This is a genomic window from Thiomicrospira sp. (assembly GCF_036568485.1).
In the GTDB taxonomy this organism is placed as follows: domain Bacteria; phylum Pseudomonadota; class Gammaproteobacteria; order Thiomicrospirales; family Thiomicrospiraceae; genus Thiomicrospira.
This window is the reverse complement of record NZ_DATCSL010000077.1, coordinates 1-57,671: the sequence shown is the minus strand read 5'-3', so window position 1 is coordinate 57,671 and position 57,671 is coordinate 1. Positions and strand designations below refer to the sequence as shown.

Annotated in this window: 54 protein-coding genes; 26 read left to right on the top strand and 28 right to left on the bottom strand. The window is 44.5% G+C overall.

What is annotated here, in order from left to right:
- Positions 1-17: 17 nt before the first annotated feature.
- Complete coding sequence (gene fnr / locus VIM91_RS07910; protein ID WP_331864279.1) at positions 18-779, bottom strand: fumarate/nitrate reduction transcriptional regulator Fnr; 762 nt, start codon at positions 777-779, stop codon at positions 18-20.
- 526 nt (positions 780-1,305) lie between these two features.
- On the opposite strand from fnr, the gene VIM91_RS07905 reads away from it, so the two are divergent.
- Positions 1,306-2,514: a PfkB family carbohydrate kinase gene (locus tag VIM91_RS07905; protein ID WP_331864278.1), complete on the top strand. Its 1,209-nt coding sequence runs from the start codon at positions 1,306-1,308 to the stop codon at positions 2,512-2,514.
- 30 nt (positions 2,515-2,544) lie between these two features.
- On the opposite strand, the gene rlmB is transcribed toward VIM91_RS07905, so the two are convergent.
- Both rlmB and rnr read right to left on the bottom strand, forming a co-directional pair.
- Complete coding sequence (gene rlmB, locus VIM91_RS07900) at positions 2,545-3,279, bottom strand: 23S rRNA (guanosine(2251)-2'-O)-methyltransferase RlmB (RefSeq protein ID WP_331864277.1); 735 nt, start codon at positions 3,277-3,279, stop codon at positions 2,545-2,547.
- The gene (rnr, locus tag VIM91_RS07895; RefSeq protein WP_331864276.1) at positions 3,276-5,630 is read right to left on the bottom strand and encodes a ribonuclease R; all 2,355 of its coding nucleotides are present in this window, start codon (positions 5,628-5,630) and stop codon (positions 3,276-3,278) included. Before rnr ends, rlmB begins: the two co-directional genes overlap by 4 nt.
- 417 nt (positions 5,631-6,047) lie before the next feature.
- On the opposite strand from rnr, the gene VIM91_RS07890 reads away from it, so the two are divergent.
- On the top strand, positions 6,048-7,508 hold the full coding sequence (locus VIM91_RS07890; RefSeq protein ID WP_331864275.1) for a transglycosylase SLT domain-containing protein: 1,461 nt from the start codon (positions 6,048-6,050) through the stop codon (positions 7,506-7,508).
- Between the two features lie 17 nt (positions 7,509-7,525).
- Here the strand turns inward: VIM91_RS07890 and thiI are convergent, their stop codons facing one another.
- A complete protein-coding gene (gene thiI / locus VIM91_RS07885) occupies positions 7,526-8,971 on the bottom strand; it encodes a tRNA uracil 4-sulfurtransferase ThiI (RefSeq protein ID WP_331864274.1) in 1,446 nt (481 codons plus the stop codon).
- A 129-nt stretch (positions 8,972-9,100) separates the two neighbouring features.
- On the opposite strand from thiI, the gene VIM91_RS07880 reads away from it, so the two are divergent.
- The 4 genes from VIM91_RS07880 (at position 9,101) to panD (ending at position 14,196) form a co-directional block, all read left to right on the top strand.
- Positions 9,101-10,075 carry a class 1 fructose-bisphosphatase gene (locus VIM91_RS07880; RefSeq protein WP_331864273.1) on the top strand — a complete coding sequence of 325 codons (975 nt, stop codon included), beginning with the start codon at positions 9,101-9,103 and terminating at the stop codon, positions 10,073-10,075.
- Between the two features lie 75 nt (positions 10,076-10,150).
- On the top strand, positions 10,151-10,675 hold the full coding sequence (gene ppa / locus VIM91_RS07875) for an inorganic diphosphatase (RefSeq protein ID WP_331864272.1): 525 nt from the start codon (positions 10,151-10,153) through the stop codon (positions 10,673-10,675).
- A 166-nt stretch (positions 10,676-10,841) separates the two neighbouring features.
- A complete protein-coding gene (gene ppc / locus VIM91_RS07870; RefSeq protein ID WP_331864271.1) occupies positions 10,842-13,646 on the top strand; it encodes a phosphoenolpyruvate carboxylase in 2,805 nt (934 codons plus the stop codon).
- 160 nt (positions 13,647-13,806) lie between these two features.
- Positions 13,807-14,196: an aspartate 1-decarboxylase gene (panD, locus tag VIM91_RS07865; RefSeq protein ID WP_331864270.1), complete on the top strand. Its 390-nt coding sequence runs from the start codon at positions 13,807-13,809 to the stop codon at positions 14,194-14,196.
- A gap of 71 nt (positions 14,197-14,267) precedes the next feature.
- Here panD and VIM91_RS07860 read toward each other — a convergent pair whose 3' ends face one another.
- From VIM91_RS07860 to pcnB, 6 genes are all read right to left on the bottom strand, one after another.
- Positions 14,268-14,975: a flagellar motor protein MotB gene (locus VIM91_RS07860; protein ID WP_331864269.1), complete on the bottom strand. Its 708-nt coding sequence runs from the start codon at positions 14,973-14,975 to the stop codon at positions 14,268-14,270.
- Positions 14,968-15,735 carry a motility protein A gene (locus tag VIM91_RS07855; protein WP_331864268.1) on the bottom strand — a complete coding sequence of 256 codons (768 nt, stop codon included), beginning with the start codon at positions 15,733-15,735 and terminating at the stop codon, positions 14,968-14,970. Before VIM91_RS07855 ends, VIM91_RS07860 begins: the two co-directional genes overlap by 8 nt.
- A gap of 65 nt (positions 15,736-15,800) precedes the next feature.
- On the bottom strand, positions 15,801-16,658 hold the full coding sequence (gene panC, locus VIM91_RS07850; protein WP_331864267.1) for a pantoate--beta-alanine ligase: 858 nt from the start codon (positions 16,656-16,658) through the stop codon (positions 15,801-15,803).
- Entirely contained in the window at positions 16,655-17,452 is a 798-nt protein-coding gene (gene panB / locus VIM91_RS07845) for a 3-methyl-2-oxobutanoate hydroxymethyltransferase (RefSeq protein WP_331864266.1), read from the bottom strand. Before panB ends, panC begins: the two co-directional genes overlap by 4 nt.
- A gap of 10 nt (positions 17,453-17,462) precedes the next feature.
- Positions 17,463-17,978: a 2-amino-4-hydroxy-6-hydroxymethyldihydropteridine diphosphokinase gene (folK, locus tag VIM91_RS07840; protein ID WP_331864265.1), complete on the bottom strand. Its 516-nt coding sequence runs from the start codon at positions 17,976-17,978 to the stop codon at positions 17,463-17,465.
- Positions 17,971-19,362, bottom strand: coding sequence for a polynucleotide adenylyltransferase PcnB (pcnB, locus tag VIM91_RS07835; RefSeq protein WP_331864264.1), 1,392 nt, complete (start codon positions 19,360-19,362; stop codon positions 17,971-17,973). Before pcnB ends, folK begins: the two co-directional genes overlap by 8 nt.
- A gap of 137 nt (positions 19,363-19,499) precedes the next feature.
- On the opposite strand from pcnB, the gene VIM91_RS07830 reads away from it, so the two are divergent.
- The gene (locus VIM91_RS07830) at positions 19,500-19,916 is read left to right on the top strand and encodes a SufE family protein (protein ID WP_331864263.1); all 417 of its coding nucleotides are present in this window, start codon (positions 19,500-19,502) and stop codon (positions 19,914-19,916) included.
- Positions 19,917-20,015: 99 nt separating this feature from the next.
- Here the strand turns inward: VIM91_RS07830 and htpX are convergent, their stop codons facing one another.
- The 4 genes from htpX to gatC all read right to left on the bottom strand — a co-directional run bounded on the left by htpX (position 20,016) and on the right by gatC (position 24,222).
- Positions 20,016-20,915 carry a protease HtpX gene (htpX, locus tag VIM91_RS07825; protein WP_331864262.1) on the bottom strand — a complete coding sequence of 300 codons (900 nt, stop codon included), beginning with the start codon at positions 20,913-20,915 and terminating at the stop codon, positions 20,016-20,018.
- A gap of 120 nt (positions 20,916-21,035) precedes the next feature.
- Positions 21,036-22,460, bottom strand: coding sequence for an Asp-tRNA(Asn)/Glu-tRNA(Gln) amidotransferase subunit GatB (gene gatB / locus VIM91_RS07820; RefSeq protein ID WP_331864261.1), 1,425 nt, complete (start codon positions 22,458-22,460; stop codon positions 21,036-21,038).
- Positions 22,457-23,926 (bottom strand): Asp-tRNA(Asn)/Glu-tRNA(Gln) amidotransferase subunit GatA, encoded by a 1,470-nt coding sequence (gatA, locus tag VIM91_RS07815; RefSeq protein WP_331864260.1) that lies wholly within the window; start codon positions 23,924-23,926, stop codon positions 22,457-22,459. Before gatA ends, gatB begins: the two co-directional genes overlap by 4 nt.
- A gap of 8 nt (positions 23,927-23,934) precedes the next feature.
- A complete protein-coding gene (gatC, locus tag VIM91_RS07810) occupies positions 23,935-24,222 on the bottom strand; it encodes an Asp-tRNA(Asn)/Glu-tRNA(Gln) amidotransferase subunit GatC (RefSeq protein WP_331864259.1) in 288 nt (95 codons plus the stop codon).
- Between the two features lie 351 nt (positions 24,223-24,573).
- Between gatC and VIM91_RS07805 the strand changes: the two genes are divergently transcribed.
- The 11 genes from VIM91_RS07805 to VIM91_RS07755 all read left to right on the top strand — a co-directional run bounded on the left by VIM91_RS07805 (position 24,574) and on the right by VIM91_RS07755 (position 34,922).
- Positions 24,574-25,614, top strand: a complete 1,041-nt coding sequence (locus VIM91_RS07805; protein WP_029935495.1) for a rod shape-determining protein — start codon at positions 24,574-24,576, stop codon at positions 25,612-25,614.
- 107 nt (positions 25,615-25,721) lie between these two features.
- Positions 25,722-26,480: a rod shape-determining protein MreC gene (mreC, locus tag VIM91_RS07800; protein ID WP_331864258.1), complete on the top strand. Its 759-nt coding sequence runs from the start codon at positions 25,722-25,724 to the stop codon at positions 26,478-26,480.
- On the top strand, positions 26,473-26,976 hold the full coding sequence (mreD, locus tag VIM91_RS07795) for a rod shape-determining protein MreD (protein ID WP_331864257.1): 504 nt from the start codon (positions 26,473-26,475) through the stop codon (positions 26,974-26,976). Before mreC ends, mreD begins: the two co-directional genes overlap by 8 nt.
- An 11-nt stretch (positions 26,977-26,987) precedes the next feature.
- Positions 26,988-28,805 carry a penicillin-binding protein 2 gene (gene mrdA, locus VIM91_RS07790; protein ID WP_331864256.1) on the top strand — a complete coding sequence of 606 codons (1,818 nt, stop codon included), beginning with the start codon at positions 26,988-26,990 and terminating at the stop codon, positions 28,803-28,805.
- A gap of 1 nt (position 28,806) precedes the next feature.
- Positions 28,807-29,937 carry a rod shape-determining protein RodA gene (gene rodA, locus VIM91_RS07785; RefSeq protein ID WP_331864255.1) on the top strand — a complete coding sequence of 377 codons (1,131 nt, stop codon included), beginning with the start codon at positions 28,807-28,809 and terminating at the stop codon, positions 29,935-29,937.
- Positions 29,938-30,031: 94 nt separating this feature from the next.
- Positions 30,032-31,201: a D-alanyl-D-alanine carboxypeptidase family protein gene (locus VIM91_RS07780; RefSeq protein ID WP_331864254.1), complete on the top strand. Its 1,170-nt coding sequence runs from the start codon at positions 30,032-30,034 to the stop codon at positions 31,199-31,201.
- A gap of 6 nt (positions 31,202-31,207) precedes the next feature.
- Positions 31,208-32,086 (top strand): D-amino acid aminotransferase, encoded by an 879-nt coding sequence (locus tag VIM91_RS07775; protein WP_331864253.1) that lies wholly within the window; start codon positions 31,208-31,210, stop codon positions 32,084-32,086.
- Positions 32,079-32,360: a DUF493 domain-containing protein gene (locus VIM91_RS07770; protein WP_331864252.1), complete on the top strand. Its 282-nt coding sequence runs from the start codon at positions 32,079-32,081 to the stop codon at positions 32,358-32,360. Before VIM91_RS07775 ends, VIM91_RS07770 begins: the two co-directional genes overlap by 8 nt.
- 18 nt (positions 32,361-32,378) lie before the next feature.
- The gene (gene lipB, locus VIM91_RS07765) at positions 32,379-33,023 is read left to right on the top strand and encodes a lipoyl(octanoyl) transferase LipB (protein ID WP_331864251.1); all 645 of its coding nucleotides are present in this window, start codon (positions 32,379-32,381) and stop codon (positions 33,021-33,023) included.
- 41 nt (positions 33,024-33,064) lie between these two features.
- Complete coding sequence (gene lipA, locus VIM91_RS07760) at positions 33,065-34,063, top strand: lipoyl synthase (protein ID WP_331864250.1); 999 nt, start codon at positions 33,065-33,067, stop codon at positions 34,061-34,063.
- Positions 34,053-34,922: an Hsp33 family molecular chaperone HslO gene (locus VIM91_RS07755; RefSeq protein ID WP_331864249.1), complete on the top strand. Its 870-nt coding sequence runs from the start codon at positions 34,053-34,055 to the stop codon at positions 34,920-34,922. The genes lipA and VIM91_RS07755 overlap by 11 nt, the downstream gene beginning before the upstream one ends.
- 53 nt (positions 34,923-34,975) lie before the next feature.
- Here VIM91_RS07755 and yaaA read toward each other — a convergent pair whose 3' ends face one another.
- Entirely contained in the window at positions 34,976-35,752 is a 777-nt protein-coding gene (gene yaaA / locus VIM91_RS07750; protein WP_331864248.1) for a peroxide stress protein YaaA, read from the bottom strand.
- 220 nt (positions 35,753-35,972) lie between these two features.
- On the opposite strand from yaaA, the gene VIM91_RS07745 reads away from it, so the two are divergent.
- The gene (locus tag VIM91_RS07745; protein ID WP_331864247.1) at positions 35,973-36,725 is read left to right on the top strand and encodes a DUF481 domain-containing protein; all 753 of its coding nucleotides are present in this window, start codon (positions 35,973-35,975) and stop codon (positions 36,723-36,725) included.
- Positions 36,726-36,751: 26 nt separating this feature from the next.
- Here VIM91_RS07745 and murU read toward each other — a convergent pair whose 3' ends face one another.
- Both murU and VIM91_RS07735 read right to left on the bottom strand, forming a co-directional pair.
- Entirely contained in the window at positions 36,752-37,432 is a 681-nt protein-coding gene (gene murU / locus VIM91_RS07740) for an N-acetylmuramate alpha-1-phosphate uridylyltransferase MurU (protein WP_331864246.1), read from the bottom strand.
- Entirely contained in the window at positions 37,432-38,442 is a 1,011-nt protein-coding gene (locus VIM91_RS07735; protein ID WP_331864245.1) for an aminoglycoside phosphotransferase family protein, read from the bottom strand. The genes murU and VIM91_RS07735 overlap by 1 nt, the downstream gene beginning before the upstream one ends.
- Before the next feature lie 159 nt (positions 38,443-38,601).
- Between VIM91_RS07735 and VIM91_RS07730 the strand changes: the two genes are divergently transcribed.
- Genes VIM91_RS07730 through VIM91_RS07705 form a run of 6 tightly spaced genes read left to right on the top strand, consistent with a single transcriptional unit; the run spans position 38,602 to position 45,215 of the window.
- Complete coding sequence (locus tag VIM91_RS07730; protein ID WP_331864244.1) at positions 38,602-40,950, top strand: LPS-assembly protein LptD; 2,349 nt, start codon at positions 38,602-38,604, stop codon at positions 40,948-40,950.
- Positions 40,951-40,983: 33 nt separating this feature from the next.
- Positions 40,984-41,964 carry a peptidylprolyl isomerase gene (locus VIM91_RS07725; protein ID WP_331864243.1) on the top strand — a complete coding sequence of 327 codons (981 nt, stop codon included), beginning with the start codon at positions 40,984-40,986 and terminating at the stop codon, positions 41,962-41,964.
- Positions 41,964-42,956 (top strand): 4-hydroxythreonine-4-phosphate dehydrogenase PdxA, encoded by a 993-nt coding sequence (gene pdxA / locus VIM91_RS07720; RefSeq protein WP_349257058.1) that lies wholly within the window; start codon positions 41,964-41,966, stop codon positions 42,954-42,956. The genes VIM91_RS07725 and pdxA overlap by 1 nt, the downstream gene beginning before the upstream one ends.
- Entirely contained in the window at positions 42,949-43,764 is an 816-nt protein-coding gene (gene rsmA / locus VIM91_RS07715) for a 16S rRNA (adenine(1518)-N(6)/adenine(1519)-N(6))-dimethyltransferase RsmA (RefSeq protein ID WP_331864241.1), read from the top strand. The genes pdxA and rsmA overlap by 8 nt, the downstream gene beginning before the upstream one ends.
- A complete protein-coding gene (locus tag VIM91_RS07710) occupies positions 43,765-44,625 on the top strand; it encodes a symmetrical bis(5'-nucleosyl)-tetraphosphatase (protein WP_331864240.1) in 861 nt (286 codons plus the stop codon).
- Complete coding sequence (locus tag VIM91_RS07705; RefSeq protein WP_331864239.1) at positions 44,622-45,215, top strand: hypothetical protein; 594 nt, start codon at positions 44,622-44,624, stop codon at positions 45,213-45,215. Before VIM91_RS07710 ends, VIM91_RS07705 begins: the two co-directional genes overlap by 4 nt.
- 41 nt (positions 45,216-45,256) lie before the next feature.
- On the opposite strand, the gene trpB is transcribed toward VIM91_RS07705, so the two are convergent.
- The 4 genes from trpB to VIM91_RS07685 form a co-directional block, all read right to left on the bottom strand.
- Positions 45,257-46,456: a tryptophan synthase subunit beta gene (gene trpB, locus VIM91_RS07700; RefSeq protein ID WP_331864238.1), complete on the bottom strand. Its 1,200-nt coding sequence runs from the start codon at positions 46,454-46,456 to the stop codon at positions 45,257-45,259.
- Between the two features lie 115 nt (positions 46,457-46,571).
- A complete protein-coding gene (locus VIM91_RS07695; RefSeq protein WP_331864237.1) occupies positions 46,572-46,973 on the bottom strand; it encodes a DUF4168 domain-containing protein in 402 nt (133 codons plus the stop codon).
- A 147-nt stretch (positions 46,974-47,120) separates the two neighbouring features.
- Complete coding sequence (locus tag VIM91_RS07690; RefSeq protein ID WP_331864236.1) at positions 47,121-47,429, bottom strand: BolA family protein; 309 nt, start codon at positions 47,427-47,429, stop codon at positions 47,121-47,123.
- An 18-nt stretch (positions 47,430-47,447) separates the two neighbouring features.
- The gene (locus tag VIM91_RS07685) at positions 47,448-48,299 is read right to left on the bottom strand and encodes an ion transporter (RefSeq protein ID WP_331864235.1); all 852 of its coding nucleotides are present in this window, start codon (positions 48,297-48,299) and stop codon (positions 47,448-47,450) included.
- A gap of 128 nt (positions 48,300-48,427) precedes the next feature.
- On the opposite strand from VIM91_RS07685, the gene VIM91_RS07680 reads away from it, so the two are divergent.
- Complete coding sequence (locus VIM91_RS07680; RefSeq protein WP_331864234.1) at positions 48,428-48,679, top strand: 2Fe-2S iron-sulfur cluster binding domain-containing protein; 252 nt, start codon at positions 48,428-48,430, stop codon at positions 48,677-48,679.
- 70 nt (positions 48,680-48,749) lie between these two features.
- Here VIM91_RS07680 and VIM91_RS07675 read toward each other — a convergent pair whose 3' ends face one another.
- The 7 genes from VIM91_RS07675 to VIM91_RS07645 form a co-directional block, all read right to left on the bottom strand.
- Positions 48,750-49,718 (bottom strand): phosphate ABC transporter substrate-binding protein PstS family protein, encoded by a 969-nt coding sequence (locus VIM91_RS07675; RefSeq protein ID WP_331864233.1) that lies wholly within the window; start codon positions 49,716-49,718, stop codon positions 48,750-48,752.
- A 205-nt stretch (positions 49,719-49,923) separates the two neighbouring features.
- The gene (gene phoR, locus VIM91_RS07670; protein WP_331864232.1) at positions 49,924-51,261 is read right to left on the bottom strand and encodes a phosphate regulon sensor histidine kinase PhoR; all 1,338 of its coding nucleotides are present in this window, start codon (positions 51,259-51,261) and stop codon (positions 49,924-49,926) included.
- A gap of 22 nt (positions 51,262-51,283) precedes the next feature.
- Positions 51,284-51,979, bottom strand: a complete 696-nt coding sequence (gene phoB, locus VIM91_RS07665) for a phosphate regulon transcriptional regulator PhoB (RefSeq protein ID WP_331864231.1) — start codon at positions 51,977-51,979, stop codon at positions 51,284-51,286.
- 33 nt (positions 51,980-52,012) lie between these two features.
- On the bottom strand, positions 52,013-52,750 hold the full coding sequence (phoU, locus tag VIM91_RS07660) for a phosphate signaling complex protein PhoU (RefSeq protein ID WP_331864230.1): 738 nt from the start codon (positions 52,748-52,750) through the stop codon (positions 52,013-52,015).
- Positions 52,751-52,784: 34 nt separating this feature from the next.
- Positions 52,785-53,576 carry a phosphate ABC transporter ATP-binding protein PstB gene (gene pstB / locus VIM91_RS07655; protein ID WP_331864292.1) on the bottom strand — a complete coding sequence of 264 codons (792 nt, stop codon included), beginning with the start codon at positions 53,574-53,576 and terminating at the stop codon, positions 52,785-52,787.
- Between the two features lie 118 nt (positions 53,577-53,694).
- Positions 53,695-55,344: a phosphate ABC transporter permease PstA gene (pstA, locus tag VIM91_RS07650; RefSeq protein ID WP_331864229.1), complete on the bottom strand. Its 1,650-nt coding sequence runs from the start codon at positions 55,342-55,344 to the stop codon at positions 53,695-53,697.
- 22 nt (positions 55,345-55,366) lie between these two features.
- Entirely contained in the window at positions 55,367-57,637 is a 2,271-nt protein-coding gene (locus VIM91_RS07645) for an ABC transporter permease subunit (protein WP_331864228.1), read from the bottom strand.
- Positions 57,638-57,671: the final 34 nt, after the last annotated feature.

The following is a 57,671-nucleotide window of genomic DNA, read 5'->3' as shown; positions in this document are numbered from 1 at the left end:
TTTTTAACATGAATAGATCAACCCAATTTCACGTTAAGATCTTTTTCCATCTCTTGAACATGGGCTTTCTCACCCGCCATGTCTCTTAACCCTTCTAAATCAAAGATCTTTATTTCTTTGCGCTTCCAATTCACGACTTTATCTTTGGCTAATCGAGCTAAAATTCGCGATACCGTTTCCGGTGTTAAACCTAAGTACATCGCTACATCACGCTGCAAAACATTAAAACGAAACTCGGTATGCAAATAACCACGACTCAGAAAACGTTGCGACAAATTCCAAATAAAGTGAGCGACTCGTTGATCCGCATTACGTTTAGATAAAATTTCAGAATGCACCCGACCATCATTGACACCCTTACTCATTAAACAGAACAACTGGTGATTTAAAGCCGGAATTTGCATGGATAAAATTTCTAGCTGATCAAATGGAATCGCACACACCGAAGTCGTATCGAGCGCGACGGCATTACATTGGTAATGCTTGGTACTGAGTGCGTCTAACCCAATGACATCACCGGGCAGATAAAAACCCAATATTTGCTCTTCTCCCTGATTAGTCAAAGTATAGACTTTCACCACACCCGCCTTAATAGCAAAGACTGAATCAAAGTTTTCCCCGAACCGATATAAGTGATCACCCTTATGTAAAGGCGCTTTACGTTCAACGATAGAATCTAGACGTGTAATATCCGCCCGCATCAACCCGGTTGGAAAGCAAATTTTTTGAAGGCCACAATTAGGGCATCCAATATTAAATGCATTTTTTAGTTCGCCCACTTCTGCTCCCAGGATTAAAATCTGTTTTTGTATTTCGATTTACTTGCACTTGATTCTAACGGCTTTTCATATCACTGTCACTCATGCCGACCCCTTGCTAATTTTATTAACCTATAAATAAATTATTTTGAAAAAAATAGCCTTTTTATTAATATGGTTTTTACGCTTGACTAGTTTTTAATCAATCTAATATTTCCTCGCAGATTTAAAGCACTTAGTCCACACGCCAGTATATAGTCCACAAAGTTATCCACACATATTGTGAATAATATTCAGCTTAACAAAACACGCCTAAAGTTAAATTATATACTTATATTTCAATGACTTAATCAGTTTAAAAAAATTGCAAGTGCTAAATTTTATTAAACATCTCAGCTTTCTTTACCCAGGTCTTGACAGCTCACTAAATCTTTGTTTATCAAAACCCAAGCCCTGGCAGAATTATGCTAAACTTCCGCTAACACAAAACAAGACATCGCCCTAGATTTGATGATTTTTTGGGCTTAACTGATCACGGAAAACAACTATGGCAAAAATTCTTGGCATTGGTAACCTGGTATTGGATACCATTTTAACTCTGAACCATTACCTACAAGAAGATGAAGAAGTTCGCGCAGTATCTCGCCAGTTTAAATTTGGCGGCAATACCGCTAACACCTTATATGTTTTGTCACAACTAGGCCATGAAACGGCCATTGTCAGCACTCTCGCTACCGATGAACCAGCTAAGCAGCTTAAAAAAGCGATTCAGGATCATGGCATTTCGACTGAACATATTCAGCGTTTCATTAAAGGAGCCACACCCACCTCTTATATACAGGTTTCGCAAAAAACCGGCTCTCGTAGTATCACTCACTATCGTGACCTACCAGAATTAGATTTTGAACACTTTGCAAAAATTGAAATCGAAGCCTATGACTGGCTGCATTTTGAAGGTCGAAATATGGATGCACTTGCAGGCATGCTCAATATTGCGAAAACTTTTTTGGATCAACAACCCATCTCGCTTGAAATTGAAAAAGCACGTGACGGCATAGAGGCCTTGTTTGGTTCAGCGAACTTGTTATTGTTTTCACACCACTATGCTAAACAAAAGGGTTATTTGGACGCGGAAAGCCTGCTTAAAGATGTTCATAAGGCGACTCCCACAGCCAACTTAGTTTGCACTTGGGGCGATCAAGGTGCTTGGAGCCTATCGGCAAGTGGAGAACTGCACCACGAACCTGCTCAGGTTATAAAAAAGGTAGTGGATACTTTAGGAGCAGGCGACACGTTCAATGCGAGCATGATCCATCATTTGATCGCTGGTGCCAGCTTAAAACAAGCGGTACACGAAGCAAGCTTATTGGCGGCTCGTAAATGTCAACAAATGGGACTAGATAACTTAACGCAACCCTTGGCAACGCGTAAACCCATCGCTAATATAAAGTTTATTAGCAGCTCCAAAGCCACCGTTGTGCCGGCCCCAGGCCTGCCTCACAAGGTTGTTTTAATTAAGCATGAGGACGAAATTAAAGCTTACGAAAACAATTGTCCGCACCAAGATGTGCCGTTAGATGAAGCCTACAAAATTGACATCAATCCATTCGAGATGACAATGAAATGCTCGGTGCATGATGCCTATTTTCGCATAGAGGACGGCGTTTGTGTTGAAGGGCCATGTTGGCGGGATGAGCTAAAACCGGTCGATATCGAAATTGATCCCGATACCGGCGGTATTTATTTAGCTGAGTAATCGAATAATTAAAGCACTAGGCCTGGTGCTTTAAAACGCGTTTTTTTGACGCTGAATTTCATACAAAGCGACCGCGGTAGCAACCGAAACATTAAGACTTTCTACCTGCCCAAGCATCGGAATGGCAACCAGTTCATCGCAAGTTTGACGAGTTAGTTGGCGTAAACCAGACCCTTCCGCCCCCATAACTAAACCTAACCGACCTGAAAACTGAGTCTGATATAAAGTTTTATCGGTTTCACCCGCCAAGCCAACCACCCACAAACCCGCCTGCTGCAAGCTTTTTATCGTTCGACTTAAATTGGTAACCGCAACTAACCTAACCGTCTCGGCCGCGCCACTAGCGACCTTACGTACGGTTGCATTTAAACCAACCGAATTGTTTTTGGGTATTACGACCGCATCCACCCCGGTGGCATCCGCTGTTCGTAAAATAGCCCCTAGGTTATGTGGGTCCTGCACTTCATCCAAAAATAGAATCAAGCAATTTGCCGACTGCTCAACCAAATCCAATAAGTCTGATTCAGAAAACTCTGCTTGTGGAGCGACTTCCGCCATAACACCTTGGTGTACCGCGTCCATCTTAGAAAAAAACGACTTGGACTCAAAACGTGTTTGCACACCTAAATTTTTAGCCTGATCAAGCAAGGCTTGCTGACGCGGATTTAAGCGCCCTTCTATCAAAATTAATTGATAGATTAAATGCGGAGATTGCTTGAGTAGACGTTCTATCGCATGCACACCATAAAGTGTGTCTACACTCATGATTCCGCCTTTGGACGATTTGGTTTACGCTTTTTACGATAGTTACGCGAGCGACGTTTTTTTCTTGGCTTGCCCTCGTTGTCTTCGCTGGCATCAAGGTTTGGTGCGTCAACTGTCTCAACCGTTTTGTCTTGCGCCTCATCATCTAGAACCGGATTTGGGTTTAAATGGCGAATTAAACGCAGGTCAATTTTTCGCGTGTCCAAAACGACTTGTGCCACTTGAACTTCAACACGATCGCCTAAACGATAAACCAGACCAGTACGTTCGCCTTTTAAGCAGTGACGCACAGGATCAAAATGGAAGTAGTCTTCGCCAAGTTCAGTTATGTGTACTAAGCCTTCGATATATAAATCGTCTAACTCAACAAACATACCAAAACTGGTAACCGACGAAATCACGGCCTGATACTGCTCACCCAAACGGTGCGACAAGAACTCACACTTCAAGAAGGTAACCGCATCACGAGTAGCTTCGTCTGCACGTCGCTCAGCGTCTGAGCAATGACGACCAAACACTTCCATCTGACTTTCAGTATAAGTAAAACCTTCGGTACCTTGCTTTAACCAAGCATGACGGATTGCACGATGAATTAATAAGTCAGGGTAGCGACGAATTGGCGAAGTAAAGTGCGCATAATGGTCATAGTTCAAACCAAAGTGCCCCTTATTCTCTGGCTGATACACCGCCTGATTCATACTTCTTAGCATCACGGTTTTAACAAGGTGAGAATAAGATTTACCTTCAACTTGCTGCATCACTTCATCAAAGTCTTGTGCCGTAGGCTCATCACCTCCACCCAACTGCAAGCCAAAGTCGGCTAAAAAGCCTTTTAGCTTTTTGAGCTTTTCTTCTTTAGGCTTTTCGTGCACACGATAAAGAATTGGTAATTTATGCCATTTTAGGAAACGGGCTGTCGCTACGTTTGCCATCAACATACATTCTTCAATCAACTTATGTGCTTCATTTCGTACCACTGGAATGATTTTATCGATCTTGCGATCTTCATCAAAAATCATCTGAGTTTCAACCGTATCAAATTCTAATGCACCACGCTCAGAACGTGATTTCAATAAAATCTTGTATAACTCATTTAAGGATTCGATATGTTCAACCATAGGCGCAAACGTTTGCTTATGCTCACTTTGCTCATTCGTCAAAATGTCGTGAACCTGGTTATAGGTTAAACGTGCCTTGGAGTTCATGACCGCTTGATAAAACTGACTACGTTCAAGCTGGCCATCATCTGAAATATTCATATCACAAACCATACACAAGCGATCAACTTGTGGGTTTAATGAACATAATTCATTTGATAGTTTCTCAGGCAGCATCGGAATCACTCGCTGTGGGAAATACACCGAGTTTCCTCGCTTGTAAGCTTCCTTATCCAATTCGCTGCCCGGTTTAACGTAATGCGACACATCCGCAATCGCCACGACTAGACGCCAGCCGTTTTTACGACGCTTGGCAAATACGGCATCATCAAAATCTTTAGAGTCCGCGCCATCAATCGTCATTAAAGGCAGATGACGTAAATCTTTACGCCCCTCCATATCCGCCTCAGTGACTTCATTTGGAATTTGATCCAACTCAGCCAACAGACTTTCCGGCCATTCATTAGGAATACCAAATGCATGAATCGCCGTATCTATCTCCATGCCCGGCGCCATATAATCGCCCATAATTTCAACGATTTTACCAATCGGGCCATGACGTCTTGAAGGCTGCATTAATATGTCCACCAACACAATTTGTCCTTCCTGAGCGCCCATTAAGCCATCAGTTGGTACAAACACATCTTGTGTAATACGATTGTTATTTGGATGAACCCAGGCCATATTTTCTTCAAGGTGCACTCGCCCGACTAGCTGGGTCGAGTTATGGTGCGTGACTTCAACAATCGTGGCTTCTTTACGACCGCGGCGATCTTCACCAATCACAGAGGCAATAACCTCATCACCATGGAGCACTTTATGCATTTCTTGGGCCGATAAAAATAAATCATCGTCCATCGAATCGGTGCTTAAAAAACCGAAACCATCTGGGTGACCAATCACTTTACCTTTAATTAAATCCATTTTCTGGATCAGGCCAAACGCACCACGACGATTCTTTATTAGCTGACCATCACGCAACATGGCTTTTAAACGGCGAGACAAAGCCTCAAAGCGCTCTTCATCTTCAGGGAAAATATCCAAACTCTCAGCCAGCTGTTCTAAACGCATAGGCTTATTGACTTGCTCAAGGTGTTCTAGGATAAATTCTCGACTTGGAATAGGATTGTCATATTTTTCAGCTTCGCGCTGCGCAAAAGGATCATCAACGGATGCAATATTTTCTTTAGTCACTCGATACCATCTTAAATTTTGCGGCCCAGTAAAATATTTTTCCACTACCAGGCCTGGTTAAATGCGTGTGCAAGGGTTACTCGCATAAGTTGTTGTTGGCGTTTTACAAAAAACCCAAATAAAAACAGTTGGGATTATAACAGACTACAAGCGAACAGCTGCAACCTTATTATTCGCCAAACCTATGATATATGATGACTTTAACGAAAAACTTGCAATCGGTTTAGCCATATTTTTGCCGTAAAAAACGCGCGTAAATTATAATCAACCCATAAAAAATAACAACTAACACTTTGTTTTTTATAACTAAAAACAAAAAACCGACGGCATTATTGGGCTTTTACTAAAGAATTACTGGTAAATTAAGACGACACTTACTAGAATTGAACTCAATGTTCATGACTTTTAGGTAAGACTTTGCTGCAAATTACGCTACCCATGCTCGTGATTATCGCTGGCTTATTCACCCCAGCCACGCCACAAGCACAAGTTTTGCCTATTGAAGCTGAAACCTCCTTCTATAACCGAGTTAATGAACCATTTTTTGGCGATCTTAAAGACATGCGCGAACGCCGAATTATCCGAGTCTTAGTCAGTTACAACCGCACCAACTATTTCATGTCCGATGCTGGCACACAGGGTATCGAATTTGAACTTTTAAAGTCTTACGAAAATTACCTAAATCGTGGCCCACTAAGGGAACGCTACCAAACCCATATCGTGTTTATTGTTGTGCCTTTCAACGAGCTAATGGATCATTTGCTCAACGGATTGGGTGATCTGATTGCCTCGGGTTTAACCATTACACCCGGACGTCAAGCTCGCGTTGACTTTAGTGTTCCTTATATAAAAAATGTCACCGAAGTTTTAGTTTCGCACCCGCGTTCGCCCACCGTAAAACGCCTAGAGGATTTATCTGGCCAACGCGTTATTGTGGTGGCGGACAGCAGCTATATCGTCAACTTGGAAATGGCCAATCAAGCCTTAGGTCAAGCCGGCCTCACGCCAATTGAAATTGTCAAAGCACCCGCCATACTTGATGCTGAAGATTTATTGGAAATGGTTAATGCTGAAATCTACGACTTTACGGTCGTCGATAACCATATTGCCCGAGCTTGGTCCTCTGTGTTTAATAATATAAAGGTGCATGATGACTTTATTCTTTATCATAACGGGCAAGTTGCCTGGGCAGTACGCAAAGAGAACCCTAAACTTAAAGCGTCACTTAACCAATACATCAATCGTTACGCCAAGCCAGGTCGTTTTTTAAGTAATGTGCTTTATACCAAGTACTTTGAATTGGGTGCGGGTATTAACCAACGCCCTTTATCTCAAGACATTCTTCGCCAAGTCGATTTTTTAAAACCCTACTTTCAACTTTATGCTAATTTTTATGATTTAGACTGGTTATTAGTGGCGGCCACCGCCTACCAAGAATCGCGTTTTCAACAAGACACAATTAGTAATAAAGGCGCGATCGGAATCATGCAAGTTCGCCCCAGCACCGCACGTGCAAAATCCGTCAATATTCCCAATATCACCGACATAGAACATAACATTCATGCTGGCACAAGATATCTCGCCCACCTAAAAGAACACTACTTCAGCACCCCCGACTACACCGAAGATGAAAGTTTAAACTTTACGCTAGCGGCCTATAACGCAGGACCGACCCGTATTCGACAACTGCAACGTTTGGCGGAGCGCCAAGGGTTGAATCCATACAAATGGTTTTACAATGTTGAACAACTCGCGCGCACACGAATTGGGCAAGAGACAGTCAATTATGTGATTAGCATTCAAAAGCATCGCGTTGCACTCGAATCGGCACAACGCTTGGAATTAGAAAAACGTTTAGCTCGGGGCGCTTTTCCCTAGACATGAATAATTTTGCCTTAACGAGCTGGTCGGTAAACAAATACATTTTGTAAACCACGATCGCGCAAATACTGTGCATGCAACTGGCTCATTACACCCTTCTGACAATAAAGCAAATAGCGCGAATCTTTATTCCAGCCTTTAGAAGACTGGTTTAACTCATAAAAAGGGACATTTAAGGCATTATCCAGCGGAGCCAATTTCTGCTCATTTTCGGCACGAATATCCACCACGATATCACCCGACTGCACCTCTTCGATGACTTCTACCGGTGCGGCGTCCAAGATTTGATCCACCAATTGATCAACTGCCTGAATCCTAAGGTCGGCGACCGCTTGATCCAGCACCATCATGTCAAACTTGTCAGCTTCTGAGAGGGTTCGATGGAATGAGGCTTTGGTCACAGGGTTTTTGGAAATCACACCACAATATTCGGGCATACTTTCAGCAAAATGCTTGGTACCGATTTGTTCCGCGATTGAAATAATATCGGGCTTATTCATCATCGCCAAAGGGCGCAACACCAGCATGGAACTCGCTTCGTCAATCACCGCCAAGTTTTTCAAGGTTTGGCTTGATACTTGAGCCACACTTTCCCCAGTAATTAAGGCATAGATATCGAGATCTTTCGCAATTTTCTCAGCTGCTTGCAACATCAAGCGTTTAAGCATGACCCCCATATAACTTTCATGCACTGACTTAAATAGCTCAGTCACCACCCCATCAAAAGGCACACTGATAAATTTGATACGGTGTGAAGATTCATAGCGATTCCATAGATAAATCGCGACTTGCTTAACACCTAACTCATGTGCGGTGCCGCCCAAATTGAAAAATATAAAATGAGTCTTAATGCCACGTTTAATCGCCAAATAACTCGCCACGGTGGAATCAAACCCACCCGACATCAAAGACAAAGCCTCACTCTGGCTGCCCAGCGGGTAACCACCCAAACCGGCATAACGCGCTTCAATAATATTGAGAAAACCATCAAACACATCAAATTCAATTTTCACTTCGGCATGATGCAAGCTGACACCTTTCGACTCTCCTTGCTGGCAAAGTGCATGACCGGTTTCACGCTCGAGCTGCATGGAGTCAAAATCATGCTCGCCTGTGCGCTTCGCGCGTACCACAAAGGTTTTGCCTTTAATTAAAGGCAAGGCAAACGGCACCACCTTTTCAACCACACTCGCCAATGTATCAATCGGGTATTGCTTCACTTGCCAAACCTGATCCACGCCTGGCGTATTGAGTAAAACGCCTTGTGCGGCCGCCACCAGGCCTGGTGATGAATCCGGCACAAACACTTCAATCTTATCCCAATATTTTTTCGTCACGATATCTTCATCCAATCGCTTTAATAAACGCAACAGGTTTTCATGCAGCTGGCGCACCATTTTCTTTTTAACGGCATCGCCTTTAATCATAATTTCTGGGAAAAATTTAACTATATACTTCATTGATTTTGTTCTTTTTTATACACAATATTTACTGAATTACGGATTGCATTGTTACATCAACAATGCTTGTTTTTTTTTAGACTTAGCGTTAAGCTAGCCGGATTTTTAAACTAACTAAGAGAGCAATCCATGATTAGACTGCATGAAATTCTTAAACGCGACGGCGTCAATCCTGAGCTTCAACAAGTAATCCGCCATACAATGGTAGCGTGTAAAGAGATTTCACACAAATTAGGCCAGGGTGAATTAGCCGGTATTTTAGGTTCAAGCGTAACCGAAAACGTACAGGGTGAAACTCAAAAATTGCTAGATGTTGTATCAAACGACCTTCTAAAGCAAATTCTAATCGAAGACAACTGCGTTAAAGGGATTGCCTCTGAAGAAGAAGATTATACCGTTGCCGGTTCTGCTGATGGCAAATACCTTGTATTATTTGATCCACTAGATGGCTCATCAAACATTGATGTTAACCTATCAGTTGGTACGATTTTCTCGATCCTAGAAGCACCAGATGACAGCCGTCAAGGTGATGACCAAAACATCTATCTACAAAACGGTCGCAAACAAGTTGCTGCAGGTTATGTTTTATACGGCCCATCTAGCCTGTTGGTTTTAACCACCGGCAAAGGTGTTAACTTCTTCACTCTAGATCGTCACATTGGTGAATATGTCATTACGCGTGAACAGGTCAAAATCCCAACTGAAACCAGCGAGTTTGCGATCAACATGTCTAACCAGCGTTTCTGGGAAGATGGTATGAAAAACTACATCAACGACTGTTTAGCTGGCGAAACGGGTCCACTAGGCAAACGTTATAATATGCGTTGGGTAGCCTCTATGGTGGCTGAAGTTCACCGTATTTTAGTTCGTGGCGGCATCTTCATGTACCCTTGGGATAACCGTGAGCCAAACAAGCCGGGTAAACTTCGCCTAATGTACGAAGGTAACCCAATGAGCATGTTGATTGAACAAGCCGGTGGTTTATCAACAACAGGCCGTGAGCACATCATGGACGTTGAACCTAAAGATATTCACCAACGTTGCCCAGTTATGTTGGGTTCAAAAAACGAAGTCGAAAAAGCGATGTCTTACCTAAAAGACTAAGATTAAATAATCTTAGCTTACGGCCACCCGCTCTTCGCGGGTGGTTTTGTTTTACTCTAACGAAAGGAAATTATCATGGGTTATGCTGCCGTTACTGCAGGCCAAGATTTACCAAATGATATCAACGTTATCATCGAAATTTCAGCCTTTGCTGCACCAATTAAATATGAAGTCGATAAAGACACGGATCTTGTCTGGGTTGACCGTTTACAAGGCGCAACCATGTCATATCCGGCAAACTATGGTTATATTAACCAAACCCTAGCCAACGATGGTGATCCGGTAGACGTTTTGGTCGTCACACCTCATCCGTTAATGGTCGGCTCTGTGATTCGTTGCCGCCCAATTGGCGTGTTAAAAATGAGCGATGATGGCGGCGAAGACGCCAAAGTTATTGCTGTACCGGTCAACAAGCTGACGCCGATTTATAAAGACATCAACTCGGTTGAGCAGATCCCGCTTTTGAAAGAACAGATCGAACACTTCTTTAAGCACTACAAAGATCTTGAGCCAGGAAAATGGGTAAAAATTGAAGGCTGGGAAGATGTAGAATCCGCCCGCAAAGAAATTTTAGACGGCGCCCAACGCTACCAAGCTTAAATCTTCCGTAATACACTCGTATTATCGGTTAAATCTACTTAGTGTGCATTGTTCAAAAATGCACGCTAAGTCCTTTATTCTTCCCTTCTCGCTGTGTTTTCAATCTTGATCTCCTTGAAATCTGCTATAATTGTGCAAATTTTTTATGCATAGAGATTTCTTTCTTATGACCAAAATCATCACTAATGATCCGCAAGACAAACAACTAAGAGCTCGCGTCAAGCTGCTCGGCCGCCTACTTGGTGAAGTGATTGAAAGTCAAATTGGCCCAGAGATGTTGGCGGCCGTTGAAAAGTTACGTACCGGCTACATTCAACTTCGCAAACAAGATGATCCTGTATTGCGCAATGAACTCAGCGAATTTATTCAACAACAAACGCCTGACGACCTGATTCTTATTATTCGAGCATTTAATATTTACTTCAGCCTCGCCAATTTAGCCGAAGAAGAACATCAATACCATGCTCGTCAAAGCCAATTAAAGGCCGATGGTCCATTATGGATGGGCTCAATGCTCAACACCATTAATCAGTTTAAAGCCGATGGCATGAGCGCAACAGAGGTCTCAACCCTGCTCAACAAACTAGAATACATTCCGGTCTTTACCGCACACCCAACTGAATCCAAACGTCGTGCGGTGATGGAGAATCTACGTCGTATTTTTGTTACCTTAGATGGCCTAAACGAAGCAGAAACTTACAACAACACCTTCTCAAAAGAAGAGGTAATTCAAAAGTTAAAGTACCAAATCCAGGTTTTATGGAAAACCGATGAAGTTCGCCGCAGCAAACCAACTGTAAATGACGAAATTCGTAACGGTATCTATTACTTCCGCCAATCGCTGTTTAAATCGGTTCCACAAGTCTACCGCTACATGGAACGTGCCTTAGAATTAAATTATCCAGACGAGCACATTGAAACACCTAACTTTTTAACCTTTGGTTCTTGGATTGGTGGCGATCGTGATGGCAATCCATTCGTAACGCACGAAACAACAGCACAGGCTTTATACCTTCAATCTCGCGCGGTTATTTACGAATATCAACGTCGACTTTTTGAACTGAGCTCGCTACTCACACACTCTCGTTATATCGCCAATATTAATCAAGAGGTAATCAATCGCGCAACCATTGTCGATGCCGACCTACTTGAAAAGGTATTCCATAAACGCTCTGAACGTTTTAAAGACGAACCTTATCGCCGTTTTCTATACCTTATGCAGGGACGCCTAAAAGAAAATCTGGACTATATCGAAGCCAAGTTAAATGACGATAAACCAGTCGAGAAAGGACGCTTTGCTTATGTATCAGAAGATGAATTTTTGGCTGATCTGCAATTAATTCACGATTCACTATGCGGCCACGGTGACCAAAGCATTGCTAATGCGGATTTGAAAGATCTTATCCGTTTGGTTCAAACCTTTGGTTTTTACCTAATGCGTTTAGATATTCGCCAAGAATCAACGGTACACACCCATGCTGTGACAGACTTGTTATCTCATTTAGGAGTAGACTATCCGAGCCTAAGTGAAAGCGAGCGCTTACAACTTCTTGCTAGCCATGTCAGTTCCGCAACCATTATTGATACCCAACATTTAGCGTTAAAAGAAATGACTCGCGAAGTGTTGGAAGTATTCAACGTGGTACGCGAAATGCGCAAGGAAATCAGCCCAAAAGCCTTTAACAACTATGTTATCTCGATGACACATGATGCCAGCCATGTTATGGAAGTGCTGTTTTTGGCGCATCAAGCTGGTTTAGCGGGATACAATGCGGGCGAACCCTACTGTGACATCCACATTTCACCTCTATTTGAAACTATTGAAGATTTAAGCCACATCGTACCTGTTACATCGGCACTTTTTAACAATCCAACCTATCACGCGCTATTAAAAGCCTCGGGCAACCAACAAGAAATTATGTTGGGTTATTCCGATTCAGCCAAAGATGGTGGTAACTTATCTTCGGCTTGGAGTCTCTACCAAGCCCAGCAAAAAATCATGAAACTTGCCGATGAATGTGGCGTTGAATGTCGCCTCTTCCATGGCCGAGGTGGCACAATTGGACGTGGAGGCGGCCCTACACATATTGCGATTTTATCGCAACCTACTGGCACCGTACGTGGTTCGATCAAGTTTACTGAACAAGGCGAAGTGCTTTCTTATAAGTACAGCAATTCTGAAACAGCCACCTATGAGCTGTCGCTGGGTGTGACGGGCTTAATGAAAGCGAGTACTTGCTTGGTAAAACCTGTAGAGCAGGATAATCCTTCTCACCTCGAAATCATGCATAACTTAGCCGAAAACGGCGAACACGCTTATCGCCAACTTACCGACCATACGGATGGCTTCTTTAAATTCTTTTATGAAGCCACACCCGTAAATGAAATCGGCTTGTTGAACATTGGTTCGCGACCCTCTCACCGCAAAAAAGGCAATTTATCAAAGTCTTCGATTCGTGCCATTCCATGGGTTTTTGGCTGGGCGCAAGCACGCCTAACTTTCCCTGCTTGGTATGGAACAGGTTATGCTTTAAATAAATGGGCTCAAGAAAACGGTGAAGACCAACTCAAACAAATGTATGAGCAATGGCCTTTCTTCCGTGCGTTATTGAGTAATATTCAAATGGCGCTGTTTAAAACAGAGTTAAGAACCGGCCAAGAGTACAGTGAGATTGCACAAGATCAAGCGCAGGCGCAAGTCATCTACAACATGATTGCGGATGAGCATAAACGGACGGTTTCGAATTCTCTAGCCGTTAGTGGTAACCCATTTTTAATGGCCGAAACGCCAAATATTGCTGTTTCTTTAAAACGTCGTAACCCTTATTTGGATCCGCTCAACCATATCCAAATTGTGTTATTAAAACGTTATAAATCAGAAAGTGCAACTGAAGAAGAACGCGATTTATGGCTAAAACCGCTGCTTAACAGCATTAATGCTATTGCGGCAGGAATGCGTAATACAGGCTAATTACCAAAGCAGACATCCAAGGCTGCTAGCCTCAAAAAACGCTAACGCTTCATTAATGCCGATATTAATGAAGCGTTTTTTATTTTTAAGGTTTCGAGTATAATGTGTCCCCAACTTAGGTCGAAAGGCTTGAACTAATAAACGGATAACGAGAAATAGCATGCAAATTACCCTACTAAAATCCAAAATTCATCGAGTGACGACAACCCACTCAGAGTTGGACTATGAAGGCTCATGCGCGATTGACGGTCATCTGCTTGATACCGCTGGTATCCGTGAGTATGAACAAATCCAAATTTATAACATTCGCAACGGCGAACGTTTTACGACCTACGCAATCCGTGCAGAAAATAACTCCGGCATTATCTCAGTAAATGGTGCCGCCGCGCATAAAGCTGATCCGGGCGATCTATTAATTATCGCCACCTACTGCATGCTAGATGAAAAACAAGCCGAAAGTTATCAGCCTGTTTTAGTGTATGTAGATGGCGACAATGCGATCAGTCATACACGCAATTTTATACCTAAGCAACTAAAAACCGCTGTATAACAATAGCCTGCTTACTATATAAACGTCAGTACCAGGCCTGGTACTGACTGTTCAGCTCCTCAATTAATCTTCTATTTGCTCGGCAAGGGCTCAATCAAAATCTCCACGCGTCGATTCAACGCATAATCCGCCATTTCTGTACCTTTAGAAATAGGTTGCGTATCGGCTAAACCTATAGCCATCGCCTGCTGAGGATGAATCACACCATCTCGAATAAATTGTTCAATAACAGCGGCTGCGCGTGCGCCTGACAACTCCCAATTAGAACGAAAACGCCCGCCAATAATTGGTAGTCGATCACTGTGTCCCACCACTTTAACCTGAACATTCCCACGTAATAAATTAGAAAACTTACGCAACATGGCTATAAAGCGTGGCTGCAAATCCGCGCTGCCTAAGTCAAATGCCACCAACTCAGGAAAAACTAATTGAATTCGTTGTTTATCTGGATCAAATGACATTTGTAATTGTTGCTGATCCACTTCTTCACGATAAGTCGCTTTCAAGGATTCATATATTTCTAACAATGAACTCACAGGTCGATTATCCGAACCCATATCAAAAATAGGCGGTGCAATCGGACGAAAATAGGACTCCTGAACCAGCGATAACTCGGCCGATTGAGTCAAAGTCTCCGTTAATGAACGAACAATCTGCTCGTAACGGTGTTGATCAACCTTAGAAACCGTGTAAAGCAATACAAAAAATGCCAGTAAAAGCGTCGCCATATCCGCATAGGTCACCAACCAAGGCATTTTTTGACGAAACTTCTTAGGCATTTTCAACCTTTTTGGAGGCCCCTGCTTCCAGATAAGAGTGCAATAAATCTCGCATAATGGCTGGATTGACACCATTGGCAATGCAATTAATGGCATCAATAATCATGTGTTGACGGTAGGACTCATCATGCGCCCAAGATTCAATCTTATCCGCCATAGGCAACGCAAATAAGTTAGCAATCAAAGCGCCGTACAAAGTCGTTAATAAGGCCACCGCCATCGCTGGGCCAATCGTTTCTGGGTCACTTAAATAGGCTAACATTTGAATTAAGCCCACCAGCGTACCAATCATTCCAAACGCGGGTGCGGCTTCGCCAATCGCACGGAATACGCCTGAACTGGTTTCGGCAACTTCATTAAATAAACTGCTTTTTTCTTTGAGCGTTTTTTGTACCAAATCGGCGTCGTAGCCATCCACCAACATTCGCACGCCATCTTGATAAAACGCATTATCAATTTCTTTATTTTCTAAAGCGAGCATCCCGCCTTTTCGCGACAAACGAATTAAATCCTCCGTTAAGTCAATTAAATCTGACAAATCACGCGTTTCACTTCGAATCTTAACCGCTTTAAAAGACACACCAATAGCCGCAAAGCTATCGGCCATTGAAAAACGAATCATGGTCGCAGCAAGGGTGCCACCTACCACAATCATCAGACCAGGAATATTAAAAAATAAGTTAAGAGATGAACCGGACGACATCGCCATGGTAATAATGACGATGCCGGCTAATAAACCGATAAGAGTTGAAAAACTCATCTATACACACCCTCTTGAGGTTTAGGTGTTGCCAACCAACCTTGTTACTCGATTTAGGTTAAATATTAACGCAAATCAAGCTCTATATTATCCAGTAAGCGCGTCGAACCCAGCCGCGCGACAGCCAATATCGTCATAGTGTCTTGGCGTTGTTTGAGCGCCTGTAAACTCAACGGATCCACGATGGCAATGTAATCTACTTGATCAAAACCCTGATCAAGTAAGTTTTGCTTAGCGGCCTGTAACAAAACATTAAAATCAACCCGCTCATCACTTGTAATAGCATGGGCGATTTGCTGTAACTCTAAGTATAACCTAGGGGCAATTTTACGTTGAGTTTGATTTAGAAATTGATTTCGCGAACTCAGTGCTAAACCATCTAAATCTCGCTGAATGGGTGCTTTGATCAATTCTATTGGCCAATTTAAATCAGCGACCATTTGATTTAAAACACACCACTGCTGATAATCTTTTTGGCCAAATATAGCCACATCCGGCTGCACAAGATTAAATAATTTTGCCACAATCGTAGCCACCCCATCAAAGTGACCTGGCCGACTTGCTCCTTCCCAAATTTTGCTCAAATTTGGCGCCGCTAACACCTGTGTTTGGGTTTGTCCTTGTGCGTACATCTCTGCGACACTCGGCGCAAATAAAGCATCACACTTAACCGAGCTTAACTTTGCTTTATCGGCTTCTAAGGTTCGAGGGTAACGTTCATAATCCTCGCCTTCTCCAAACTGCAAAGGATTCACAAACACACTGCTAATAACGCGATCGGCCTTTTGGGAAGCAAGGTCAATCAAGCTCAAATGACCGGCATGTAAATTACCCATCGTCGGTACAAACCCAACCCGCAAACCGGCTTGTTTCCAAGCGGTTACTTGTTGACGTAAATCTTGAACCCTGCTTAATTCAATCATGCTTTCATCTCATGGATCGCCGCCGGAAAACGACGCTGTCGTACCGCTTGTGCATAACTCACCATAGCTTCTTTAATACTGCTAGAGCCCTGCAAAAAGTTATGACTAAAGCTAGGGGTATGCCCTGGCGTTAAGCCTAAAATATCGTAAACGACCAACACCTGACCATCCGTTTTGGCACCCGCGCCAATACCAATCACAGGAATGTTCAATGACTGGCTAATACGCTCCGCTAAAGCAGAAGGAACGCACTCCAACACCAACATATCCACCCCTGCCTCTTGCAAAGCTAAAGCCTCATCAAGCAAGCGTTGTGCTTCGGCCTCACTGCGACCTTGAACACGATACCCCTTTTTCAAAACTGACTGAGGTAGTAAACCTAGATGACCACAAACTGGAATACCCAGTTGAGTTAAAGCATCGACAAAACCAAGTACGCGAGTGCCGCCTTCAAGTTTTACCATATCGGCGCCGCCTTCCTTAATCAGACGCCCACTGCTGTGCAATACTTGCTCTAGGGTTGCATCCGACATAAAAGGTAAATCTGCAATGCACCAGGCCTGGTGCTGATTACCACGTTGCACCAGTTGGGTGTGATAAACCATGTCATCCAAACTAACGGACAGAGTATTTTGATGTCCTTGCACCACCATACCCAACGAATCCCCTACCAACAGAACGTCTACTTCTGCCTGGGCGGCCCAATGCGCAAAAGCGGCATCATAGGCCGTTAAACACACAATAGGCTGAGACTGTTTTTTTAAACTTTGGAAGTAAACTAAATTGCGTTTCATGTCTTAACCTTTACATATTTACTTTAGGTTCAGTCGACGATGGCGGCAGAATAAAGGAATCATCTAACTGAGCAATTAATTCTGCAAGCTTGCCTAAGCCGGGTAAATGGTCTTGCGGCCAAACTTGTGCCAGCGGAATCAGCACAAAGTCACGTTGGTGCATATAAGGATGAGGAATCACCAGGCCTGGTTGTTCGATCCGCTGGTCAGCATAAAGCAAAATATCCAAATCAATTAAGCGCTCACCCCAGTGACGCTGTTTAATCCGGCCTTGCTTTTGTTCAATGGCTTGTAAACTCGTTAATAAAACCTCAGGTGTTAAACAAGTTTCAAACACGCACACTGCGTTAACAAAGTCAGGCTGATCTTGCGGGCCTTGAGGCTTTGAATGCCATAAATCTGACATACTAAACTGCCGAACAGAATCCAAGGCTTGTAAACTTTGCACCGCCGTTTTTATTTGTTGTGCCGGGTCGTCTAGGTTACTGCCTAAGCCAATCGCCACTCGAAACCAGGTCTTATTCACGGATATCTGAGTCTCGTTTTCGACGATACATATTACGTCCTGTGCGACGCTTTTTGGGTGCTCGAGCCGGTTTTTTTATCTCATTTGCAAATGCCACTTGTTCAATTGCGTCTTTCTCTTGGTATTCGGTCCACCAATTAAAAAGCTCAGCCAGCTCAAGTTCACCCGCTGCTAATCGTATGCCGATAAAATCATAGGCCGCTCGAAAACGAGGATGCGCCCGCAATTGCGCGGCACGCGCGCCAAATCGTTTAGACAATCTAAACTGAAGACTCCAAATATCACGGATCTGTGCTGTAAAGCGTTTAGGAATTGAAGTACGTCGAATCTGCTGTTCCAAAACATCATTGGCTGCGGCATACATCGCATCTTGCGGTGACATACCTGAGTCCAAGTGAACCTGACGCCGTTGCATCATGGGTTCCCATAAAAAGGCCGCAAATAAAAACGCAGGATTAACGGGTTTATCTTCCTGGATGCGTTTGTCGGTACTTTTAAGAGATTCAATCACCAACTGACGCGGGAAATGCTCCACTTCGGTTTCAAGCATGGAATCAGTTAAAGGGAAAAGATGTTTGAATAAATCATAGTGGCGCAACTTTTCAAACACATCTACCCCCACTCCGCTATGAAACAGCTTGAGGACTTCTTCAAACATACGTGCGTGTGACACATCTTCTAATAAAGGTCCGAGTTCAAATAAAGGTTTTTCTGTTTTCGGCTCAATCGCAAAACCCAATTTGGCAGCAAAACGTATGGCGCGAATCATCCGAACCGGATCTTCTCTGTAACGTGTTTGCGGATCCCCGATCAAACGTAATTGGCCGGCTTTAATATCGGCCAGGCCACCCACATAATCTACTATCGAAAAATCTTTAATATCATAGTACAAAGCGTTTACAGTAAAGTCTCGACGCCAAACATCCTCGTCCAAAGTACCATAGACATTATCACGTAACACACGGCCAGCTGAATCAACTTGACGATCTTTACCTTGATCATCTCCTCCTCGAAAGGTGGCCACTTCGACAATCTGACGACCATAACGAACGTGTGCTAAGCGAAAGCGGCGTCCAATCAACTGACATTTATGTCTAAAAATCGATTTTACTTCTTCAGGAGAAGCGTCAGTCACCACATCAAAATCTTTCGGTTCCAAACCTAACAATAAATCTCGCACGCCGCCGCCGACTAAATAAGCATCATAACCGGCTCGTTTTAAACCATACAGCACGTCCAATGCACTTTTATCGATAGATTGTCGGGAGACTTTGTGATCATTACGAGAAATTCTATGCGACGCTGATTGACCAGTAACTTGAGCTGACTGAGTGGACGCTTTACTCAAAAAGCGACGGATTTTTCGAAAAATTCTCTGCATCATTAGCATATTCAATTAGGGTTATAAAACGCCATTTTAGCAAGAGTTTGCCTCAATGTTTGGTTAAAAGTTGAGTTCGTTATGCAAGCTGGTCAATATCCGTTAAAATTAGCCCTATTGATTTAAAAAAGGAACCGAAAGTGCCGACCAATATTGATGAAGTTCAAGCTGATCTAATTAAACGCCTTAATTATTTTGAAAACTGGAAAGACCGCTATAAATACATTATCGACATGGGAAAACAATTAGCCCCCATGCCTGAAGAATATAAAACCGAAGCGAACCGAATTCACGGTTGCCAATCACAAGTCTGGATTCAAATAGAAGAACGTGACGGTCGCCTCTATATGCAAGCCACCAGTGATGCCGCCATTGTGGCAGGCTTAATTGCTGTTTTATTGCGTGTTTACTCTGGACGTACACCCGAAGAAATCATCAACATGCCATTAGATTTTTTATCTCAAACCGGCTTATTGCAACATCTATCACCTAACCGTTCCACTGGTTTGTATCACATGATTAAACGTATCCAGGCTGAAGCGCAAGCTCGCGTTTAAAACTTTCTAAAACTTATGCACAAAAAAGCCCGCTTTATGCGGGCTTAGTTTCTAAAGGCACCAGGCCTGGTGCTTTTGTTGTGCTACTTCACTTTTCAATTAAGCGATTTTAAGCTCTTCTTGACGTGTCGCTTCTAAAGCCGCGATACGATCTTCTAGCGGTGGGTGCGACATAAACAAAGCACCAAACTTGCTAGGACGATCTGAAATACCAAATGCCGCCAACTGATCTGGCAATTCGCCTGGCTGCATTGCACTTAAACGACGCAAAGCGGCAATCATATTTTCTTTGCCGGCCAAGTAAGCTCCGCCATTATCGGCATGAAACTCACGACGACGCGAGAACCACATGGTGATAATGCTCGCCAAGATGCCAAAAATAATCTCGAAAATAAACGACGCGACAAAATACCCAATGCCATGACCTTCTTCATTTTTCAGAATAACTCGATCCACAAAATGACCAGCCACACGAGCGAAGAAAATAACAAAGGTGTTCACCACGCCCTGTAACAACGACATCGTAATCATGTCACCGTTGGCAATATGTGCTACTTCGTGGGCCAAAACGGCTTCCACCTCATTACGCGCCATATGACGTAACAATCCAGTAGACACCGCCACCAATGCATTGTTTTTGCTCATACCGGTTGCAAAGGCGTTAGGATCTGGCGCGTTGTATACCGCTACTTCTGGGTGACCAATGCCGGCCTTATCTGCAAAGCGATGAACCGTCTCAACCAACCACTTTTCATCCGCCGAGACTGGGTTATCGATAACTTGAGCCCCAGTCATTTTCTTCGCCATGAACTTAGATAAAGCTAAGGATACAAATGAACCTGCAAAACCAAACACAGCCGCAAATATCAATAGATTACCCAGGTCTAAATCGACCCCATTTGCTTGAAGTGTCGAACCCACACCAAACAAACTAAGAACAATCGATGCGACTGCAATAACCGCAATGTTCGTTAATAAAAATAAACCGATACGTTTCATGGATTGCTTTCCTCCTGTTAAAAACGCCATTGATAACTCAAAGTCGAAACCTTGCTCTAATATAAAGGTTTTTTATGGGCTTTCAAGAGCCAAATCACCAACTGTAAAATTTTTTCTTTTTTAACTCAGTTTTGCTTTTAACAGCTCGTTAACCTGTGCCGGATTTGCCTGACCTTTTGACAACTTCATGACCTGGCCGACAAAAAAGCCAAATAGCTTTTCTTGACCATTTTTATAAGCTTCCACTTGACCAGCATTCGCCGCCAACACATCATCCACTATTTTTTCAATCGCACCGCTATCAGTAATTTGTTTGAGACCATGTTTTTCAATGATTTCATCCGCTGAACCTTCACCTTGCCACATTGCATCAAACACTTGCTTGGCAATCTTACCTGAGATGGTGTTGTCCATAATACGTTTCACCAAACCACTCAAGGCTTCCGCCTTAACTGGCGAGTCCGCAATACTTAAATTGTCTCGGTTTAATGCTTTGGATAAATCACCTGTCATCCAGTTTGCGCACAATTTGGCATCCGCACCCTGCTTAACCATCACCTCATAATAAGCCGCTGTCGCTCGTGAAGCCGTTAACTGATGAGCGTCGTAATCTGATAAGCCATATTGCTCAACAAAGCGTGCACGCAATTGGGCAGGCAATTCGGGCAGGGTCTGACGCACCGCTTCAATATCAGCCTCTGTAATGATCACTGGCAATAAATCTGGATCCGGGAAGTAACGGTAATCATTGGCTTCTTCTTTTGCACGCATACTGCGTGTTTCATCTCGGTCCGCATCATATAAACGAGTTTCTTGTACAATTTTGCCGCCGCTTTCCAGAATATCAATATGGCGATCGAGCTCATACGCAATGGCTTTTTCAATAAAACGGAAAGAGTTAATATTCTTGAGCTCAGTACGTGTGCCAAAAGGTTCACCCGGTTTTCGAATCGAAATATTCACATCGACACGGAAGGAACCTTCTTGCATATTGCCATCACAAATACCTATAAATTGAACCAATTCATGAATGGCTTTTGCGTAAGCAATCGCTTCTTCGGCCGAACGCATATCCGGTTCAGAAACAATCTCTAATAACGGCGTACCAGAGCGGTTTAAATCGATACCGGTCATGCCATGAAAATCTTCATGCAATGATTTACCCGCATCTTCTTCTAAATGTGCACGCGTAATCCCAATGCGTTTGGCTTCCCCATTCACCTGAATATCAATCGCGCCCTTTGACACGACGGGCAATTCAAACTGAGAGATTTGATACCCCTTGGGTGAATCAGGGTAAAAATAATTTTTACGTGCAAACACTGACTTTTTAGGCAACTCCGCTCCCACGGATAAACCAAAAGCAATCGCCATTTCAACCGTTTTCTTATTTAAGACGGGCAACACACCTGGCAAAGCCAGGTCTACCGCACAAGCTTGAGTGTTCGGTTCCGCGCCATAGGCGGTCGAAGCACCAGAAAAAATCTTCGATTTTGTCGCCAGCTGTGCATGGATTTCTAGACCAATTACTGTTTCCCAACTCATGCTTGTCTCCCACCTTCAATCCACTCTGGGGTTTGTTTATGCCAATCGGTCACTTGCTGATATTGATGCGCGACATTTAAAATCTTAGCTTCACTAAAATAAGGGCCGACCAAATGCAAACCGACCGGACGCTCGTTAACAAACCCAGCGGGAACAGACATCGCAGGCAAACCGGCTAAATTAACCGGAATGGTATATAAATCAGCCAAATACATACTCACCGGATCATCGGTTTTTTCGCCCAGATTAAAGGCTGGAGTTGGTGCAACCGGGCCTAAAATCACATCACAAGACTCAAACGCTTTCGTAAAGTCATCTCTTACTAAACGACGCACTTTTTGCGCCTTTAAATAATAAGCATCATAGTACCCCGCCGACAAGGCATAAGCGCCGACCATAATTCGACGTTTTACTTCAGCACCAAAGCCTTCTGCACGTGAACGTGTATATAAGTCGTTTAGATCTTGTGGGTTCTCGCAACGATAGCCGTAACGTACGCCATCAAAACGTGACAAGTTAGATGAAGCTTCAGCTGGCGCTAACACATAGTATGCCGAGACGGCTAAGTGTTGATTTGGTAAATGCACTTCAACTAATTCAGCCCCTTGTTTTTCCAACTCAGCTATTGCTTGTTTAATGACTTTAGCTACTTCAGGGTCGAGTCCTTCGCCAAAATATTCAGCTGGTACACCAATGCGCAAACCTTTGATGGCGTCATTTAAACTCGCGGTATAGTCAACCTTATCCATTTTTAGACTGGTTGAGTCGCGCTCATCAAAATCAACCATGGCATTCAATAACCAAGCATTGTCTTCCGCGCTACGCGCCATTGGGCCACCTTGGTCAAAACTAGAGGCGTAGGAGATCATGCCAAAACGTGAAATCGCGCCATAAGTCGGTTTGATACCACTGATGCCACAAAATGAAGCCGGTTGACGAATTGAACCACCCGTATCAGTGCCACTAGCAAAAGGTACCAGGCCTGCAGCCACAGCGGCCGCCGACCCACCAGATGAGCCACCCGGCACCGCTTTTAAGTCCCAAGGGTTTTTGGTCGCGCCATAATAACTGGACTCAGTAGATGAACCCATCGCAAATTCATCCATATTAGTTTTACCCAAAATCGGCATATCTAAAGCTTTTAGTTGAGTCACCACGTGTGCATCATACGGCGCGATAAAATTATCCAGCATTTTTGAACCACAGCTGGTCTTTACCCCATCAGTACAAAAAATGTCTTTATGTGCCATCGGAATCCCCGTTAAGGGATGCGCATTACCCGCCGCCAACTTTGCATCGGCGACTTCGGCCATTTGTAACGCTAACTCGGGCGTTATCGTCACAAAGCTGTTAAGTTCAGCGTCAAGCTTTTGAATACGGTCTAAAAAATACCGAGTTAACTCCACACTGCTGATTTTTTTACTCTGCAAAAGTGCACTTAGTTCTTTTATTGATAAGTTATGCATGTTGTTTATCACTCAATTACTTGGGGAACAAGATAAAGTCCCGCTTCTGTAGACGGCGCAATAACTTGAAATTTTTCACGCTGATTATCTTCTGTCACTAAATCATCTCGTAAGCGTTGAGTTTGATCTAATGGATGAGCCATGGGTTCAATTCCCGAAGTATCGGCTTTTTCCAATTGGGCGAACACGTCTAATATATTGGATAATTTTTTTCCAACCACCTCGAACTCGGCCGGTTCGACTGCAATCGCCGCCAACTGGGCGATCTTCTTAACTTCAGAGACTTGCAAAGACACCGTCTACTCCTAAAAATCATGCGAATTATTGATCGATTTGGGTCGTGATAAGGGTCGAATCATTTACTTAAAACGAACGAACCACTCAGAAACCTCAATATAGCCCAGTTTGACTTAAGATTTCCTTTCATGTTGACTCAATCGCAAAAGCATTATAAGTTACCACAGATGCGCAATTCGTACAAAATTTGCCGCGGACAAAAGCCCGCATAACCACCAAAAACGGACACTTTGCACAAAAGCTTCAAAAACCTGGCGTTTTTGTTATATTTGACATGCAAATTATAAAAAATCCGTTTTTATTTGGTATAAAATACCAGCACTAATTTTGAACCTTTTTAGGATAAACTCATGTTTCGTAAAATTCTCGGCCTTTTCTCTAACGATCTCTCTATTGACCTTGGCACCGCCAACACTCTAATTTACGCACGCGGACAAGGCATTCTTCTAAACGAGCCTTCGGTTGTTGCCATTCGTGATAACGGGCGCGGAAACCGGAGTATTGTTGCGGTGGGGAATGAAGCGAAACAAATGTTAGGTCGTACGCCAGGCAATATTCAAGCGATCCGTCCACTTAAAGATGGCGTAATTGCTGACTTCCATGTAACTGAAAAAATGCTTCAAGCTTTTATTCGTAAAGTACATGAAGCCAAATTCTTCCAGCCTAGTCCGCGCGTATTAGTTTGTGTGCCATGCGGCTCCACGCAAGTCGAACGTCGTGCCATTCGTGAGTCAGCTGCTGGGGCTGGTGCTCGTCAAGTTTTCTTAATCGAAGAACCTATGGCCGCCGCAATCGGTGCGGGCATGCCAGTGAGTGAAGCCAGTGGTTCGATGGTCGTTGATATCGGTGGCGGTACAACCGAAGTCGCAACCCTTTCCTTAAATGGCATTGTGTATTCAGATTCGGTTAAAGTCGGTGGCGACCGCTTTGATGACGCCATCATTAAGTTTGTTCGCCGTAACTATGGCATGTTAATTGGCGAAGCCAGTGCTGAAAAAATCAAGCATGAAATCGGCACCGCTTACTATGAGCCCGAGCCAAAAACCATTGAAGTTCGTGGTCGTAATTTAGCCGAAGGTGTACCTAGAAGTTTCGTATTAAACAGCAACGAAATCTTAGAAGCCTTACAAGAGCCTTTATCTGCGATCGTTGGTGCGGTTCGCAGTGCACTTGAGCGCACGCCACCAGAGTTAGGTGCCGATGTAGCTGAACACGGCATAGTCCTAACTGGCGGTGGTTCTTTACTTCGCAACCTAAGCACACGCTTAAGTGAAGAAACGGGTGTTCCAGTGATTGTCGCTGACGACCCACTTACTTGTGTGGCTCGTGGTGGTGGACGTGCGCTAGAGTTAATGGATGAAAAAGGTATGGACGTATTTTCGCACGATTAATTTCGTGCCTTAATTAAGCTAGGAGCTTTCCCATTAGCCTTAACGCCACACCGCCTCAGCAAGATGGACTCCACTTTGTTACGGTATTCATCTTAAGCATTTTCTTAATGGCCTCTGACTACTATGGTCAATATATGGGGTCGTTCCGTAATGTGATCACCTCGACCCTTGAGCCACTTGAAAGAGTGGCTGATTTACCGGTCCAAGTCCACCATTGGTACATGCAAGGTGTAACCGATCTAGCCTTACTTGAAAACGAACTACTCCAAGTTAAAACCGAAAACTTAATGCTTAAAGCGCGTCTGCAACGTCTCGACAGCTTAGAACTTGAGTTGGATCGTCTGCAGCGCTTATTAGGCACGACCGGACGTATGAGTGCGCAATCACTGCGTGTCGCAAGCGTGCTTTATTATAGTTCCAGTCCAGTTTCTCAATACCTAACCATCAACAAAGGCAGCATGGACGGCGTAAAAACCAATCAAGCAATTATTGATGCTTATGGCGTACTCGGACAAGTAACCAGTCTCACCCCTACCTCTAGCCGAGTGTTACTGATTACTGATCCAGATCATCAATTACCAGTACGTGTACAAAGAACTGGACAGCGCGGTATCTTAACAGGTTTAGGACATGACAAACTTAACCTCGACTTTGTTCCATTATCCAGTCGAGTCGAGGTAGGCGATATCCTTGTCACCTCTGGACTGGGTGGTGTGTTTCCGTCAGGCTATCCCGCCGCCGAAGTCACTCAAGTCATTCATAGCCCTGGCATGAGCTATCTGACCATTAAAGCTAAGCCTTTGAGTGATATTAATAGTAGCTATGAAGTGTTAGTGCTATCCAATTCGCGAGACGAACATGAGTGATAAATACCAAGAAATCGAATTACACCAAGTTCGCTGGTTGGTAATCAGCAGCTACTTAATGGGGATTATTTTTAATATATTCGCCCTCAGAGAACCCCTGCTTATCATTTTGCCACCACTTGGCTTAATGCTGGTGTTGTTTTGGAGTGTACAGCTGCTACGTAACACGCACTTAATTACTGCCTTTCTAATCGGCCTGCTTTATGATGGTTTGTATCAAACTTTACTAGGCAGCCACTCTCTACTTTTTGTGTTATTGACCTTTTTTATGCTCCGCATGCGTTTAAGATTTCGCAGTTATCGCTTATGGCAGCAAGGTGTTGTGATTGGATTTTATATGGGCGCGTATCAGCTATTGCACCAGTTTTTCTTTTCGCCAACCCTAACAGAACAAACGGCTCTACTCTACTGGTTAATGCCATTTTTCAGCGCCCTTATTTGGCCAGGCCTGGTGGTTTTAATGCGTGGATTATCTAATCGCATCTCAACATTGTAGATACGGACAAAATGAATAACCTTAAGTTCGACGAAACGCAATCTCGCATCCGACAGAAGGCGATGTTTACCAATCGCTTATTGTTTGCTGGCTTCATTGTGTTTACAGTATTTGGTTTATTCATCGCACGCATGGCCTATTTACAATGGTTCAACCACGAACAGTATCTGGGATTATCCGAAGGTAACCGCATATCAGTCGAACCCCTTGCACCTGAGCGCGGAAAAATATACGACAGAAACGGCGTGGTCCTAGTGGATAACCAGCCAGTCTACTCCCTGTCCTTTATGCGTGAATCCATTTACGATATTGATTATGTCATCACTGCAATTCAGGAGTTATTACCCTCGATTCGTGCCGAAACCCTAGCGCAATTTAAAAGCCGTCTAAAACGCACTCCTCGTCATCGCGCGATTATCCTACCCTATACACTTGATGAGTCAGAAGCAGCACGTTTTGCGGTTAATAGCTATCGTTTTCCTGGCGTAACTCTCAATGCACGTCTTAAGCGGGTCTACACTCAAAATAAATCAGCCGTACATTTATTGGGCTATGTGGGCCGCATCAGCCAAAATGACAATTTAACCATTGATCGCAGTCGCTACCGTGGCACAGAAACAACCGGCAAAACTGGGATTGAGCACTTTTATGAAAACAAGCTACAAGGCTATCCGGGCTTACAGCGTATCGAAACCAATGCCCAAGGCCGAACTATCAGAACTCTTGAAACCATTCCGCCTACATCGGGTGAAAACCTGACGTTAACGATCGATATTAGACTACAAAAATATCTAGAAAACCTATTCGAAGGCCGACGTGGCGCGGCCGTTGCGATTGACCCTGAAAATGGTGAAATTTTAGCCTTTGTCAGCAGCCCAATGTATAACCCAAACTTGTTCGTCGATGGCATCAGTCATGCCAATTACAACGCCCTACTTCATGATCGCAACAAGCCTCTGATTAACCGAGCGTCACGTGGCCAATATCCACCGGGTTCAACCACCAAACCTTTTATTGGCCTCGGCGCTTTAGAACAAGATTACACCACCATGACCGAGTCAATATTTGACCCAGGGTATTTTGAATACCAAAACCGTCGTTATCGAAATTGGCGTCGTGATGGCCATGGTTGGTCCGATTTAAAGCGCGCAATTGTAGAGTCAGTCGACACTTATTATTACAAACTAAGCTTGGATATGGGTATTGATGCCATTCACGACATACTGGCCCCCTTTGGTTTTGGTTCGCAGACTGGCGTTGATATCCCAGGTGAAGCCAATGGCATTCTGCCATCCCAAGAGTGGAAAATGGCGACTTATGGTAAGGCTTGGTTCCGAGGTGAAACCATCATTTCTTCAATAGGACAAGGTTTTAACTTAGCCACGCCTTTGCAGCTGGCAAAAGCCACATCTATTCTGGCAAACCGAGGGCGGATCATTAATCCGCATGCTCTAAAAGGTCAAGCCATTGAATCGCCGGAGCAAATTCCGATCAAGAGCCGTGAACACTGGGAATATATAATTGACGCTATGACCGATGCGGTCCACACTCCTCGTGGGACGGCCTGGAGCTCTGGACGCCATATTACCGGCTATAAAATTGCAGGTAAAACCGGCACCGCCCAGGTATTTAGTCTCAACGACGGCGAATACAACGAAGAAGAGTTAGATAAACGTTTACATGATCACTCATTATTTATCGGTTTTGGCCCGGTTACCCGCCCTAAAATCGCCATCAGCGTCATTGTTGAAAATGCCGGTGGGGGCGGACGTGTCGCGGCTCCTCTCGCTATTCAAGCCATGAACCACTATATTAAAGAGTTGCAGTAACATGATCCGCTCACTAACTTCGCCCACTGACTCACTCTATGTCACCCCCAAAAACTGGTTACAAAAACTGCATATTGATGGCTGGTTGTTGCTTGGTTTATTGTTGCTGCTATCAACCAGTTTATTAACCGTTTTCAGTGCATCAGGCGGTGACTGGCAAACAACTCAACAACATGGTTTTCGCATTTTATTTGCACTCGGCCTAATGCTGGCCGTCGCACAAGTCTCGCCATCCAATCTTGCGCTGATTACACCCTGGGCTTTTTTAGCGGGCTTAATCATGCTTATCGCCGTATTACTCTTTGGTGATATAGGTAAAGGCGCACAACGCTGGTTAGACTTTGGGTTTATACGCTTTCAACCTTCTGAACTGATGAAGCTTGCGTTACCCATGATGGTTGCCTGGTTGTTTGCTTACTCCGATTTCCCGGCCCCTGCCAGCCGATTTATTATTGGCTTGGTCATTATTGCTGTAACCGCCAGTTTAATTGTGGTGCAACCCGACTTAGGAACCTCGATATTGATCGCAATGAGCGGCTTGTTTGTTATTTTCTTTGCCGGACTGCCCTGGAAAATTATTCTAGGTGCCATAACCGCGATTATTGTCAGCATGCCGATCGCTTGGAATTTTATGCATGCCTATCAAAAACAGCGTGTCTTGACCTTTATGAATCCTGAATCCGATCCGCTCGGCAGCGGTTATCACATTATCCAATCCAAGATAGCCATAGGCTCTGGCGGCATTGATGGCAAAGGATTTATGGGAAGTACCCAGGCGCACCTTGAGTTTTTACCAGAAAGTACCACCGATTTTATCTTCTCTGTATTTGCCGAGGAATTCGGTTTAATCGGTGTTGTGGTGCTTTTAAGCCTTTACAGTTTTGTGTTAATTCGAGGCTTAATGATTGCCTATTTTGCTCAAGACAACTTCAGTCGCCTAGTGGCTGGAAGTTTTAGCATGACATTATTCATTTACATCACCGTCAACATTGGCATGGTGAGTGGCTTACTGCCCGTTGTGGGCTTGCCACTTCCATTCGTGAGCTATGGTGGGAGCTCGATGGTCACCCTCATGATCAGTTTTGGCATTTTAATGTCCATTCACACCCACAAAAAAATGTTGACAGATTGACACCGAAAACCTCGACAAAGGTTTTGATTTACGAGCTTTTGTGATAAATTAAGCTGATTATTAAACTTAATAAATTAATGGTAACCATCCCTCTATGAAAGCTTCGTTTTACAAACTGTTTTTTGTTTTACTTGCCTTGGCTTTAAGCATCTCGCTTGCTCGCGCCAATACACCATTTGTATCACCCGTTCCCCCTTCTATCGCTGGTACTGCGCACTTTGTGATGGACTATCACAGCGGCGCGATTATCACCGAAAAAGATGCAGACATGCAGATTGAGCCCGCGAGCTTAACTAAAATCATGACTGGCTATGTTGTGTTTAACGAGCTGAAATTGGGCCGCATCCAAATGGGTGACATGGTTACCATTAGCAAAAAAGCTTGGCGCATGCCTGGCTCGAGAATGTTTATTGAAGTGGGTAAACAAGTATCGGTTGAAGACTTGATTAAAGGCATGGTGATCCAGTCGGGTAATGATGCCAGTGTTGCGCTCGCAGAACATATTGCACGTACCGAAGAAAACTTTGCCGATATTATGAACCAGTATGCCGAACAGCTTGGCATGACCAATACCCACTTTGTGAATGCCACTGGCTTACCTGATCCGGCACACTTAACAACCGCCCGGGATTTAAGCATCCTAACCAAAGCCTTAATTCGTGATTTCCCGGACTTTTACCCTTGGTATTCAGAAAAGCGTTTTACGTTTAACGGCATTACCCAATACAACCGTAACCGTTTACTTTGGCAGGATCCGACTGTTGATGGCCTCAAAACGGGTCATACCGAGTCAGCGGGCTATTGCTTAGTGTCATCCGCAAAGCGTAATGATATGCGCGTGATTGCGATTGTAGTTGGAACGGACAGCGCAACTCAGCGTGTGTCAGAAAGTCAAAAATTGCTTAACTATGCATTCCGTTTTTTCGAAACTCACAAATTATTTGAAAGTTCGCAACGCTTAGTCGATGCGCGTATTTGGGGTGGCGAACGTGATACCTTAGGTGTGGGTTTAGCCGAAGAACTCTTTGTTACCGTGCCGCGTGGTCAGTATCAAAACCTCAAAGTGGAAACCTCTTTACCACCACAAGTTAACGCGCCTGTGCAACATGGTGACAATATTGGTCAATTGGTCATTAACCTAAATGATGAAGTACTGTTAGAAAAGCCTTTGATTGCCTTGTCTGCGATTGAAGAAGGTTCTTTTTTCAAGAAATTATTTGACCGTGTTAAGTTATTTTTTCAAAACCTATTCGGATGGCTCTAATCTGATATGAACTCACAAATCGTCTATTTAGATGGCGAGTTTATGCCGATGGATCAAGCCCGCGTATCCCCAATGGATCGCGGGTTTTTATTTGGTGACGGTGTATACGAAGTCATTCCGGTTTATCAACGCCAAGTGTTTGAATGGCCAGCGCATTTAGCCCGCCTAAAACATTCTTTAAATGCCACCTCGATAACCAACCCCTTAAGCGACCAGGCCTGGTTGGAGATGATTGAAGAGTTGATAAAACGTCATGACTGGAACGATCAGTTCATTTACTTGCAGGTCAGCCGGGGTGTACAAATCCCGCGTGATCACTTGCCGGCTAAAGACTTAGTTCCAACGGTCTATGCTTACACCAACCCACTTAAACCCGTAGCGGATCACATTATACAAAACGGCATTAAAGTGATTAGCCTAGAAGACATCCGCTGGTTACGTTGCGACATTAAAGCCTTAACTCTTTTGCCCAACGTCATGGCGAAACTCCAAGCCCAAGCCGCGGGGGTTGATGACGTTATTTTGGTACGCGCGGATGGTTACGTTAGTGAAGGTTCGGCCAGTAATTTATTTATGGTAAAAAACCAAACCCTCATCACGCCGCCTAACTCACACAAAATTTTGCCGGGCATTACACGTCTGGTGATTGAAAAACTCGCCCAACGTCACCATATTGACTTGATCGAGCGAGATATTCAGCAAGACGAACTCAATTCAGCCGATGAGCTTTGGCTAACCAGTTCAACTAAAGAAGCTTTGCCGATTACACAATTGAATGGTCAAGCGGTAGGATCAGGAACACCTGGACCGGTTTGGCAAGCATTGCGCCAACATTATCAAACATATAAAAACGAAATTTTAAACCTCAACAAAGCCTATGACTGATTTACACCACCCAGAGATTGATACCTTAATCGAATTCCCCTGTGACTTTGAGCTTAAAGCCATGGGACGTCACTGCGAGGAATTTATCGACCTGGTCTTCAATATCACTCAAAAACACGTGCCGGATGTTAGTCGTGATAATCTGCGTCTCAACGAATCCAAAGGCAGCAAATTTGTATCCGTAAAAATCAAATTTTACGCCACCCACGTTAATCAAATCCACGGCATTTACGGGGAACTAAACGAACACCCTGATGTGCTTATGACGCTTTAACAAGCACCAGGCCTGGTGATGTCAATCGAAATAAAAAACCTAGGGTTGCAAGACTACCAAACCACTTGGCAAGCCATGCAAGATTTCACCGCTCAACGCCAAGCTGATACAGCCGACCAAATTTGGATATTGGAACATCTGCCCGTGTTTACACAAGGCCTAAATGGTCAATCTGAGCATATTCAGCAACCTTTAGGCGACATCCCACTGGTGCAATCCGATCGCGGTGGTCAAGTGACTTATCACGCCCCCGGTCAATTGATAGTTTATACGCTGATTGATCTCAAGCGTCGTCAACTGGGGGTGAGAGCTTTCGTCAGCCTGCTTGAACAGGCCTGCATCGCCCAACTCGCCGACATGGGGATTTCAGCTCAGTCTCGAAAAGACGCGCCCGGCATTTATGTCGAAGGTCAAAAAATTGCCTCTCTGGGTCTAAAAATCAAGCGCCAATGCAGTTATCACGGCCTGGCCTTAAATGTAAATATGGATTTAAGGCCGTTTGAACGTATTACCCCTTGTGGCCTCAATGGCATGCAAATGACCCAAGTGAGTCAGTTTGACCCCACGCAAACGGTTGAAAGCCTTGCACCAGGCCTGGTAGATCGCATTCAGCACGGCTTGTTAAATTGGCCTATAATAAGCCATCCATTAAACAACGAATAAACACAACCCGATTCGATTAGATCGGTTGTTCTGGTGAAAACATGCAGCAAATACAAGAAATATCCTTGGATCAGATTACTGGTTTAAAAGCGCGTAATGCCGCGATGAGCAAAGGCGAATATAAAACCAAATCACTTAAACACCGCCCCGATCCTGAGCGTGAACGTCTTGCAAAACCCAACTGGATTCGTGCCAAGCTTCCCAAAGCTAAAGATATTCACCGCATCGCTGAACTCAAAAGCATATTACGCGAAAATAAGCTGCATACCGTTTGTGAAGAAGCTTCTTGTCCAAATCTGGGTGAGTGTTTCGGCCACGGCACCGCCACCTTTATGATCATGGGGGACATCTGCACACGTAAATGCCCCTTCTGCGATGTGACCCATGGTCGCCCAAAGCCGCTGGATAGTAATGAACCTATGCACATGGCTAAAACCATTCAAGCGATGCGACTTAAATATGTCGTTATCACCTCAGTGGATCGTGATGATTTGCGCGATGGCGGCGCACAACACTTCCTTGACTGTATCCAAGCTGTGCGCCAGCACGCCCCACAAACCGAAATCGAAACCCTAGTACCGGATTTTCGTGGCCGCTTAAGTGTGGCGCTTGAAACCTTAAGTCTCAGCCCGCCCGACGTATTAAATCACAACCTTGAAACCGTACCGAGCTTATACGAACAAGCTCGCCCAGGGGCGAACTATCAAGCCTCGCTTGATTTGCTGCAACGCTTTAAACAAACCAACCCTCAAGTCAAAACTAAATCCGGTTTAATGGTCGGGTTAGGTGAAAGCTTTGATGAAATGGTTCAGGTGCTAAAAGATCTACGCGCCCACCAAGTTGACATGCTGACGGTCGGCCAATATTTGCAACCGAGCCTCCACCACTTAGCGGTGGAACGTTATTGGACGCCGGACGAATTCAAGCAGCTCGAAACACAGGCTTACGAATTGGGCTTTAGCCATGTGGCTTGCGGCCCGATGGTGCGCTCGTCTTACCATGCCGATTTACAAGCAAAAGGTGAATTCAATGAAGCATGACAGCATAACGCGCTCACAAACAGATGCGATTCAACGCTTTTTATTTCAAGAACACGATATTCGTGGCCAGCATATTCATTTGCACCAGGCCTGGCAGTCAATGCTTGCGGATCGCCATTACCCGCCAGTATTGATTAAACTATTAGGCGAACTCACAGGTTTTGCCGCTTTACTGGCAAACGGTTTAAAACATCCTGGGCGCATTATTTTGCAAGTCCAAGGTCAAGGGCCTGTCAATTTGCTTGTAGTCGAAGTTACGCATGAACTCAAACTCAAAGGGCTCGCTAAAACCAATGCTCCCATTACGGATCAGCTTTCGGCAAATCAACTACTTGGCGAAGGCCAAATACTGGTCACACTCGAAAACAGCTTAACCGATCATTTATATCAGTCTTATGTGCCACGCGAAGGCGAACATTTAATTGAGGCCTTGCAGAACTTTTTAAGCCAATCTGAACAGCTAGACTCAAAGTTATCACTTGAAGTGAGTGAACAGGCGATTGGTGGATTGTACTTGCAAAAAATGCCCCAGACAGATTCACAAGACGAAGATGCGTGGGATCGAATTAGTCACCTGGCAAACACCCTTAAACCTGATGAATTATTAGACCTGGATACCCCTATCCTACTGACACGTTTGTTCCATGAAGAACTCGTTGAGCTTTACGAACCTAAACCCGTTCAATACGAATGCGTGCAAGACCGTCAACGTGTCGCAGCAATGATTCAGTCATTAGGTGAAGAGGAAGCCCGCCAAATTTTAGCGGATGAAGGCGAAATTGTGGTTTTTAACGATATGTGTAACTATCACGAACGTTTTAGTGCAGCTGATATTGATGAGTTGTTTAAGTCCCATTAAACCCAGTAACGCGATGCGTTGCCAGCTATGCACCGGCAACGCTTCAAACTTCATTAGTCTGCCGAGTCTCGCGTAAATACCCAATCTTTTTCCGATGACAGCTGCGGGGCAAATTTATAACCAGCATAGTCAAAATATTTCAAATCTTCCGCATTTTCAAGCTGATGATCAATCGCATAACGCACCATTAAACCCCGCGCCTTTTTAGCGTAAAAACTGATGATTTTATATTCACCCTTTTTTAAATCCTTAAATATAGGCGTCACAACCGGTGCATCTAACAACTTGGGTTTGATCGCTTTAAAATACTCATTCGACGCCAAATTCACCACTGGCTTACCGGCTTGTACAAGCGTTTTATTCAGGGCCTTGGTCAGACTGTCGCCCCAAAAGGCATACAAATCTTTGCCTTGCGGATTCGCCAGCTTAGTCCCCATTTCTAAACGATAAGGTCGCATTAAATCCAAAGGTTTTAACAAGCCATATAAACCCGACAAAATACGCAAGTGGGTTTGAGCATAATCCAAACCTTTTTTATCTAAACTGCCCGCATCCAAGCCTTGATACACATCGCCTTTAAACATAAGCACCGCTTGTTTTGACACGCCATCATTTTCAGTTGGCTTGCACCAGGCCTGGTTGCGATCAAAATTCAATTGCGCTAAATCATCACTAATATGCATCAATTGACTCAATTCATTGGGTTCGAGAGGTTTTACAACTTGCATTAATTCAGCCGATTGGCTTAAAAAATCAGCGTGGGTAAAATTTAGATTGGCTGGTCGAGCGGACTCGTCCAAGGCTTTAGCCGGGGAAATCAACATCAACATCGCTTATCTCCAAGATCTCTATCAAACAGAATAAATTAAATTTAGGCACAAATATTGAGCTCTAAACGGCGCATTTTAGCTTGCAATCGCCTACTTATAATGTGTCCCATTATAGCATCCGACTGGGCCTTACCGATGATTTATAGGGCATCTCAGGCGTTGTGATTTATGGCGAGGTTTGTTAGTCTTATCGACCCATAAAAAAGACAAGGAATAACTTATGCGTTTGGCAATCGGACTCGCCAGTATCATTATTACTCAATCGGCCTTCGCTATCGTGAACATTGAAAATTTAAGAATGGATGAAAGCGAAGCTGGTTGGGGCACCTCTACCACACTGGGTGCCAATGGCAAACGCGGCAATACAGAAGAAGATAACGTATCAATTACAGGTGGTATCCAGCATATTTCTGACAATTTACAAAGACGTGATCTATTGCTCTACGATGCCAGTCAAAGCGAATCCAAAGGCGAAACCTACTCAGAATCTTACTTTGCTCATTATCGACACACAGAGCAACTGACCGATAAGTGGGCTTGGGAAACCTTTTTGCAACATGAAAGTGAACCCTTAAATAACGACAGCTTACGAAATTTAGTGGGCATGAATGGCCGTTATAGGCTAAACGCTTTTCCATTTAACGGATTTGGTGGCATCGGACTTATGTATGAAGAACGCTCGATTGAGCTGTTGGGTGAAAAAGTCGAAGATACGGGAACGCGCTTTAACTTCTATCTTGATTCCAAATATCGTTTAAGTGAGAACACCGACTGGAAAATCAGTCTATATGCACAACCTAAAACCGACGACTTCAGCAATTTGCGTACGGTTACCAGCACCGGTTTAACCACTCGTATTAACCGTGTCTTTGCCTTTACTCTGGATGCCGCCTACACCCACGACTCCGAGCCACTCACCGACCAAGAAAATTACGACTTTTCTTATCGAACCGGGATTAATATCCGTTTCTAAAGCCGTCTAAAGCCACGCGAATTCGGTTATCTACCGACTTCGCGCTTCGCTAGTACAGATTCAATTTGCTCTAAACGCTCAAGCGTACCCACATCACTCCACAAGCCCTGATAAACTTCACCACTGACCAGCCCGGCTTGCATGGCTTCGCGTAAAATTGGCGCCAAAGCTAAACGCTGTGTTGACCTGTTTTTGAATAGATCGGGGTGAATTAAGCTGATACCAGCAAATGTCCAATCGCCCTGAGGTTCAACCTTTCCCTGCTGACTCAGCCCAAAATCGCCTTTTGATTTAAAGGCCGGTGTTGGCACTAAAACCAAGTGTGCCAAGCAACCCGGCGCTAATTGGGTCGGCAAACTGGCAAAATCCATCTCAGTATATACATCGCCATTAATCACTAAAAACGCCTCTTCCCCTAATAAAGGCAACGCATGAATAATGCCGCCAGCTGTCTCAAGCCCGCCTTCTGGTTCGGCTGAATAAACAATAGGCAAACCAAATTGCTCACCTTGCGCAAAGGCCTTTTCAAACTGTTCACCCAACCAGGCATGATTGATAACCAAGCCTTCAACCCTTAAGCGAGCGAGTTTTTCGATATGGTATTGAATCAAAGGTTTGCCCGCAACGGGTATGAGAGGTTTAGGGGTCTGATCGGTTAAAGGGCGTAAGCGCTCACCACGCCCAGCGGCTAAAATCATGGCTTGCATTATTTAACCTCCGCCACTTTAGCACTCACTTTATGAGTCCAGTTGACTAGATCTCGCATCTCACTATAGTGAGACCCTACTTCGGTAATGTAGTTTAGGGTGGCCGGAATGTCGTTTAAATAACCGTCCTTGCCGTCTCTATGGTACAAACGTGCAAAAATACCCGACGCTTTTAGATGACGCTGAATGCCCATTAAATCCATAGACTTAGCAAAACCAGACCATTCGGACTGGCTTAAACGACCAGCTTGGCAAAGCATCAAAAAGTACTGTCTCTGCCACTCTCGCACTTGTTCAGGTGGCCAAACGATATAGCAGTCGCGCAATAATGACACGGCGTCATAAGTTAACGCGCCATGCACCGCATCCTGAAAATCCAAAATCCCCGGATTATGCTGATCAGTTAACATTAAATTGCGACTGTGATAATCGCGGTGCACATAAACCTGAGGTTGAGCCAGCGCAGATTGCACAAGACAATGTTTGACCGACAACCAGGCCTGGTGCTCTAGTTGATTCATGCCTAAATCACAATGACGTTCGCCTAACCAATCGGTAAACAAATCCATTTCACGATTCAGCAAGGCGGCATCATAAGCTGGTAAATGTGTGCTTTTCGCTTGCGTTTGCAACACCACTAAAGCGCGTAAAGCATCGCTGTAATAGGCCTCCGCATTCGATTCGTTTAATACCGATAAATAGGTAGTCGAGCCCAAATCGGTCAACAATAAAAAACCTTGGTTTAAGTCCTGCTCTAACACTCTAGGCACATGCAAACCCAGCGCATCTAATTCGGCCGATACCGCTATAAAAGGCCGACAATCTTCTTGCTGTGGCGGCGCATCCATAATAATGAAGCTTTGCTGATGGCTAGCGTCGTTAAATCGGACACGAAAATAACGCCGAAAGCTGGCATCACTTGAAGCTGGCTTTGGTAAGGATAATTCGCCTTGTTTAAATCGGTTCAAACCCGCTAGCCAGGTTTGCAGTTGTTCAAATCTTAAATCCATAAATTCTGCTTTGTAAATGACAGCGATGATTCGCTAAATAAGCCAAGCAATAAAATACACCTTACAACCTAGCTTTCGGGCTCAATAAAGCCTCTATTAAACGACGAACTCAGGTAGAATAATCGGCTAAGTCGCCAATTAGATAATTTTGCCTTTAGAATGTCAATTTTTTCCAAGTTATCCCTTGTTTGGTTTGCGTTTACCGCAAGCAGTTTGGCCTATTCCCAAACCGCTCAGTTAATGCCAAACCCCGACAATCCTTGTCTACCGGACTGGATTGCCACCCCACAAACCTTGCCGTCACCAGGTTCGTTGACTCAAGTTGAAGGCGACCAACTAATCCAAACTCGGGCCAATCAAATCAGCCTAACGGGGCATGTGCGCCTATCAGAACCAGGCCTGGTAGTGTTAAGTGATCAATTGTTTTATGACCGAGATAAGCAACATATTCGCGCTTTTGGTCAAGTTGAACTGCATCAAAACAACAGCATTTTATTGGGTGACCAAGCCGAATTCAATCAAACCAGCCAAATCGGTTACATCAACCAAGTTCAATATCAACTCTCAGAAAGTCGTGCGCACGGTTCAGCAGAGCGCTTGGACTTTAACCAGGCCAAACGTATCAGCCAGTTAAATCAAGCCAGTTTTACAACCTGCCCTCTCACTGATCCAGCTTGGAATATGCACTTTGGTGAACTAGAAATTAACGACCCCAAGCGCCGTTTGTACGGTTACAACACCTGGTTAGAGTTTAAAGGTGTGCCGGTTTTTTATACGCCCTATATTGATATTCCGTTGGATGATCGCGCCAGCGGGTTTTTATTCCCTTATATTGGCAGCCATAAAACTGCCGCACAAACTCAATCTGAACCGCTCACCGTGGTCGCCGCGCCTTATTACTTTAATATCGCGCCCAATATGGATGACACTTTGAGCTTAATCGGAATCCAAGATCGCGGTCTGGTACTCGACAATGAGTTTCGTTATTTGCAACCTCGCCATAGTGGCGAACTTCAATTTAGCCTACTCAATGACCAACTAACCAGTAGCGAAGGCTTACGCTATGTCGATCGTGCTGGCGACATTATTAGCGAACAACCCATCAGCGAACGTTGGCGCGCCAGCTATTCAGGTCGGCAAAATTGGGGCGCAGGTTTTAGTTCCGCCCTAAATTGGCAAGAAGTCTCCGACCCGGATTTTTATAACGACATTCCACTCTCATTTACCGCCTCCGAGTCTCGTGTTGGCTCACAAACCACCAGCCTTAACCGCAGCGCGCGCCTAAGTTTTAATCGCGGGCCGGTACAGGCTCATATTCAACACTATGGTTACTTACCGCTGCGCAACGGCGAACGTAACTACCTCGAAAAATCGCCAGAAGTCGGATTCAATGTTGGCCAAAGTTTTGGCGCCCTTCGCACCAATCTATATCTAGAAAGCACGGAATTTAAACGTTACAGTGGCTTTAATGACTTTTTTGCTGAGGGTTATGTAAGCGGTCAAATCTCTAACGGTGTAATGGGGCGTCGTAGTTTAGCGATACCAAGCATTCAATACCAATTAAACCGCCCCTATGCACGCCTGCAAGCCCAAGTGCAAGCCAACTACCGTGAATATGATTTAATTAATGCACCTGATGCCGCTTCAACCGATAACAGCGTGATGCAATATGCCTTACGCGGCGGTTTATTTTTTGAACGTGATATAAGCCTGTTCGACAAGGGTTATATTCAAACCCTCGAACCAGAAGTGCAATGGCTATATGTACCCTATGTAGACCAAAGTCATTTACAACTTTTTGATACTGGTCGTACAAGTCTTGATTTTAGCAACCTCTTTCAACTCAATCGTTTTTCCGGTTTTGACCGTATTGGTGACACTCACCAAATCAGTACCGCCCTGACCACCAGATTGCTTAACCAAACAGGTTTACCACTTGCAGATGCGGCCATCGGACAAATTTTTTATTTAACCGATAGAGAAGTCGAACTAACCGGCAATCAAATTCAAGATGCGCCTCGTTCTGACTATTTTATGCGCCTAAGCACCAATCTAAAATCATTTAATTTTGCCTCGACGAGCCAATACGATTACCAAACCACCGAGCTCACACAAATGCAAAACCGATTAAAATGGCAAGCCTTTAACCGTATTGAATTTTTAGCCGTCCACCAAGCGCTTAATCTAAATGCCGACCCGTCTTTAGATGACACAGAAAACATTAGTCGCCGCCAACAAACCCTAGGGGCTGGTTTAGTGCTGGACTTAAGTCGTCAGTGGCAGGTAGCGAGTTACCTCAATTATGATATTCAACAGCAGGTGCGCCGTGAGTTTCTTGGCGGGCTACGTTATGATAGCTGCTGCTGGGCTTCAGAGCTGGTGCTCGAACAGCGTCAATTAGCAGATGGCCGTTATAACGCCTCGGTAAACTTTGTATTCGAACTCAAAGGCCTAAGTACCGTGGGTAGTCGAATGCGTGATACCATTCAAAACACGCTCAACTTTTAATTAAACCTTTAGACAAAAAGAAAGTTATTTATTATGTGGTCAAGACCAACCAAGCCAATCCTTAACAGCCTTGCACTGATTTTCTTGTTAAGTTTTTCAAATCTATTGCAGGCCAACACTTTACTTGACCGAATTGTTGCGGTCGTAAACGACGACATCATTTTATTAAGCGAGTTAAATGAACAAACGGATCAGGCTTTGGCTGAGCTACGTCAACGTCAAATTCAACGGCCAGATATGACGCTTTTACGCGAACGCGTACTCGACAATATTATTATGCAAAAACTCCAGGAACAACGCGCAAAACAGCGTGGTATTTTGGTCTCAGACGAAGAAATCAACGCCCAGCTTAGCCAAATGGCTGAAGCTAACAACTTAACGCTGTTACAACTTCGTGAAACGCTTAATCAACAAATGCCAAATGGCTTCAGTCAGATTCGTCAGCAAATCAGTGATCAAATCTTAATTCAGAAATTGCGCGAAGTTGAAATTATCAGCCAAATCCAGGTGAGTGAAGAAGAAATCAACAACTTCATTCAACGCCGTCAGCTTCAAGAAACGAACGAAGAATTTAAATTGGCACATATCCTCATCACCCGCCCCGACTCTCCAAGTGCTGAACAAAGTCGCGAACTCGAACAGAAGGTCGAGGATATTTACCAACAACTTCAGGATGGCGCCGAATTCGCACAAATGGCGGTTCGCCACTCAGAAGCCAGTCAAGCCTTAAATGGTGGAGACCTCGGCTGGTTAAACCTAGACGAAATGCCGTCATTTTTTATTGATGCCGTAACACCGCTTCAACCCGGCCAAATCAGTCAAATTATCGAAACACCGAGTGGTTACCATATTCTAAAACTCAATGATAAACGTCGTGGTGAAAACCAAGGGCAGGCATTAGAACAAGAGGCCATCCAAGCCATTCGCGGGCGTAAAGCCAACGAAACTTTTGATTTATGGATGCGCCGCTTACGCGATGAAGCCTATGTTGAGAAACGGTTGGAGCAGCTATGATGGATTCACGCATCGTTATAACGTCTGGCGAACCGGCCGGTATTGGGCCGGACTTAGTCATCCAATTAGCGCAACAAAACTGGCCGATCCAACTAGTGGTGATCGCGGATCCAGATTTACTTACAGCACGCGCGCAACTTTTAAAGCTGCCACTCGAAATCTTGCCTTATGAAGTCAATCAGCCCGAACAAATCAGCAGACCCGGTCAACTTTGTGTATTACCTTTAAGCCTTAATACCCCGACGCACGCTGGCGAATTAAACCCAGACAATGCCGACTATGTTATTCGTATGTTAACGCGTGCGACTCAAGGTTGTTTGGACGGAGAGTTTGCCGCAATGGTGACTGGGCCGGTACACAAAGGTGTGATTAACCAGGCTGGCCTAAAATTTAGTGGTCACACTGAATTACTTGCCGAACTGAGTCATACCGAACAGGTGGTGATGATGTTGGCCACCCCAGGTTTACGTGTTGCCCTGGCAACCACCCATTTACCCTTGGCAGACGTGCCCAAAGCCATCACCCAACCTTTATTAGAAAAGGTGATGCGCATCACCTACCAAGCTTTAAAACACCAATTTGGGATTGCATCACCGCGCTTATTTGTCGCTGGTTTAAACCCTCATGCGGGTGAAGACGGCCACATGGGACGCGAAGAAATAGATGTAATCCAACCGGTGATTGACCAGCTAAAACAACACAAGATGGACATTAGCGGCTGCTATCCGGCCGATACCATGTTTACGCCGCACAAAATGGCACAAGCCGATGCCTTCTTAGCCATGTATCACGACCAGGGTTTACCGGTTTTAAAACATGTGGGTTTTGGCAAAGCGGTCAATATTACATTAGGCCTGCCATTTATTCGCACCTCGGTGGATCACGGCACCGCGCTAGATTTAGCCGGCACAGGCCAAGCCGATACTGGCAGCTTCCATTATGCGATTCAAGTCGCGCTCGAAATGTTAGAGGCGCGTCCTAACCATGACTAAGCCTTCCAACCACAAACATAAAAAACAATTTGGCCAAAACTTTCTTAACAATCCAAGCGTGATTGCGCATATTGTGGATGCAATTGCTCCCCGACCGGAACAACACCTAGTCGAAATCGGGCCGGGTGAAGCCGCCTTAACTGAGCCACTATTAGATAGTGTAAATTACCTCGACATTATAGAAATTGACCGCGATTTAATCGGGACGCTGACCCAGCGTTTTAAAGGCCACCCGGCTTTTCACTTGCACAATGCCGATGCTTTGCGTTTTGACTATCGCCAACTTATTAGACAGCCAGGCGATAAACTGCGAATGGTAGGCAACCTCCCCTATAACATTTCCAGCCCGTTAATGTTTCATCTGCTCGAACAGTCTGACATTATTGAAGACATGCATTTCATGTTGCAAAAAGAAGTGGTCGAACGCTTAACAGCCGAACCCGGTTGCAAAGCATTTGGCCGTCTCAGTGTAATGATTCAATACGCTTGCCAAACCGAATATTTATTTACCGTTGGGCCAGAGAACTTTACACCACCGCCTAAAGTAGATTCCGCTATTGTGCGTTTGATCCCCTACGCGGCGCCTCCTTTCAAGGCCGATAATTTCACGGATTTTGCCGCACTGGTTAAACAAGCCTTCAGTCAAAAGCGGAAAACCTTGCGCAACACACTAAAAAACTGGTTAAATAGTGAACAAATCGAACTTTGTCAGATTGACCCAGGTCTCAGAGCCGAAGCTTTATCGGTAGAAGATTTTGTGCGCCTGGCCAACTTATACAGCCAAGTAAAACCTCAAAAGGACGGCTAAGTGGCAACCTACATTATTGGTGATTTACAAGGGTGTTTTGACCCATTACAACGCTTGTTAGAACAAATTAACTACCAACCTAAGCAGGATGAACTTTGGTTTGTGGGTGATATTGTCAATCGAGGTCCTCAGTCGTTGGAGTGTTTACGCTTTGTTAAATCGCTAGGTAAGCGTGGCAAAATGGTATTAGGCAACCACGACTTTCATCTGCTTGCCGCCTCCAGTGGTTTAGAAAAATATCGCGCTAAGTCCGACACATTGGAAGACATTTTCAACGCACCCGATCACGATGAGCTAATTGACTGGTTACGTCAACAACCCCTAATGGTTCGGCACACGACTCAACCGATGGTGATGGTGCACGCCGGCATTCCGCCACAATGGACAATTGACCAAGCCGCTAGCCATGCCGATGAAGTTCACCAAATTATGCGTTCGGATGATTGGCGTGAATTTATCACTCAACATTTGTTTGGCTCAAAAACCAAGGTTTGGCATGATGCACTCAGAGGCTGGGAAAGGTTACGCTATATCGTGAATGCGTTTGCACGCATGCGTTATTGTAATGCGCGAGGCGAGCTCGACTTCGATCTAAAAGGCGCACCCGACAAACACACCCATGCCGAGCACCAGGCCTGGTTCTTGCATACCAACCGCCGTAATAAGGATCACGAAATCTTTTTTGGCCATTGGTCCACCCTCGGTGCCATGGACGCGTATCAAGTGCATGCCACCGATACTGGTTGTTTATGGGGTGGCCAACTCACGGCATTTTGTCTTGAAACTCGAGTTCGCCACACACTTAATTGTGAGCAAATGAGTAAACCTAAAAAACCTAAGGTAACGAAGAAATCCTTATGAGTGAAGCGCCACTAGATCAAACTCCGCCCAGCGAAGATATTCCCAGCGCTCAAACCATGCTGGAAAGATTACATGCCATCAACTTAGAAGACTTTGATCTTAAAAAAGTCGAAGAAGAAATTCGAGGCAACCGGATCTGGATTAACACCTTAACCATTCCGGTTGCGATGCTGAGCTTGCTCGTTTTAACCTTTTTAGGGGCCTGGATCAGTGGCCATTTAATCCTGAGTTTTTTAGTTGCCGCGGGTTTAGTTTTTTTTGTTGGTAAGATGTTTGAAGGCTATGACCGCCAAGTCAAGTGGGATGCACGCCGCGAAACCGAACGCCGAATTGCAGAAACCGAAGGTGAGTTTGGTTTGTTAGTCCATTTCAAACCCTTTTTACCCACACGCTACCGCCATTTAATTCAATCGCTTAAGCGTCGACGTTATCTCTATATTGACCAGTACATTCAAGCCATCAATCTACTACAACGTAAACTAGATCACGATAAGTTTACCCAAGCTTGGCACATTGTTTACCCGCATCTTAAACCCAATACAGATTTGGGTGAGGATGCGGATGAAGCCGAATCGCAAGCCCCTCTCTGACTCGGATGAAGTAGCAGGCCTGGTACTTTCATAAACCTAGCCTAAGACTGGGCAAAACCAAAGTTCTCGGTGACATAATCAATATCTTTGTCGCCACGCCCTGATAAATTAATCAAAATCGTTGAACCTGGATTTTCACGGCCATGACGCATCGCCCAGGCCACCGCATGCGCACTTTCTAATGCCGGGATAATCCCTTCAGAACGTGATAATTCATAAAACGCATCCAAAGTTTCTTGGTCGGTCGCCCCATGATATTGAACACGCCCCGCTACCTTCAAATAGGAATGTTCTGGCCCGACACCCGGATAATCCAAACCAGATGCAATCGAATGCACTGGAGCCGGATTACCTTCCGCGTCCGACAACAACAAACATTTAAAGCCGTGAATCATGCCCGGTTCGCCATAAGTCATAGTCGCTGAGTGTTCACCGAGCTTTGTGCCTTTTCCAAGCGGCTCTACACCGTTTAAACCCACGCCTTGATCTTCAATAAAGCCCGCAAACATGCCCATCGCATTCGAGCCGCCACCTACGCAAGCACCCACTTGATCCGGTAATTCACCCACCAGCTCCAAAAACTGTTCGCGTGACTCGTGACCAACAACTGATTGAAAGTTACGCACCATCATCGGAAACGGATGCGGCCCCACCACCGAACCGATCGCAAACAAAGCCGTGTCAGCTTGTGGTACATAAGATTGAAAAGCCGAATCCACGGCTTCTTTTAAGCTGCGGCCACCAAAACTCACTGGCACCACTTTAGCACCCAGCAACTTCATGCGTGTGACATTAGGGGCTTCTTTGGCAATATCAATTTCCCCCATGTGAATCTCACATTCCATACCAAAATAAGCCGCAGCGGTTGCCAAAGCGACCCCGTGCTGACCGGCGCCTGTTTCGGCAATCAATTTGGTTTTGCCCATATGTTTAGCCAGCAAGGCTTCCGCCATACAATGGTTTAATTTGTGCGCACCTGAGTGGTTTAAGTCTTCACGCTTTAAATAAATATGAGCGCCTACCTGCTTGCTGATATTGTGCGCGTAATAAACCGGGGTAGGACGGCCTTGATAATGTTTTCGAATATATTTCAACTCATTTAAAAAGTCAGCCGAACGCCCTAATGTGAGATAGGCTTTGTTGATTTCCTCGAAGTGAGGCACCAACTCTGGCGGTAAAAACGCGCCCCCAAATTCGCCAAAATAACCTTCCTGATTAGGGTACTGTTTTAAATAAGTCATGTTTGCTTTCCTTTTAACTCTACGCAAAAAAACATTAGCCTACACTTTTTTAGGGTTTCTGAAAACAAAAAAGGGGCCGAAGCCCCTATGCAAAATTCATTTACTTGATTCAAAACTATTCAGACTGTGCGTCTTCAACTTTTTGTTGCACCATCGCCAAAAATTGCTGGTCTTGCTGCATCAACTGAATCATACCTGTGTATTCATCAACACTTAAGCCTTCCGCAGAAATAATATCCGTGGCTTCTTTTTGGAACTTAGCATTCACCTCTTTTAATAATGCATCGTTCACTTCATTTTCTGGACGTTCCGCTAACTCGGCTTGCAAACCTTGTTTTACTTCTTCCACTTTAAGCAATGAAAGTGCAAACTTTTCAACTTTTTCGTTTGAAGGTTTTTGCATCGGCGCCTGTTGCTGCATACCCGCCGGCGCCTGCTGCTGAGGTTGAGCCATCAAGGCACTTGAGGTAAATACCGATGAGGTTAAAACGATAGTTGACATGAATAACTTAAACATATTTCTCCTTTACAGGTTGTTGGCCTTTTTCAAGGTTCGAAGCTATTCAAACATAGCGCCAACTACAAGGTCAAACTAACCTAACAAGGTCGGAGAAATATTTAAGCTTGATAAACCCCTGCAATTTACACATTTCACGCGCCAATTTTAGGTCTTATTTTGCCCCGCACACAATGGCGAATCCGGTACAGCTCCACCCTGTTGTTTCCACTCCTCTAAAGTATAAGTATGCAGCGCCAACGCGTGGATTTGCGCCATTTGTTTTGCCAGTGTTTTATAGACCATTTGATGACGTTTGACACGACTGATATTGGCAAAATCATCCGACACTAAGACCAACTTGTAATGTGACTCCGTAGCTGGGCCAGCGTGCATATTACTTTCATTTTTAATGTCCATAATCCAGACCGAAAAAGCCTGTTGAATCGCGTCTTCAATTTGTTGTTGCATGCTCATACGCGCACTCCTCGTCATTTATTGGTTTTTAGGATTGGACTGAGTAAGCAATTGATCCAATTTACGATGTAAGTCCGCTACCTCATTATGCAACTGATCAATGCTCTTGGCTTCATTATCCAAACTCTCGTGTAAACCTTCATCCAAACTTTTGCGATGCTCTTCATCCAACACTGACACCACTATCCCAATCATCATATTTAAGAAAATAAAAGTCGACATAAAGATAAAGGTTAAATAATAAATCCAACTGAAAGCATACACCTCCATGGTCTCATACATCACATCCGTCCAGTCTTCGAAAGTGGCGACACGGAAAAGCGTTAACAGAGCCGCGCTTAAATCGCCCCATAAAAACTCATTTATCGGTGCAAAGAGGAAACTGCCCACCACTGCGTAAAGGTAGAAAATCACAAACATTAATAACGCCACATAACCAATACGCGGAATCGCGATTAATAAAGCCGTCACGAGCACACGCATTTCGGGAATAAACGAAATCAAACGTAAAACACGGAACAAACGCAACATACGCGCTAATAACGCATATTGCGAGTCATCAACCGGAATTAAACTGACCACCACAATGGTGAAGTCAAAAATATTCCAGCCTTTTTTAAAGAAATCCCAAAAACGCGGTTCAGCCGCCATACGCACTAATATTTCTAATAGAAAGAATAAAGTCACGCCCACATCTAATATCGCCAGTACACTCAGTAAATTTGGCGAAATATCGTAGGTTTTAGCGCCAATCACAATCGAAGACAACACAATTACCGAAATAACAAACCATTCAAAGGCTTTGTTATCACGAATTTGCATAAATTTAACTTGTAACGCTTGCCAAGAATTTAATACTGAAGTTTGCATGCTGATTTTCTCAAAATAAAGGTCGCGCTATTGTACTCAATCCGCACAAATCACAAGCAACCGAATGATTAAATAAATAAATTTTTGCTAGAATATGGCTTTATTTATGACTTTCAAGAGGAAACATCATGGCAACCATTACTGTAATCGGCCAAGGCACCTGCGAATTTGACGGCGAATTCTCTTTATTAGAAGCGTTAGACGAACAAGGCTTTGATATGCCCTATAGCTGCCGTGGTGGAAATTGTGGCGCGTGTGAAGTGAAATTAGTTTCGGGCGATGTCGAATATATTCAAACACCCGCTTACGATTGCGATAAAGGCTATGTGTTGACCTGTAGTGTGATTCCGACCAGCGATATTGAAATCGAAATTCCTTAACGGCTTTTCACACTTAACATTCAGACATAAAAAACCCAGCTTAAGCTGGGTTTTTTTGGATTAACTCAGCTTATTTAAGCTTAGCTAACTCACGTGCTGCAACCTTAGCTGGTAATGGAACATAACCATCTTTATGAACCACTTCCTGACCTTCTTTTGATAGAACCATGGTCATGAATTCTTTCACAACTGGGTCTAACTGCTGGTTAGGTGCTTTGTTTACATAGATGTAAAGCAAACGTGACAATGGGAACTTACCTGATACCGCATTTTCTGGGTTAGCATCATAATAAGTTTCACCGGCTTTCTTAGCCAACGGAACCGTTTTTACACCGGCAGTTTTATAACCTAGGCCTGAATAACCAATACCATTGATTGAAGCTGATACACCCTGTACTACAGAAGCCGAACCTGGCTGTTCGTTCACAGAGTTTTTGTAATCGCCTTTACACAAAGCGTTTTTCTTGAAGTAGCCATAAGTACCTGATACAGAGTTACGACCGTACATTTGGATTGAACGGTTGGCCCATTCACCTTTCAGGCCAGTTTGACCCCAAGTGGTGATATCTTCTTTCGCACCACACTGACGAGTTGATGAGAAAATCGCATCAACTTCTTGCATAGTCAAACCTTTAATGGGGTTGTCTTTATGCACATACACCGCCAAAGCATCAATCGCGACACCAATTTGAGTTGGCTTGTAACCGTATTTTTTCTCAAACGCGGCAATTTCACCTGACTTCATCGCACGGCTCATTGGGCCAGCTTGTGACGTACCTTCAGTTAATGCGGGTGGCGCAGTAGAAGAACCCGCTGATTGAACCTGTAGGTTCACATTAGGATAATGACGTTTAAATTCTTCTGTCCACAAGGTCATCATGTTCGCCAAAGTATCTGAACCAACTGATGAAAAGTTACCTGAAATACCAGATACAGACTTATAAGATGGTAAAGATGAATCCACTTGCGCCATAGCTGGTTGTACCGCTAATGTTGCAGCAGCAAAACCCATTGCTGCGATTAATTTACGATTTAACATGTGTATAAAGCTCCTTAGGAGAGTTAAAAGTGTTGTAAGACTCATGAGCTATTGTGGCGGCTTTAGGTAACAGCTTAATGAATGAAGCATGACAGTTTTGTTACAGTGCAAACAAACAGACGATAGTAGGAAAAATATGCGGATCTGTGAGTTAAAAATGATGTTTGAAGCAAGCACCAGGCCTGGTGCTTTGGCGGTTGTCGAACTAAGCTTCCACTTCCTCGGCCGGTAAGCCAAGTGATAAAGGAAACTCACATCGAAAGGTCGAGCCCACCTTTAACCGACTCAGCACCACAAGCTTAGCGCGATGTCGTTCTAAAATATGTTTTACAATCGCCAAACCTAACCCTGTACCGCCGGTACTGCGTGAACGCGCGGTATCTACCCTGTAAAAACGTTCGGTTAAACGTGGAATGTGCTCACGCGCGATACCGATACCAGTGTCTTTAACCTCATACACCAACGCCTTGTCGTTTTTATACCAACGCACGTTAATTCGCCCACCCTTGGGCGTATATCGAATCGCGTTTGACACCAGGTTAGTAAACACACTGCGCAACGGCTCACCCATTCCCATTAAGCCAAAATCGGTTTCCAGACTAAAACTAATTTCGTGCTGACCGTCACTCAACTGCAGCGCATCCTGTTGCAACTTGGTTAACATCGCTCGCACATTCACTGGCCCTGCGACCACATTTAAGTTGTCCGACTCCATGCTCGATAGGGTTAACAAATCACCAATAATATTTTGCATACGCAAAGATTGCGTGTGCATTTGATTTAGCGGCGCTTGCCAAACCTGCGGGATCGAGTCTGGCGCGTCCAGCATCAATTCCAAATAGCCATTTAACACGGTTAAAGGCGTGCGTAACTCATGCGAGGCATTGGCAACAAAATCCCGTCGAATTTGTGACAAATTGTGGGCGTCGGTAATATCGCGAATAATCAATAAATAATGCTTTTCAAAATAAGGCACGATTTGTGCACTTAACCGGCGGGTGCTTTCGGCGCTCGCGTAAAACTCGACCGTCTCGTCAAACTCACCCGACTCTAGGTAGCTCAACATTTCAGGTTGACGCATTAAATTGGTAATTTTTTGGCCAACATCGGTTTGGCGTAAACCCAATAAGTTTTCGGCACTTTGGTTAACCCATTCAATCCGAAACTTACGTGTTAACGAAATATGCATGTCTGGCAATAAATCCATCGCCTGTTGAACTTGCTGGGTTTCCGACCTTAAGCGTTTGATATGACGTTTATCTTGATAAAGTTTTTCAAAATAGGCTTCATACACTTCACCCCAAATACCAAAAGGCGCCCGAATCGGTCGCGCTTCTTGACTGCGAATTAAGCTGACGAAGCGCCAGAAATAATACAGGTTTCGCACAATATAAATGGTGAAAGCTAATAGAATCGACACAACCCAAAGCTGGGTCGCCAGGCCGAGAAGCACGGCCAAGGTAATTAAGCTGGCAATGCCCACCAGCTCTTCAAACAAGCGTGTGGATTGTTCAAGTGAAAGAACAGGCTTAAGACTTAACATGGTGCGTTACCACCAGGCCTGGTTAGTGCGGCTCAGAGAATCGATAACCGGCTCCCCGAATGGTTTGAATATAATCTTGCGAACCAGTGGGCTCTAATAAACGACGTAAGCGACGAATATGCACATCGACTGTGCGCTCTTCCACCACCACGCTTTCACCCCAAACCCGATCAAGTAACTGAGTGCGTGAATAAACGCGGTTGGGATGCGTCATAAAAAACTGGATTAAACGAAACTCGGTCGGCCCGAGCTTAACTTCCTGTTCATCCACCCAAAAGCGATAACTGCTTAAATCCAGTTTTAAGTTACCTTGTTTTAACACATCGGTGCTTAAGGCTTCTGGGTCTTTGCGGCGCAACAAGGCTTTAATACGTGCAACTAACGCGCGTGGCGAAAAAGGTTTGACTACATAATCGTCCGCACCCGCATCAAAGCCTGTCACTTGATCCGACTCTTCGCCACGTGCTGTTAACATAATAATTGGCAGACTGCGGGTTTGATCATTCTGACGAATACGTTGCGCCAAACTCACACCCGTTACGCCCGGCAACATCCAATCTAACACTAACAAGTCGGGTTGATGTTCTAAAATCATCTTCCAGCCTTGTTCGGCATTGGGTGCTTCCAAAACCTCAAACTCAGCGGCATTCAGCGTAAAGTTGAGCATATCGCGAATCGCCGATTCGTCTTCAACCACTAGTATTTTTGCTAGAGCCATTCGGTTCCCTTTTTTCAAACTTTACCAACCGCGTTAAGAACGAGTTAACTCGTTTAACATCTCCGCCATGCGCTCAGAATCCATATTACGGAGTTCTTTGCCGTTTACCAGGTAAACAATAATTTCGGCAATATTACAGGCATGGTCGGTAATGCGTTCACTGGCTTTCAAAGCATAAATCAATTCCAATAAACACTCAATATCGCTTTCGCTGTCTTTAAAGCGCTCGGTGACTTCTTTAACGGCGCGTTTGTAGATGACATCGACTTTTTCTTCTTCTTGAATAATCGCAGCACAGCTCGGTAAATCTAAGCGCGAAAAGGCATTTAACGCGTCTTTTAACATATCCGTGCCATGCGCTGAAATTTCAATCAGTTCCTTGTAACCTTGCAAGTTTAGACAGGCATCTGATCCGATTTTATCTAAATGCACCACCAGTTTGGCGATCTTAACCACCTCGTCGCCCATGCGCTCTAAATCCAATGCAATCCGAATCGCTGAAATCACCAAACGTAAATCCGACGCAGTTGGCTGTTGACGAGCTAACACACGAGCGCAAAGTCGATCGATTTCAATTTCTTCACGATTAATAAACTTATCCAGTTGAATCACTTCTTTCGCTAACCCAACATCGGCATTTTGTACCGCGATCACCGCCGACGATAGTTGTTTTTCAACCATGCCGCCCATTTCAAGTACCAAATTAAACAAATCTTCTAAATACTGGTTATAGCTGGCGGACACATGCGTTCCAAATTCTTTACGTTCCATGTTTCTGATCCTTTTTGTTCTGATTAGACGTGTCTTAACCGTAACGTCCAGTAATATAATCTTCGGTTCGTTTAACTTGCGGGTTGGTAAACAATGAATCTGTATCGCTATACTCGATCAGCTCACCCATATACATAAAGGCCGTGTAATCCGACACACGTGCCGCTTGTTGCATATTGTGCGTCACAATTAAAATGGTAAAGTCTTTCTTCAACTCAAAGATCAATTCCTCAATCGCCAAAGTCGAAATCGGGTCTAATGCGGAAGTCGGTTCATCTAATAACAACACTTCCGGCTGCACGGCAATCGCACGCGCAATACATAAACGCTGTTGCTGACCGCCGGATAAACCAAGCGCATTATCGTTTAAACGATCCTTAGCTTCCTTCCATAAGCCCGCCCCTTTTAGGGCCCACTCAACCGTGTCATCTAAGGTTTTTTTATCATTCACCCCTTGCAGTCTTAAACCATAAGCCACGTTTTCATAAATCGACTTAGGAAACGGGTTGGGTTTTTGGAACACCATACCAATACGACGGCGGATTTCGGCCACATCCAATTCTTTGGCATACATGTCCTGGCCGTGCAAATGCATTTTGCCCTCAACGCTGACGCTATCAATCAGATCGTTCATGCGGTTAAAACAACGCAACAATGTTGATTTACCGCAACCTGATGGGCCGATAAAGGCGGTCACTCGATTTTCGGGCAAATCCATATTAATATTGTTTAATGCCTGAGATTTTCCGTAAAACAAGTTCCAATCGCGCACTTCAATCGCCACCTTCTCTTGCTCTAACGACAGGCCGCGATGATCGTGTCCCATTGCTAGACTAATCGTTTTTTCGCTCATGGTTTAATCCTTTTATAACTGAATTCGTGCTTAGTATTCACTAAGGTTTTCTGGTTTAAGCAGAACCACCAGGCCTGCTGGTTGTATGCCATTAATTGTCTAATGCTTTATATTTTTCACGCAGACGATTTCGGATTGAAATCGCGCCTAAATTCAGTGACACAATCACCAGTACCAACAACAAAGACGTCGCATAAACTAACGGCTGAGAAGCCTCAACATTGGGACTTTGGAAGCCGACATCATAAATATGGAAACCGAGGTGCATGAACTTTTGATCCAAATGCACAAACGGCGCATTTAAGCTCACAGGTAGTTCCGACACCAATTTAACCACCCCTACTAGCATCAAAGGTGCAACTTCACCGGCGGCGCGCGCAATGGCTAAAATCAGGCCGGTCATAATCGCGGGCATAGTCAAAGGCAACACGATACGCATAATCACTTCGGCACGCGTCGCCCCCAATGCCAAACCGCCTTCTCGCAGAGCACGTGGCACACGTGATAAACCTTCTTCCGTCGATACAATCACAACCGGCAAGGTTAGTAACGCCATAGTCAAGGCCGCCCACAGCAGACCAGGGGTGCCAAAAGTTGGCGTGGGTAAGGCGTAACTGTAAAACAGTTGGTCAATTGAATGCCCCAACACGTAAACAAAAAAGCCCAAACCAAAAATACCAAATACGATCGAAGGAACACCAGCTAAGTTGTTAATCGAAATTCGTACTAGGCGTAACAACCAGCCTTCACGAGCATATTCACGCATATAAATGGCGGCAATCACACCCATCGGCATAACAAACAAAGTCATTAATACCACCATGGTTAAGGTACCGACAATCGCTGGGAATACCCCCCCCTCCGTATTGGCTTCGCGTGGATTATCGAATAAGAAATGGCCAATCGAACCAAAGAAAAACCCGAGTTTCTGATCATAACGCATTTCATTTGGTTGCCAAGCACGCACCATGTTTTTGATCGGCACTTGTACTTGTTTGCCACCCGAGACCAGAATCGTGGCTTCACCCTGCTGGTTTAACGCCACATACATCTGATCCAAGCCCGCTTTTAGGGTTTGATATTGCGCTTCAAGTTCGGCTTTTTTCTGCTCAATACGCTGGGCATCCGCTTGCGTGAACTTGTTGGCCATTTCTAACTTACGTTGTTCATAGCGCAAAGATTGCAGTTGGTGGTTAATCGCCCCTACATCAACTTTTTCGATCTTATTAATCTCAGAGCGTAGCTTTTCCGAAGCCGCAATCAACTTGGTCAGCGCCTGCTCTACACCTTGACCCTGTGCGACGATTTCACCGTTTTTGCTAATCGATTCGACATAACCATAAAGGTTGCCCCACTCATGACGCTCAATCACCGAGATACCCGGTGCGATAGACCAGGCCTGGTCCTTCACATCTTTTTCACTAATCCAACGGAAGTCCAAACCATATAAGTCACGATTGCCGGTTTTAATAAGCAATTGCGGCTCTTTAATTTGATAGCCCGGTTTTTCTGGGTTATCAAACTCTTTAATGCGCGTGTTATGAATTTCACCCGTCACCACTTCGGATGCGGATTGAGTCGTACTCACCATTTCAAAGTTATAGACTTCATGTGGCCAAAAATGACTTAAACCGCGAACCGCAATCAGCATTAATAAGCCAAACACCAGCACCACAGCGACACTGACCGCTGACGCACTGAACCAAACCCAGTGTTCACCTTTGTTAAACCATGCTTTCATCAGAATCTATCCTTTATAAAACTTATAGTGAGCCGTATTTACGGCGCATTCTCTGACGCACCACTTCTGCTAGGGTGTTAAAGAAGAAGGTGAAAATAAACAGCACCAGGCCTGCTAAAAACAGCACTCTATAATGAGTACTATCCACTTCGGTTTCACCCATTTCAACCGCTAAGTTGGCTGACAAGGTGCGCATCCCTTCAAATAAATTGACATCCATTAATGGCGTATTACCCGACGCCATTAACACAATCATGGTTTCGCCCACGCCACGTCCAAAACCCAGCATAATGGCGGAGAAAATACCTGGGCTGGCGGTCGGTAACACCACCCCCGTTAAGGTTTGCCAACCGCTTGCACCTAGCGCATAAGAACCATTTACCAAGTAAGACGGCACACTATAAATCGCGTCTTCTGCAACGGAAAAGATGGTAGGGATTAAGGCAAAGCCCATCGCAAAACCGATCACCATCGCATTACGCTGATCAAAATCTATGCCGGCACTTTCGGTTAACCAACTGCGCATATCACCATTAAAAAACGCCGCTTCCAAAGGACTACTTAAAGACAAAGAGAGCCAACCTAGAAAGGCGATAACCGGCAACATTAAGATCGCTCTGCGCCCAACCGGAACACTTAGCTGCCATTTTTCAGGTAAGCGTGACCAGAGCAAGCCGAAGGCAATAATCCCCAGCGGGACAATGACGACAATCGCAAAGAACCCCGGTAAATTGGCTTCCATATAAGGTGCCAACCAAAGCCCCGCCAAAAAGCCCAAAATAACAGTCGGTAAGGCTTCGATAAGTTCAACCGATGGCTTAATCCATTGACGGGTTTTCTTATCCATAAAAAACGCGGTATACATCGCCGCAAAAATCGCAATTGGTACCGCAAACAACATCGAATAAAGCGCCGCTTTAATCGTGCCGAAAGTTAAAGGCGTTAAGGAAAACTTAGGCTCAAAATCACTCGTACCAGAAGACGATTGCCAAGTGTGTGTAGGCTCTTCGTAGCCCTCATACCAGACTTTCGACCAGATACTTTCCATAGATACTTCAGGGTGATTATTTTTAATATCGTATACCACCAATTCACCCGCCGCGGTTTCTACCACTGCGCCATTTGCGCGAGGCGAAATTCGAATCATGGTTAAAGGATCGTCCGCTACCTGCATAGAGCGCAAGTGTCGGTGCGCGGTTGAGTGGTATAAATTGAAAGTACCGGATTCATCGCCCACCGCAAAACCTTTACGAGCGTCTTCAATACCGATACTTACAATGGGTGACTCGCCACGTTGAAATTCACGAATTTGTTTGATCGAGAAATCGTTATTTTCATCACGCACTGGAAACCATTGCAAAATACGACCTTGGCTGGTGCCAAACATCATGGAGTAATTGCCAGTTAAAAAACGAGCCGCTGTAATGGTTTCACCAGGCCTGGTGATCTCAAACGCCTGAATTCTGGTTGGGTTTTGGATATCCGCAATACTGTAGTATTCCGCATGCCCTTGGTTCGATACCAGCACCAAATCTCGCATGCGCCCACCGAGTAAAATGTGGTCTGCATCAAAATCGAGCGCAACATTCGACTGGCCTTCGTCTTCCAGCTCAGTGGTTTCGGTTAGAAACGAACTGGTTTTGCTATAGGTACGAATCGACACGGTTTTTGTGTGCTCAGGTTTTGCCACTAACATCATACGGCTTTCACTATCACGCACCGCTAACTGACTAACAGGCTCATCCAACAACTTAACTGGCTCATCGCCAAACGGCCACTCCAACACGGGCGTAATCGTGCGCACATCGTTTGGATAGGTCACTTGCATTTTAATCTGACCCACCAATACCTGGCCGTTTGATAACCCATAAGCAAACACGTTATTAGGTTCATTGGCAATCGTAAAACTGGTGACTTTCGCACCACCACTTGGCACCTGCTGATCTAATAACGTCTCGCCGTTACGCAGATTAATTCCAAGTATGCGTCCAGATTCAGTTAAGCGTACCGCCACTTCTTTATAGTCATCCACCGCATAATAAACACTGCGATCCTCGACTCCACCAGGTAATGCAAAGGCGTTGCGCTTTTCCATAGTTGCTGGCACAAACATCGGCAACACCACATACAACAAGAAAAACATAATTAAGAAAACAGCGAAAATAATGCCCACACCACCAACACTAATACCATATTTGGCAGTATGATCTTTTAGTCGGCGTCGCATCATGCGCTTTTTAAAGGTAGGGCCACTCAGCGTTTGCTGTAATGCTTGCTTAGTCTGTGCGCTCATATAAAATTACCTTGCTGGATTCATTCGATTTATA

Bases quoted from the DNA above. Each gene is read 5' to 3' on its own strand.
- VIM91_RS07905 (WP_331864278.1), top strand. From the start codon at position 1,306: ATGGCAAAAATTCTTGGCATTGGTAACCTGGTATTGGATACCATTTTA.
- rlmB (WP_331864277.1), bottom strand. From the start codon at position 3,279: ATGAGTGTAGACACACTTTATGGTGTGCATGCGATAGAACGTCTACTC.
- thiI (WP_331864274.1), bottom strand. From the start codon at position 8,971: ATGAAGTATATAGTTAAATTTTTCCCAGAAATTATGATTAAAGGCGAT.
- VIM91_RS07880 (WP_331864273.1), top strand. From the start codon at position 9,101: ATGATTAGACTGCATGAAATTCTTAAACGCGACGGCGTCAATCCTGAG.
- ppa (WP_331864272.1), top strand. From the start codon at position 10,151: ATGGGTTATGCTGCCGTTACTGCAGGCCAAGATTTACCAAATGATATC.
- ppc (WP_331864271.1), top strand. From the start codon at position 10,842: ATGACCAAAATCATCACTAATGATCCGCAAGACAAACAACTAAGAGCT.
- panD (WP_331864270.1), top strand. From the start codon at position 13,807: ATGCAAATTACCCTACTAAAATCCAAAATTCATCGAGTGACGACAACC.
- VIM91_RS07860 (WP_331864269.1), bottom strand. From the start codon at position 14,975: ATGCCTAAGAAGTTTCGTCAAAAAATGCCTTGGTTGGTGACCTATGCG.
- VIM91_RS07855 (WP_331864268.1), bottom strand. From the start codon at position 15,735: ATGAGTTTTTCAACTCTTATCGGTTTATTAGCCGGCATCGTCATTATT.
- panC (WP_331864267.1), bottom strand. From the start codon at position 16,658: ATGATTGAATTAAGCAGGGTTCAAGATTTACGTCAACAAGTAACCGCT.
- panB (WP_331864266.1), bottom strand. From the start codon at position 17,452: ATGAAACGCAATTTAGTTTACTTCCAAAGTTTAAAAAAACAGTCTCAG.
- pcnB (WP_331864264.1), bottom strand. From the start codon at position 19,362: ATGATGCAGAGAATTTTTCGAAAAATCCGTCGCTTTTTGAGTAAAGCG.
- htpX (WP_331864262.1), bottom strand. From the start codon at position 20,915: ATGAAACGTATCGGTTTATTTTTATTAACGAACATTGCGGTTATTGCA.
- gatB (WP_331864261.1), bottom strand. From the start codon at position 22,460: ATGAGTTGGGAAACAGTAATTGGTCTAGAAATCCATGCACAGCTGGCG.
- gatA (WP_331864260.1), bottom strand. From the start codon at position 23,926: ATGCATAACTTATCAATAAAAGAACTAAGTGCACTTTTGCAGAGTAAA.
- VIM91_RS07805 (WP_029935495.1), top strand. From the start codon at position 24,574: ATGTTTCGTAAAATTCTCGGCCTTTTCTCTAACGATCTCTCTATTGAC.
- mreC (WP_331864258.1), top strand. From the start codon at position 25,722: ATGGCCTCTGACTACTATGGTCAATATATGGGGTCGTTCCGTAATGTG.
- mreD (WP_331864257.1), top strand. From the start codon at position 26,473: ATGAGTGATAAATACCAAGAAATCGAATTACACCAAGTTCGCTGGTTG.
- mrdA (WP_331864256.1), top strand. From the start codon at position 26,988: ATGAATAACCTTAAGTTCGACGAAACGCAATCTCGCATCCGACAGAAG.
- rodA (WP_331864255.1), top strand. From the start codon at position 28,807: ATGATCCGCTCACTAACTTCGCCCACTGACTCACTCTATGTCACCCCC.
- VIM91_RS07780 (WP_331864254.1), top strand. From the start codon at position 30,032: ATGAAAGCTTCGTTTTACAAACTGTTTTTTGTTTTACTTGCCTTGGCT.
- VIM91_RS07775 (WP_331864253.1), top strand. From the start codon at position 31,208: ATGAACTCACAAATCGTCTATTTAGATGGCGAGTTTATGCCGATGGAT.
- VIM91_RS07770 (WP_331864252.1), top strand. From the start codon at position 32,079: ATGACTGATTTACACCACCCAGAGATTGATACCTTAATCGAATTCCCC.
- lipB (WP_331864251.1), top strand. From the start codon at position 32,379: ATGTCAATCGAAATAAAAAACCTAGGGTTGCAAGACTACCAAACCACT.
- lipA (WP_331864250.1), top strand. From the start codon at position 33,065: ATGCAGCAAATACAAGAAATATCCTTGGATCAGATTACTGGTTTAAAA.
- VIM91_RS07755 (WP_331864249.1), top strand. From the start codon at position 34,053: ATGAAGCATGACAGCATAACGCGCTCACAAACAGATGCGATTCAACGC.
- yaaA (WP_331864248.1), bottom strand. From the start codon at position 35,752: ATGTTGATGTTGATTTCCCCGGCTAAAGCCTTGGACGAGTCCGCTCGA.
- VIM91_RS07745 (WP_331864247.1), top strand. From the start codon at position 35,973: ATGCGTTTGGCAATCGGACTCGCCAGTATCATTATTACTCAATCGGCC.
- murU (WP_331864246.1), bottom strand. From the start codon at position 37,432: ATGCAAGCCATGATTTTAGCCGCTGGGCGTGGTGAGCGCTTACGCCCT.
- VIM91_RS07735 (WP_331864245.1), bottom strand. From the start codon at position 38,442: ATGGATTTAAGATTTGAACAACTGCAAACCTGGCTAGCGGGTTTGAAC.
- VIM91_RS07730 (WP_331864244.1), top strand. From the start codon at position 38,602: ATGTCAATTTTTTCCAAGTTATCCCTTGTTTGGTTTGCGTTTACCGCA.
- VIM91_RS07725 (WP_331864243.1), top strand. From the start codon at position 40,984: ATGTGGTCAAGACCAACCAAGCCAATCCTTAACAGCCTTGCACTGATT.
- pdxA (WP_349257058.1), top strand. From the start codon at position 41,964: ATGGATTCACGCATCGTTATAACGTCTGGCGAACCGGCCGGTATTGGG.
- rsmA (WP_331864241.1), top strand. From the start codon at position 42,949: ATGACTAAGCCTTCCAACCACAAACATAAAAAACAATTTGGCCAAAAC.
- VIM91_RS07705 (WP_331864239.1), top strand. From the start codon at position 44,622: ATGAGTGAAGCGCCACTAGATCAAACTCCGCCCAGCGAAGATATTCCC.
- trpB (WP_331864238.1), bottom strand. From the start codon at position 46,456: ATGACTTATTTAAAACAGTACCCTAATCAGGAAGGTTATTTTGGCGAA.
- VIM91_RS07695 (WP_331864237.1), bottom strand. From the start codon at position 46,973: ATGTTTAAGTTATTCATGTCAACTATCGTTTTAACCTCATCGGTATTT.
- VIM91_RS07690 (WP_331864236.1), bottom strand. From the start codon at position 47,429: ATGAGCATGCAACAACAAATTGAAGACGCGATTCAACAGGCTTTTTCG.
- VIM91_RS07685 (WP_331864235.1), bottom strand. From the start codon at position 48,299: ATGCAAACTTCAGTATTAAATTCTTGGCAAGCGTTACAAGTTAAATTT.
- VIM91_RS07680 (WP_331864234.1), top strand. From the start codon at position 48,428: ATGGCAACCATTACTGTAATCGGCCAAGGCACCTGCGAATTTGACGGC.
- VIM91_RS07675 (WP_331864233.1), bottom strand. From the start codon at position 49,718: ATGTTAAATCGTAAATTAATCGCAGCAATGGGTTTTGCTGCTGCAACA.
- phoR (WP_331864232.1), bottom strand. From the start codon at position 51,261: ATGTTAAGTCTTAAGCCTGTTCTTTCACTTGAACAATCCACACGCTTG.
- phoB (WP_331864231.1), bottom strand. From the start codon at position 51,979: ATGGCTCTAGCAAAAATACTAGTGGTTGAAGACGAATCGGCGATTCGC.
- phoU (WP_331864230.1), bottom strand. From the start codon at position 52,750: ATGGAACGTAAAGAATTTGGAACGCATGTGTCCGCCAGCTATAACCAG.
- pstB (WP_331864292.1), bottom strand. From the start codon at position 53,576: ATGGGACACGATCATCGCGGCCTGTCGTTAGAGCAAGAGAAGGTGGCG.
- pstA (WP_331864229.1), bottom strand. From the start codon at position 55,344: ATGAAAGCATGGTTTAACAAAGGTGAACACTGGGTTTGGTTCAGTGCG.
- VIM91_RS07645 (WP_331864228.1), bottom strand. From the start codon at position 57,637: ATGAGCGCACAGACTAAGCAAGCATTACAGCAAACGCTGAGTGGCCCT.